Source organism: Modestobacter lacusdianchii (assembly GCF_054177765.1).
This window is the reverse complement of sequence record NZ_JBJJTJ010000003.1, coordinates 57,148-111,888: the sequence shown is the minus strand read 5'-3', so window position 1 is coordinate 111,888 and position 54,741 is coordinate 57,148. Positions and strand designations below refer to the sequence as shown.

Here is a 54,741-nt window from a genome sequence, read left to right as displayed (position 1 = left end):
GTCGTGCGCGACCCGCGGGAGCTCGCCGCCGTGCAGCAGCTGGAACTGGCCAGCATCGTCAGCGTCCCGCTGGTCGCGGAGGGGCGGTCGCTGGGGGCGCTGACCCTGAGCACCGACCGGCGTCGCGGCCCGTTCACCGCCGGCGACGTCGAGGTCGTCGAGCAGCTGGCCCACCAGGTGTCGCTGGTGATGGCCACGGCGCAGCGCTACGAGCTGGAGGCGCGCACCTCGCACACCCTGCAGGCCACGCTGCTGCCCCCGCCGCCGCCCCGGGTCCCGGGGACGACCGTGGCGGTGCGGTACCTGGCCGCCACCTCCGGCGTGGAGATCGGCGGTGACTTCTACGACGTGGCGCCGCTGCCCGGTGACCACGTGGCCATCGCGGTCGGCGACGTCGTCGGGCACGACATCACCGCCGCGGCCACCATGGGCCAGCTGCGCAGCGTCTACCGGGCGCTGCTGGTCGAGGCGCCGGCGCCGGCCGCGGTCATCGACCGGCTGCAGGCCAGCTGGCCGCTGCTCGGGCTGCAGCGGATGGCCACCGCGCTGTTCGCCACCCTGGACCTGCCCACCGGTCTGCTGCACGTCGCCTCGGCCGGGCACCCCCCGCCGCTGCTGATCGCCGACGGCCGTGCGGAGTACCTGCCGGTGCGGCCCAGCCGGATGCTGGGTGCCCCGCCCGCGGCGGCGGTCGAGTGGTCCGGCGTCGTCCCGCCCGGCGCGACGCTGGTGCTGTTCACCGACGGGTTGGTCGAGAGCCGCACCAGCGACATCGACGCCGGGCTGGGCCGGCTGCGGGCGGCCGCGGAGCGCCGGGCATCCGTCGACCCCGACGAGCTGTGCGACCGGCTGCTCGCCGACCTGGCCGGCACGCACCGCGCCGACGACATCGCCCTGCTGGCCCTCACCCGCGACGCCTGACCGGAGCCCCGGTGCGCACCGCCCGGCGGTGACTGGGCAAGCTGGCGGTGCAGAGTGCGTACCGCGAGGAGGCAGCATGCTGGACGAGGCACAGTGGACCCGGGTCGTGGCGGCCGCGGTGCGGGCACCGTCGATCCACAACACCCAGCCCTGGACGTTCACCGCGACCGGCGACCGGCTGCAGGTGCACCTCGACCCCTCCCGGGCGCTCCCCGCGATCGACCCGACCGGCCGCCAGCAGGTGCTCAGCTGCGGCGTCGCGGTGCACTTCGCCGTCGTCGCGCTGGCCGCGGCCGGGTTCCCGGCGACCGTCGAGCTGGCCCCGGACCCCGCCGACCCCGACCACCTGGCCACCGTCACGGTGGTCGGCACCCGCGAGCCGACCACCGAGCAGCGTGAGCTGGCCGCGGCGATCGAGCGCCGGCACACCGACCGGTCGCCGTTCCTGCCCCGACCGGTGCCCGCCGAGCTCATCGACCGGTTCCAGGAGGAGATCGGCTGGGACGGCGTCTGGTTGCAGCCGGTGACCCGCGAGGAGGCGGAGGTCGCCACGGTGGCGCTGCTGGACCGGGTCGAGCAGCTGGAGCAGGGCGACCCGGCCTACCTGGCCGAGCTGGCCGCCTGGACCCGCACCGACCCGCACGCCCCGGACGGCGTCCCGGTCGACGCACTGCCCGCCGGGGACCGCGCGCAGCGACCGTCGAACTGGCTGGTGCGCGAGTTCGTCGTCCCCGAGCACGGCGCCGCGGGCGCCGCGCCGGCTCCCGACGACCCCCCACCCGCGGTCGAGCGGCCCACGGTGCTGCTGCTGGGCACGATGGTCGACGACCGGCTGGGCTGGCTGTGGGCCGGTCAGGCGCTGGGCCGGCTGCTGCTGCGGGCCACCGCCGCCGGGCTGGTCACCTCGCCGCTGACCCAGGCGCTGGACCAGTCCTGGGCCCGGGCGCGGCTGTCGCATGAGCTGTCCCTGGTCGGGCACCCGCAGATGCTGCTGCGGGTCGGCTGGCCGGCCGGTGAGGCGACCGCCAGCGGACGCCGCCCGGTGGCCGAGGTGCTGCGGGTCGTCTGACCCGGCGAGTGCGCAGTTCCGGTCGCCGACCCGCGGCGGCACGCCGTGGGCAGCGACCGGAACTGCTCAGTCGAGCTGCGCCGGCGGGTCGGTCAGCCGGTCCAGCACCGCGGGCAGCTCGCCGGGGTGCAGCACGACCAGCCGCTGGGTGGCGCGGGTGAGCGCCACGTAGAGGTCGCTGTGCCCGCGGACGCCCTCGGCGAGCACGGCAGCGGGGTCGACCAGCAGCACCGAGTCGAACTCCAGGCCCTTCGCCTCGGCCGGCACCAGCACCACCGGGGCCCGGTCGGGGTCGGGCTGGGGCGGCAGCGCGTCGGCGACGGCCCGGACGGCGGCCGTGGCCCGGCTCGGCGGCACGATCACCGCGACCGTGCCGCCGAGGGCGGCGAGCTCGGCGGTGCGGGCGGCGACCCAGGGCAGCAGGTCCGCCTCGGCCACCTGCTCGGCGACCGGCGGGTTGCCGCTGCTGCGCACCGACTGCGGGGCCGCGGTGACCGCGTCGCTCGCGGCGAGCACGTCGGCGGCGACGGCCATGATCTCGGTGGGCGTGCGGTAGTTGACGGTCAGCTCGGCCAGCCGCCAGTGGTCGCCGACCGAGGGCCGCAGCGCCTCGTCCCAGGCCGACGCGCCGGCCAGGCTGCCGGTCTGGGCCAGATCACCGACGACGGTCATCGACCGGGTCGGGCAGCGGCGCACCAGCAGCCGCCAGGCCATCGCCGACAGCTCCTGCGCCTCGTCGACGACCACGTGCCCGAAGGTCCAGGTGCGGTCGGCGGCGGCCCGCTCGGCGGTGGTGCGGTAGTCGACCTCGGAGCTGCGCTCGGCCAGCGCCTCGGCGTCCAGCAGGTCGCCGGCGGTGAGCTCCTCGCCCTCCTCGTCGTCCTCCAGGTCGGTGGAGCGGGAGCCGTACAGCATGTCCAGGGTGTCCTGGGCCTCGGCGCGGGCCTGCCGCCGGCGCCGCGCCTCGCGGGCCCGCTCGGCGCTGTCGTCGTGGCCGAGCAGCTCGTCGGCCTCCTCCAGCAGCGGCACGTCCGCCGGGGTCCACGGGCTGCCGGCCGGGCGGGCGAGCAGGGCGCGGTCGGCGTCGCTCCAGCCGCGGGTGGCGGCCTTGATCCGGGCGGGGGAGTCGTAGAGGTCGGTGAGCAGCTGCTCGGGGGTGAGCACCGGCCACAGCTCGTCGACCAGCGCCCGCACGGCCGGCTCGGTGGCCACCTCGTCGCGCAGCGACTCGACGTCGCGGTGGTCGAGCAGCTCGCCGCCGTCCCGGACGTCGCCGCTGATCCGGCCGACGTACCGGTCGGTGATCAGCTGGGCCAGTGCCCGGGCGAACGCCGGCCGGCCGAGGTTGTGCAGCCGGGACGCGCGCCGGCCGGCGGTGCGGACGCCGTTGAGGTCGGCCGGCCGCAGGGTGATCCGCACGCCGTCGATGACCAGCTCGCGGCCGGTGCGGGGCACCGTCTGCCGGGCGCGCACCGCCGAGGTCAGCACCTGCACCATGGCCAGCCGGCCCTTGACCTCGGCGACCTCCGGCGCCTCGGTGCCCTGGGCGTCCAGGCCGGGGCGCAGCTGGCCGAGCCCGGCGAGCAGCACGCCGGTCTCGCCGAGGGAGGGCAGCACGTCGGCGATGTAGCGCAGGAACGTCGGGGTGGGGCCGACGACCAGCAGCCCGCTGCGGGCCAGCCGGTCGCGGTGGGTGTAGAGCAGGTAGGCCGCGCGGTGCAGCGCGACCGCGGTCTTGCCGGTGCCCGGGCCGCCCTGCACGACGAGCACCCCGCGGGCGTCGCTGCGGATGATCGCGTCCTGCTCGGCCTGGATGGTGGCGACGATGTCGGTCATCCGGCCGGTGCGCTCGGCGGTCAGCGCGGCCATCAGCGCCGCCTCCCCGGTGAGCGCCGGGCCGTCGGTGGCCGTCGGGTCGACCGAGAGCACCTCGTCGTGCACCGCGGTCACCGTGCGGCCGCGCAGCCGGACGTGCCGGCGGCGCACCACGCCCTCGGGGCGGAAGGGGGTCGCGGTGTAGAACGGCCGGGACGCCGGTGCGCGCCAGTCGACCAGCGCGGGGTCGCCGGCCGGGTCGTCGGCGGGCAGCCCGACCCGGCCGATGTAGAGCGGCTGCGGCTGCTCCTCGCGGTCCAGCCGGCCGATGACCAGCGCGTGGTCGGCGGCGTCCAGGGCGGTGATCCGGGCGGACTGGAAGCGGGCGGCGGCCTCCCGCTCACCGAGGGACTGCGGGTTGATCACCGGCATCGCCAGCGCCTGCTTGAAGCGGTGCACCGCGTGGTCCCGGTTGGCGTCGAGCCGGCGGTAGAGGTCGGTGACGGCGACCTGCTCGGCCGCCAGCTCCGGGTCTGCCCCGGCCGCCGGGTCGGTCGTGGCGCGGGGGGAGGTGCTCGACACCGGGCGCGGTCTCCTCGGGACGGGGGAAGCAGAGGGCCGCACCGGCAGGCCGGGACCGGCCTGCCCGTCGCGCGACGACGGCGTCCACCTTGTCACGTCCTGGCGGTCGATCCGGCGCGACGGGGCGCGGTCCACGGGCTGCCGCTCGTCCGGCCGGCGCCCGGGCACGATCGTGGCATGACCACGGGGGCGGGCGGGCCGGTGCCGATGGCGCTGCGGATCGAGACCGAACGCCTGCTGCTCACCCCGGAGGGGCCGGCGGACGCCGACTGGTTCACCGAGCTGCTGGACGCCCGCGGCACCGGCGTGCACACCCGGGACGACGCGCTGGCCCGGATCGCCGCCATGACCGGGACGATCGCGTCGACCGGCATCGGCGTGCTGGTGCTGCGCCGCCGCTCGGACGGCGCGGCGCTGGGCTACTGCGGTCTGGTCGTCGGCCGCGGGTCGCTGGAGGAGCCGGAGCTGGCCTACGAACTGCTGCCCGCCGCGCACGGCCACGGGTACGCCACCGAGGCCGCGCGGGCGGTGCTCGCCGCTGCCTTCGCCACCGGCCGCACGCGCATCTGGGCGACCGTGCGGGCCTGGAACGCACCGTCACTGCGGGTGCTGGCGAAGCTCGGCTTCCGCCGCGACCGCAGCTCCAGCGACGAGGCCGGGGAGCTGATCTGGCTCGTGCGCGACGCCCAACCGGTGGTCAGCGGGGGCCGGGCACCGTGAGCCGGGCGGCGACGGTGTCGCCCAGGTCGAGCTGCTCGGCCCGGCGGACGGCGTCCTTGACCGGCAGCAGGTAGCGGCCGTCCTTGGGCCACAGCGAGGTCTGCCAGCTGGTGGCGCCGATCCGGGCCCGCACCGGCACCATGCCCCAGCCGTAGGTGACGGCCCGGGCCACCTCGTGCAGCCGGTCGCACTCGTCGTCCGGCACGGTCAGGAAGTGGAACGGTGCCGGCCCGCGCCAGTGCCAGATCGCGCCGCTGAACTCCAGTTCCATCCCGGTGCCCGCTTCCCTGTCGTCGGTCAGGCGGGCAGGCTACGGTCCGATGCGGACGAGACGCGTCCGGATGGGCGGGGTCGTCATGGGCCGGGTGGCCGGGGGCCGGGTCGTGCGACCGGACGGGAACCCCACGGCGCGGGCGCTGATCGCCCTCGAGGTGCTGCAGGGCCGGCCGGGCATCACCGCCGCCGCGCTCGCCGCCGAGCTCGGCGTCTCCGACCGGGCCGCCCGCCGCTACGTGGCCACCCTGCGGGAGGCCGGCATCCCGATCGAGTCCGAGCGGGGCCCGCACGGCGGCTACCGGGTGGGCCGGGGGCTGCGGCTGCCGCCGCTGGTGTTCACCGCCACCGAGGCGCTCGGGCTGGTGATGGCGGTGCTCGACGGCCACCACGACGCCGGGGACCGCACCGACCCGGTGGGCAGCGCGCTCGGCACGATCCTGCGGGCGCTGCCCGAGTCGGTGGCCGCCCAGGCGGAGGCGGTGCGCCGCAGCACGGCGCCGGCGGTGGACCGGTCGGCCGCCCGCCCCGACCCGGCGACCACCAGCGCGCTGGTGCAGGCCTGCGCGGACCGGCGGCGGGTACGGCTGGGCTACCGCTCCGAGGCCGGCACCGAGTGGACCGCCGAGGTCGACCCGTGGGCGGTCGTCGTCCGGCACGGCCGCTGGTACCTGCTCTGCCATGCGCACTCAGCCGGCGCCCGGCGGGCCTACCGCGTCGACCGGGTCCGGGGCGTCGAGCGGCTGGCGCAGACGTTCACCGTCCCGGCGGGCCTGGACCCGGTCGCCGAGCTGGAGGACCACCTCGCCGTCGGCTGGGAGTACGCGTGCGAGGTGCTCGTGGACGCACCGCTGGACCGGCTGACCCCGTGCGTGCCGCGGTCGCTGGGCCGGCTGACGGCGGTCGATGCGACCACGAGCCGGCTGGTCGGCAGCACGAGCAACCCGTGGTGGTACGCCGAGCAGCTCGCCGCGCTGCCCGCGCCGTTCCGGGTGCTGGGCGGCCCCGAGCTGCGGCACACCACCCGGGAGCTCGGCCGGCGGATGCTCGCCGCCACCGAGCCGCCGGCCGGCTGACGGGTCCGCCGTCCGGTCGGGCGGTGCACCGGCCGGTCCTGCACGGCGGCTCGGCAGCGGCCCTCAGTGGTGGCCGCTGGTGGTGGTCATGTCGTCCTCTCCGCGGAACCGGCGCTGGTCGTGGGGTGGAGGGCGCTGCGCAGGCCGCGGTCGAGGAGGTCGACGAGCCACTCGAAGCTCTCGTCGACGTCGGCGGACCACTGGAAGCCGTTCGCGGACTGCAGCGTGGCGAAGCCGTGCAGCGCGCTGCGCACCGTGCGCAGGGCGTGGTCCCGGTGCCCGGGCCCGACGGCGTAGGAGTCGAGCACCGCAGAGAACGCCTCGAGCAACCGCAGCCCAGCGAGCGCGATCGGGTCGTCGGGTCCGGTCGGCTCGACGCCGATGGTGGCCGCGTACCGGCCCGGGTGGGCGACCACGAAGTCGCGGAACGCGCCGGCGGCGGCACCCAGCGCGTCCCGGCCCGCGCGCCCCTGGGTGGCGGTGCCGACCGCATGGGCCGCCTCGTCGAGGGCGAGTGCGGCGATCGCGCGGTTGAGGTCCTCCTGGCCGGCGACGTGCTTGTACAGCGACGGGGTGCGCACGCCCACCCGCTCGGCGAGCCGGCCCATGGTCAGGCCGGCGAAGCCGATCTCGTCGGCGAGCGCGGCCCCGGCCGCGACGACCGCGGCCTGGTCGAGCCCGGCCCTAGGCACGCGCGGCCGCCAGGAACGGCAGCACCAAGGCGCTCACCTGGTCGGGGAACTGGACGTGCGGGTAGTGCCCGGCGCCGTCGACCACCGCCAGCCGCCCCAGCCCGGCCGGCAGCGCGGCCACGATCGCCTCGCCCTCGGCCTGCGGTGAGGCCCAGTCGGGGTCCAGGCTGCCCTGCACGACCAGCACCGGGCAGCGGACGTCGGCCAGCCGCTCGCCGGCGTCGGCGGGGGTGCCCTTGCCCATCTGCTGCACGGCCGCCATCCGGCCCGGCTCGCGCAGCATCGCCTCGATCCGGTCGAGCCGGGCGTCCCAGTCCGCCGGCTTCGGCCCGGGGTAGGCGACCTCCAGGTACCGGCGCCACTGCCCGGTGCTGCCGAGCAGTGCGGTGCCGAGCAGGTGCCGCATGCCGCGCCGGAACCGGGCCACCCGCAGGTCACCGAGGCGGATCTGCTGCCTGCGGGTGAACGGCGCCAGCTCCACCACCGCGGTGACCAGAGCCGGGGCCTGCGCCGCGGCGATCGTGACGGCGCCACCGGAGATGGAGTGGCCGACCAGCACGGCCGGGCCGCCCAGGTGCTCCACCAGCGCGAGGAGGTCACCGGCGATGTCCGTCCGGGTGTAGGACGGCCAGCCGACGCTGGACTCCCCGCAACCGCGCAGGTCGACGGCGGCGACCCGGTACCCGGCCGCGACGAGGGCCGGTGCGAGGAAGCGGTAGGCCTCGCGGCTGTCGCCCATGCCGTGGGCGAGCACGACGAGGTCCCCGGCGTCGCCGGTCACCTCGTAGGCGAGAGTGCCGCCGTCGACGGTCAGGTGCTCGGTCATGTCTGCCTCCTGGCTGGCTAACGCTGTTAGCCATAAGCTAACTCCGTTAGCCGACAGTTGGCAACCCTCGGTCGCGCCGGGTCGTCGGTCAGCCGACCGGCAGCCGGCCCACCCGCGGTCGCCAGCCGGCCGGCGGGTCCTCACCGACCAGCCCGTCGACGGCCTCCCGGAGCAGGTCGGCGTGCCCGGCGTGCCGGCCGTACTCCTCGATCAGGTCGCACACCAGCCGGCGCAGGCCGACCGGTTCGTCGTCCGGGCCGGTCAGGTGCACGTGCTGGTCGAGCCCACCGTCGGCCACTGCGGCGGTGAACCGCCGGCGTGACCGGGCGACCGCGTCGTCCCACCAGGCGTAGAGCTGTTCGGGGCTGTCGTCGGCGGCGGAGGTGAACGGCCAGTCGTCGTCGCCGGCCCAGATCGACTCCCACGGCTCACCGATCCGCGCGCCGCTCAGCCGCTGGGCGGAGACGTCGTCCTCGACGACGGCCAGGTGCTTGAGCAACCCGCCGAGGGTGAGATCGGACGCGCCGATCCGGGTCTGCAGGCCGGCGGCGTCCAGGTCGGCGGCCTTCCACCGGAAGGTGGTGCGCAGCCGGTCCAGGGCACCGAGCAGGTGCTCGGCCTCGGTGCCGTCCATCGGTGGTTCCCAGGGGGTCACGTCGCTCATGGCGGCACCGTAGGAGCGGTTGCGGACGATCGGCGTCCGGTCGGTCAGAGCCGGGAGGTCGTCTCCGGGTCGCGGTCGCCCGCGCAGTACTGCTCGAGCACCTGCCCGAACACCGGGTCGTCGGAGACGGAGGCGAACAGCGTCATCGACGAGCGCAGCTTGCGTGCGTCGATCTCGCCGAGGACGGCGACCGGGTCGTCGCTGTCCAGACCGGTGAGCACCTGGGCGCACTCGCGCAGCCGCGGGCCGAGCACCGGGTGCCCCAGGTACGCGCGGGCCTCGTCGGCGCCGCTGATCGCGTACCGCCGGGCCATCTCGCTGCTGCCCAGGCCGGTCAGCTGGGGGAGGACGAACCACATCCAGTGGCTGGTCTTCCGCCCGGCGCGCAGCTCGGCCAGTGCCCGGTCGTACGTGCCGCCGCCCTCCTGGGCGTCGACGAACCGCTGCAGGTCGAAGGGGTCGCTCATCGGTGGCTCCCGGGGTCGGTGGCTGGGCGGCCAGTGCACCACGTCCGGTGGCACCGCTCAGGGCCCGGTCGCGCCGGTCAGGGCCCGGTCGTCGCCTCGTGGTCGCCGAAGACGGCGCGCAGCCGCTGGTTCAGCGCGTCCAGGGCCTCGCGGAGCGCCACGTCGTCGCCGGGCTCGGGCAGCAGGCCCAGCCGCCGGAACCGCTCGGCCAGCCGGCCGGACAGGTGGTCGGGCACGTCGCCGGCGAGCAGGTGCGCCTCCAGCACGGCGAGCAGCCCGATCAGCACCGCCACGTCCTCCGGGGCGACGGCACGGGGGGTCGCGTTCATCCCCGGAGCGTGCGACCGCTGTCCGGTGGGCGCAAGGCCCTGCGGACCCTCCCGACGAGTGCTGCTGCGCCGCGCCCTGTAGAACCGACACCGGACCGAGCACCACACCGACGTGGGGAGCACCGCATGGGCAGCAACTCGTTGACGCTGGCGCCCGCGCCGCGCTCGGCGGCCGCGGAGGAGGTGCGCGCCGAGGTCCGCGAGTTCCTCGCCGCCGAGCTGGCCGCCGGCACCTTCACCACGCACGTCGACACCTGGCTCTCCGGGGTCGACCCGGCGTTCTCCCGCAAGCTCGGCGAGCGCGGCTGGCTGGGCATGACCTGGCCGAAGCGCTACGGCGGGCACGAGCGCACGGCGATGGAGCGCTACGCCGTCACCGAGGAGCTGCTCGCCGCCGGCGCCCCGGTCGCGGCGCACTGGATCGCCGACCGGCAGTCCGGGCCCAACCTGCTGCGCTACGGCACCGAGGCGCAGCGCACCGAGATCCTGCCGCGCATCGCCGCGGGGGAGTGCTACTTCGTGATCGGGATGAGCGAACCCGACAGCGGCTCGGACCTCGCCTCCATCCGCACCCGGGCCACCCGCAACGGCGACGGTGACTGGGTGGTCAACGGCGCCAAGGTGTGGACGTCGAACGCGCACACCAGCCACTACGCGATCACCCTGGTGCGTACCTCGCCGGCCGACCCGGCCAGCCGGCACGCGGGGCTGTCGCAGCTGCTGGTCGACCTGTCGCTGCCCGGCATCACCGTCAACCCGATCCGGATCCTGGACGGCGGCCACCACTTCAACGAGGTGGTGTTCGACGACGTCGTCGTCCCCGGCGACATGCTGCTGGGGGAGGAGGGCGCGGGCTGGCACCAGGTGACCGCGGAGCTGGCCTTCGAGCGGTCCGGGCCGGAGCGCTTCCTGTCGACCTACCCGCTGATCGCCGAGTTCGCCCGGCGCGCCGCCGACCCGGCGCAGCTGGCGGCCCTCGGCCGGATCTCCGCCCGGCTGCTCGCGCTGCGCCAGCTGTCGCTGCGGATCGCCGGCGCGCTCGACCGCGGCGAGCTGCCCGACATCCCGGCCGCGCTGGTCAAGGACGTGGGGACGACGTTCGAGGCCGACGTGATCGACGAGGTGCGCCGGGCGGTCGACGTCCCGGCGTCGCTGGACTCACCCGACCCGCTGGGCCGGGCGCTGGCCGAGGCACAGCTGCACGCGCCGGGCTACACGCTGCGCGGCGGCACCAACGAGATCCTGCGCGGGATCGTGGCACGAGGGCTGGGGCTCCGATGACCTCCTCCGACGTGGACCTGGTGGTCGAGACCGTCCGGGACATCCTGACCGGGCACGAGCCGTTCGTGCTCACCCCCGACCGGCCGTGGGACGCTGGGCTGTGGTCGGCGCTGGCCGAGGCCGGGCTGACCGGAGTCGGGGTGCCCGAGGAGGCCGGCGGCTCGGGCGGCGAGCTCGCCGACGCGGTCGCGATCGTGGGGGCGCTGGCCGCCGGTGCGGCGGCGGTGCCGGTGGCCGAGCAGCTGCTGGTGGCCGCCCCCGCCGTCCTGGCTGCTGACCTGGACCTGCCCGCGCCCGAGGAGCCGCTGTCGATCGCCGTCGGCGGCGCGGTCACCGCCGAGCCACGGGACGACGGCGACGGCCCGGGCAGCTGGACGCTGACCGGCACCGCCACCGACGTCGCCTGGGCCGGGGTCGCCCAGCACCTCGCCGTCCTCGCCACGAGCCCGGTCGGCCCGGTGCTGGCGCTGGTGCACGTCGCCGGCCGGGAGGTCACCTCCGCGGCGAACCTGGCCGGTGAGCCGCGCGGCTCGCTGGTGCTGCAGGGGGTGACCGCGCCGGGTGCGCTGCTCACCGAGGCGCAGGCCGAGCAGCTGCGGGCCCGGTACGCCCTCGCCCGGGCGGTGCAGCTGTCCGCGGCGCTGCAGCAGGTGCTGGCCTGGACGGTGCAGTACGCCGGCGAGCGGCAGCAGTTCGGCCGGCCGCTGGGGAAGTTCCAGGCGATCCAGATGGAGCTGGCCGAGATGGCCGGTGAGGTGACCGCGGTGGCGGCGCTGGTCGACGCGGCGGTGCAGGCGGTGGAGCGCGGGGAGTCGCCGGTGCTGGCCTGCGCGGCGGCCAAGGTGCGCGCCGGGGCCGCGGTCGAGGTGGTGGCGAGGCTGGCCCACCAGGTGCACGGCGCGATCGGCTTCACCCAGGAGCACCGGCTGCACCACCTCACCCGGCGCTGCTGGTCGTGGCGGGACGAGGCCGGCACCGAGACGGCGTGGGCCGGGGTGCTCGGCGCCGGCCTGCTCGCCGACGGGCCCGACGCTCTGTGGCCGGCGCTGACCCGGGTGGTGTGACGAAGGACCCCCGTGCCCCCCACCACTCGCAAGCTCGCGGCGGGCCCCTGCACGGGGGCCGTGGTCCGGCCGTACCGGCGCAGCGACCGGGCGGCGGTCTACGACGTCTGCGTGCGCACGGCCGACGCCGGCGGTGACGCCCGCCGCCGGTGGTCGACCGACGACCTGATGCCCGACCTGTTCGCCGGGCCGTACGTCGACCTCGAGCCCGAGCGGGCCTTCGTGCTGGACGACGGCGGGCAGGTCGTCGGCTACGTGCTGGGCACCGCGGACACCGCCGGCTTCGTGGCCGCCTGGCGGGCGAGGTGGCTGCCCCGGCTGGCCGGTCGGTACCCGGCACCACCGGACCCGCCGCGCACGCCGGAGGAGGCGATGGTGGTGCTGCTGCGCCGGCCGGAGCGGATGCTCGTGCCCGAGCTCGCCGGCCACCCGGCGCACCTGCACGTCGACCTGCTGCCGCAGGCGCAGGGCGCCGGCTGGGGGCGGGTGCTGATCGAGGCGTTCACCGGCGCCGTCGCCGCGGCCGGGGCGCCGGGCGTGCACCTGGGCGTGGACCCGGCCAACACCCGGGCCCTGGGGTTCTACGCCCGCCTCGGGTTCACCCAGATCGCCGTCCCCGGTGCGACGGGCGTCGTGTACCTCGGTCGCCCCACCACCTGACCCCGCCCCGCGCGCGGGGTCAGGGGAGCCCGGTCAGACGGTCTCGGGGACCCGCAGGTGGGCGACGGCCAGGTCGAGGTCGGTGACCTCGGTGATCCGGCCGCCCATCGCCCGGGCGTACTGCTCCCGCACCGCGTCGGCGCGCTGACCGGCGACCAGCATCGCCTCCCGGTCGGCGTAGGCGACGGCCAGCACGGTGTTGCCGGAGACCCGGTCGATGAGCAGGCTCGCGCTGCAGAACCCGGTGAGCTCCTCGATCCGGGGCAGCAGGCCCATCCGGAACGTGGCGACGTCGTCGTCCAGGGCCGACGGGTCGGGCCGCGTGCTCCAGACCAGCCGGCAGACGGCGTCCGGGCCGGTCGGCTGCGCCCGGTGCAGCACCGCGATCTCCCACTGCGCCACCACCGGCACCGCACCCAGCAGCTTCCCGAGCCGGGCACGGTCGGGGCGCATGCTCTCCGCGCTGGCCAGCATCGCCTGCTCGTCGGCCCAGCCGCTGGTGACGATGCACCGGCCGGTGCGGCGGCCGACGAGCATGGACAGCCCGGTGCAGCCGTCCAGGTCGGTCGCGGCCGGCAGCCACTCGTCGCGGACGAAGGCGATCGCCTGGTCGACCCGCCTGGGGTCGCCTCGCAGCGTGGCGGTCCGTGCGTACATCCGCAGCTCTCCTCCCGGACGGCGGTGCTCCGGCAGGGCCTCGGCAGCGCTGCCGTGAGGCGAACTGTGCTCGCTCGGTACCGGGGACGGCGCGCCGACGACGGCTGCCGCGCGCGGTGACCGGGCGGGTCACCACCCTCCGCGTGCGGGTGGCTGCGGAGGGCCGCCCGCCCCCGAGAGTGGCGGCCCACCGCGGCCGGGTCAGTCCAACACGACCGCCGGCCCTCGGCCCGGCGCTGGGGACGCTCCTATGCCGCGTCAAGCCGCCATCGGTGGTGATTCGAGGTGTCGGTAGAGCTCTCGGGCGATGTACCGCTTGAGGCAGCGTTTGATCTCTCGGTCGGTCTTGCCCTGGGTGCGGCGGCGGTCGGCGTAGGCGCGGGTGCGCTCGTCGCGTTGCAGCCGGGTGAGGGTCACGGTGTGCAGGGCCCGGTTGAGCTGGCGGTCACCGGATCGGTTGAGCCGGTAGCGCACGGTCTTGCCCGAGGACGCCGGGATGGGCGCGGTGCCGGCGAGCATCGCGAAGGCGGCGTCGTTGCGGCAGCGGCCGGGGTGGGACCAGGCGGTGAGCACGGTGGCGGCCACGATCGGGCCGACCCCGGTCAGTTCGAGCAGGTCCGGCCGCCAGGACCGCACGATCGCGCGGATGGCCTTTTCGTGGTCGAGTGCTTCGGCCTCGAGGAAGCGGATGCGGCCGGCCAGGTCGTGCAGCACGGTCAGCGCGGTGATCACCTCGATGTCGCCGTTGCTGGCGCCAGGCCGCAGTCTCGTGGCGGTGGTGATCATGGCGCGGGTGGTCTGGCCGCGGAACCGGGCGCGCACCGTCTCCGGCGCGGTGATGACCATCGCCAGCAGCTGCCGCTGGCCGGTGCTGGCGGCCTCGACGGCGGCGCGGCGGGTGGTCAGGAGCATCTGCAGCGCGGCCCGCTCCGGGCCGGTCTTGGGCTGGGCCAGCCGGGTCCGGGCCAGGGCATCACGGGCAGCGCGTTCGGCGTCGATCGGGTCGGACTTGGCCCCGGCTCGCCGTGCGGGGCGCTTGGGCCGGTCCAGCTCGATGACCAGTTCACCGGTTTCGCCGAGGTGGCGGGCCAAGCCGGCTCCGTAGCCGCCGGTGCCCTCCATTGCCCAGGCCCGCAGCCCCGAGTGCTGCTCGGCCAGCTCGACCAGCGCCTGGTAGCCGTCGGGATCGGCGGTGACCGTCACACGGGCCAGCACCCCGCCGGTGCGGGCATCGAGCACTGCGGCGGTGTGGGTGTCCTTGTGTGTGTCGACGCCGATGACGACCTCGACCAGCTCTGCCAGCATGGACATGCGTTCTTCTCCTTGACCGGTGGGACGCAGCAGGTCCCGGTCCGGTGCGGAGATGGCAGGACTGTGATGAGACACGCCAGCGCCAACTGGCGGTCAAGCTCCTGATCAGGCCAACGTCTCCGGCCGGGCCGGTGCCGGCAACAACGAGCGGACAAGTCCCGTCAAGGGCACGAAGCCAGTCAGACCAAGAGTCACGCTCGCCGCTGCCGGCCGTCAGCTCATCACCGATGAACCGACCCGGCCAGACTCACAGTCAGCCCAGCAGGACCTCCCGCATCACCTCGTGCAGGTGGGTGTTGGGCTGGTAGCCGCCGAGGGCCTCGCTGCCGGGCCCCTCCGCGGTCAGCACCGTGGGCACCCCGGTGTGCCCGGTCGTCGTCCAGTCGAGGGCGAAGTCGTGCTCCTCGGCGCCGGCGACGGTGAACGGACCGTCCTCACCGGACTCGGTCTCGCCGTCGATCGGCGCCTCCTGCTCGAGGGTGCCGTTGGGCCCGCTCTCGTCGGTCGGGTCGACGTCCTCGATGCTGAGCCCGCCGCACTCGTGGTCACCGGTGACGATCAGCAGCGTGTCCGGGTGCTCGGCGACGAACGCCCGGGCGACCTCGACCGCGGCGTCCAGCGACCGCATGGCCTCGAGCACCCGCGCACCGTTGTTGACGTGGCTCATCTCGTCGACGGCCTCCTCCTCGACGAGCAGGAAGAAGCCGTCCTCGTCCTCGGACAGGACGTCGAGTGCCCGGGTGGTCATGTCGGCCAGGGAGACCTCCGGGTCGAACTCGTCGCCCTGCCCCTCGGGCCGCTGCTGGAACATCTCCTCGTTGGCGAAGAGCCCGAGCAGCTGGTCGGCGTCACTGGCGGCGAGCTCCTCGGCGGTGCTGACGTGGTCGTAGCCCAGCTCCTCCGCCTGCTCGACGAGGTCGCCCTGGGTGCTGCGGGAGACCTCCGGGTCCTCGGTGTCCCCGGTGCGCGGGGCGTGCTCGCCCTCGTCGCCGGCCGGCAGCCACCAGTCCTCGCCGCCGCCCAGGACGACCTGTGGCCGGCTCACCTCCAGGTACTGCCGGGCGATGTCGTCCTGCGCGTAGCGGTCGGTGGAGTTGCTGAAGAACGCGGCCGGGCTGGCGTCGGTGACCTGGGTCGTGGTCACCAGCCCGGTGGACAGGCCGGCCTGCGCCGCCTCGGTGCCCAGGGGGAGGAGCGGCTCGCCGTCGACGTCCACGCTGATCGCCCCGTTGTAGGTCTTCACGCCGGTCGCCCAGGCGCTCGCGGCGGCGGCCGAGTCGGTGACGGTGTCCTCCGGGTCGCGGGCATCGGTCGTCTGCAGTCCCGCGACGGGCAGGGAGTCCATCGCCAGCCGGCCGTCGAACCCCTCCTGGTCCAGCCTCGCCGCCTCCCGGTGGGCGGCGCCCATGCCGTCGCCGTTGACGAAGATGACGCTGCGCCCCTCGTGCCGGTGGCCGCCGCCGGGGCCCTGGCCGTGTCCGCCGTCGTGCCCGCCGCCGTGGCTGTGGCCACCGCCCTGCGGGTCACCGCCGGCGACGGCTGCCGACGGCAGCAGGACGACGACGCCCCCGACCAGCGTGGCGGCCGCGGCGATGGCCAGGCCGGGGCGGGGACGGCGGGATGGTGTGGTCGACATGGCTCCCCCTCGATGCGGGCGACGGTGCCCGCGGGTGCGTGCGGTCGGTGGCCTCGCTGGGTCCTGCGGTCGAGCTGCGAGCAGCCTGCGCGCCTGCCGCGCGACGCACCAGCGCGTGCCGGCGGTGAGTTCCCGGGCCCGCGCCGGTCTGACCTGCATGACGACGACGACGGACCTCGACCTGAGCCCTGCAGCTGCCGAGCTCACCCGCGTGGTGGCTGCGGTGCGCGACGACCAGCTCACCCACGCCACGCCCTGCGCGGACACCTCCGTGGCCGGGCTGCTCGCCCACGTGCACGGGCTCGCCGTAGGGCTGCGGATGGTGGCGGAGAAGCAGCCGGACGTCGGGACGCCGGCCGGCGGGGCGGAGGCGCTGCCGGCCGACTGGCGCGCCCGCATCCCGCACGAGCTCGGTGCGCTCGTGGCCGCCTGGCGGGAGCCGGCCGCCTGGGAGGGGGTCGCCGAGGGCGCCGGGGTGGTGCTGCCGGCACCGGTCTGGGCGCGGGTGGTGCTCGACGAGCTGGTGGTGCACGGCTGGGACGTGGCGGTGGCGGTCGGCGCCGGCTACGACCCGGACCCGGCGAGCGTCCAGGTGTGCCTGGACTTCGTCGGCGACCGCTCCGACGCGCCCGCCGACGAGGCGCCCGGCCTCTTCGGTCCGGCCGTGCCGGTGGCGCCGGACGCCCCGCCGCTGGACCGGCTGCTGGGGGCGACCGGGCGCGACCCGCGCTGGGCGGCCCCGGTCAGCCGCTGACGCCGGGGCGGCCGGCGGCGGTGTGCCGGCGCCACTCGTCGGTCGCCTCGCCGAGGGCCACCGCGGTGGTCAGCCGCAGGGTGCCGGCCAGCCACACCAGGAGGTCGTGCAGCCGCAGCCGGGTGAGCGGCCGGCCGAGCAGCTCGGCGACGGCGGCCTCCAGTGCGGTGAAGGCGGCCGGGTTGGCGCGCAGCTCGCGGTGCACCACCGCGGCGACGCTGCTGTCGCCCTCCCGCAGGTGCGCCACCGACTGCAGCCAGGTGGCCCGGCTCAGCAGCGGCACGAGCGCCGGGTGCCGGTGGTGCAGTGCGGCGACGACGTACCCGGCCTGCCGGCCGGGCAGCTCGCCGAGTCCGCGCAGCGCGGCGCCGACGGTGCCCGGCTCGCCGAGCACGGACAGCTCCTCGTCGGGCAGCTCCCAGAACGCCCGGCCGGCCGCGCGGGCGGTGAGTGCATCGGCGGCCGGCTGCACGTCGTCCAGGCAGGTGCGCACCGCGCTCCAGCCGTCCGGGTCGAGCCGGCCGTGCAGCCCCTCGGCGACCAGCACGTCGTCGTCCCCGAGCGGGCCGGTGGGCACCGGGCGGGCGTCGAAGCGGTCGTGGCCGAACGCGGGCACCTGCACCCACCGGCCCTCGCGCTCGTTGGGGGAGCGGTACCGCAGTGGCCGCCGGCCGCGGGCGTAGCCGAGGACGGCGGCCAGCGCCGTGCTCCCGGGCAGGGGGTCGGGGCCCGCGCTGGGCAGGTGGAGGGCCAGCTCGTCGAGGGGCACGAGAGCCGGTACGGACGGTGGAGCCACCAGTGCGCCGCCTCTCCTGACACCACCGGGCGCTGCGGTCCGGACGCTGGTCAGCCAACCAGCTGCGCGGGCCCCCCGCGCGTTCCGCCGTTGCACGGGACGGCCCCGTCGGGGCCGGCGGCCGGTCGGCGCATGCCCCGGCCCTGCGGTGGGCAGGCCGGTGGGGAGGGCCGAACGTCGGTCCGATCGGAGGAACGACCATGCGCACGACGACGAAGACGCTGGCCGGCCTGCTCATGGCCGGTGGCCTGGCGCTCACCGGCTGCAGCGACGCCGCGGACACCGAGGTCGAGGTCCCGACGGTCGACGTCCCCGAGACCATCGGTCCGGACACGCTCGACGGCGAGGGCGGCGGCGAAGGTGAGGGCGGCGGCGAAGGTGAAGGCGGCGGCGAAGGTGAGGGCGGCGGCGAAGGCGGCGGCGAAGGTGAGGGCGAGGACGGCTGACGCGCGCCGCTGGGCGTCGCTCCGACCGGGAGCCGGTCGGAGCGACGTGCTCAGCGGTGGCCGATGCCGCCCGGGCCGTGCTCGGGCGGGACCACTTCGCCGTCGATCGGCGGCCCCGGCGGGGTGCCGTCGCCGAACGGGCGGCCGCCCAGCTGCTCGCGGTGGTGCGGGGTCAGCCACACCGACGTGTCCGGGCCCATCGGGATGATCTGGGTCGGGTTGATGTCGGCGTGCACCACGTAGTAGTGCTCCTTGATCTGCGGGAAGTCGGTGGTGTCACCGAACCCCGGGGTCTGGAACAGGTCGCGCGCGTAGGCCCACAGCGCCGGCAGCTCGGTCAGCTTGTTCCGGTTGCACTTGAAGTGGCCGTGGTAGACGGCGTCGAACCGGGCCAGCGTGGTGAACAGCCGGACGTCGACCTCGGTGATGGTGTCGCCCATCAGGAAGCGGCGGGTGGTGAGCCGCTCCTCCAGCCAGTCCATCGCCGTCCACAGCCGCTCGTAGGCCTTGTCGTACGCCCGCTGGGAGCCGGCGAAGCCGCAGCGGTAGACCCCGTTGTTGACCTCGGTGAAGACCCGCTCGATCACCTCGTCCATCTCCGCCCGCAGGTGCTCGGGGTAGAGATCCGGGGCGCCGTCGCGGTGGTGCTCCCACCACTCGGTGGAGAAGTCCAGCGTCATCTGCTTGAAGTCGTTGGTGACCACGGCCCCGGTGGGGACGTCGACCATCGCGGGCACGGTGATGCCGCGCGGGTACTCCGGGTCGCGGGCGAAGAAGGCCTGCTGCAGCCGCTCGTAGCCCAGCACCGGGTCGCGGCCGTCGGGGTCGAGGTCGAAGGTCCAGCTGCGTGCGTCGTGCGTGGGGCCGCAGATGCCCATCGAGATGGCCTGCTCCAGGCCGAGCAGCCGCCGGACGATCGCCGCGCGGTTGGCCCACGGGCACGCCCGGGCGATGACCAGCCGGTACCGGCCGGCCTCGACCGGCCAGCCGCTGGAGCCGTCGGCGGTGATCCGGTCGGTGATGTAGTTCTGGTCGCGCTGGTACTCCTGGCCCTTTTCGACGTATCCACTGCCGCTTCGCTCGGTGCTCACCTCCCCACCCTCCCCGACCGGGAGCCGGGGCGCAGCGCGGCTCGCGGTGTGGCTTTCCGCGCCCGGCTAGCCTCAGGAGCATGTCCGCCGCCCCCACCCGCCCCGAGTGGTTCGGTCACGTCGGCGTCCAGGTGGCCGCCGCCGCTGCCGCCGCCTGGAACGTCGTGCAGCTGGTGCAGCACCTGTTCGACGGCGAGGCGGGCGAGGCGTTCTTCAACTTCGCCCTGGTCGTGGTGTTCGCCTACGTGGTGCTGGAGTCGCGGCGCTTCCGGCGCGAGCAGGACCGGCCGGCCGCCGCCGAGCAGGACGGGGCGACCGAGGTAGTCGACCCTCGCGACGGCCCCGCCGCCTGATCAGGCGCGCTCGGCGTCCGGCGTCCGGGTGTTCTCGGAGGTGTCCGCCTCGTCGGGGGCGTCCTTGAGGAACAGGTACCAGTAGGACGTCGCCACGAAGACCACCGCGCCGACCAGGTTGCCCGCCCCGGCCAGCAGCCAGTTGAGCAGCACGTCGCCCCAGCCGATGTCCGGCACCCCGGCGAAGATCGCGGCCGGCAGGAAGAACATGTTGGCCACGACGTGGTCGAAGCCCATCGCGACGAAGGCCATGATCGGGAAGAAGATCGCCAGGATCTTGCCCGAGACCTCCTTGGCGGCCAGCGACATCCAGACCGCCAGGCAGACCAGCCAGTTGCAGCCCACGGCCCGCAGGAACGTCTGCCAGGCCGATTCGCCCAGCGCCTTGCCCTCGGAGATCGAGGCCAGCCGCTCGTAGGTGAGCGCACCGGTGCCGGTGGCGTCGGCGTCGCCGATCACCCCGGTCTGCACGGCCAGGAAGTACGCGACGAGGAGCGCGCCGATCAGGTTGCCGACCAGCACCAGCGAGAGGTTCTTGGCCACGTCGCCGACGCCGATCTTGCCCCGCATCGCGCCGAGCGGGACCAGCGCCATGTTGCCCGTGGCGAGGTCGGAGCCGGCGATCAGCACGAGCACCAGCCCGAGGGTGAAGGTCGCGCCGGTGAACAGGGTGGGCAGCGTCCCCCAGGTCTCCGGGTCGAGCCCGGAGGAGACGACGATGGCGACCAGCCCGCCGAAGGCGATGTAGGCCCCGGCCAGGAAGGCGCTGACGAGCACCTTGTCCCAGGTGCGACGGGTCTTCTTCGCGCCGGTCTGGGCAGCGGTCTGGGCGATCTCCTGCGGTTCGCGATCAGGCACGGCGGGTCTCCGGAGCACTCGAGGGGAGGCAGGCCCGTGGTCTCAGGCCCCGCCGGCCCCAGCCTCACCGAGTGCGGGCCGCCTCGCACGCCGAGCCGGCGGCCGCGGCCGCCCCCGGGGCGACCTGCTCGGTGCGGGTGGCCGGCCGCCTCAGTCGCCGTCCGGCTGACCGCTGGACCGTGGGCGGGCGCGCACGTGCATCCGCTCGCCCTGCGGGCCGAACAGCGCCAGCAGCTCGACCGGTGCCGGCCCGGGGTTGGTCAGCGCGTGCGGCACGTGGGTGTCGAACTCCACCACCTCGCCGGGGGTGAGCTCGAGCCGCTGCTCGCCCAGGAACAGCACGAACCGGCCGTTGAGCACGTACAGCCACTCGTAGCCCTCGTGCGTCTTGAGCTCCAGCCCGCCGGCGGGGTGGCCGGGCGGCATGATCATCTTGTAGGCCTGCAGTCCGCCGGGCCGGCGGGTGAGCGGCAGCATCGTCATGCCGTGGCGCTGGACCGGGCGCGGCTGGACCCGGGGGTCGGAGGACGGCGGCTCGTCGAGCAGCTCGTCCAGCGGCACCTGCAGCGCCCGGGTGAGCGGCAGCAGCAGCTCCAGGGTGGCCCGCCGCTGGCCGGACTCCAGCCGGGAGAGCGTGCTGATCGAGATGCCGGTGGTCTCCGACAGCTGGGTCAGCGTGGTGTCGCTGCGCTGGCGCAGCGCGCGCAGCCGGGGTCCGACGGCCTGCAGCACCGCGTCGACGTCGCTCACGCCGACCAGTTTGCCGACCCGGCAACCGGTTTTGTCAACCGGCCTCACCCTGGGGGACCGCAACGGTCAGCCGCCCTGCCGCCCGCGGCGGTCCTCCCAGCCCTCCCAGTTCTCCTCGAGCCAGCGCTCCCAGTCCTCGCCGTCCCAGCGCTCGTCGTCGTCCTCGGTCGGCGGGGCGTCGTCCTCGACCGGGGCCGGGGCGGGCGTGGGGTCGGGCTCGGGTGCCGGTTCCGGGGTGGGCGCCGGGGCCGGAGCCGGTGGCGGCGGGGCGACCGCGTGGGTGACGGTGACGACGGTGCCGGGCACGACCTGGCCGACCGGGTTGAGCGCGATGACCTGGCCGTCGGGGACGTCGTCGGTCTCCAGCGGCTGCCGGGTCACCTGCAGCCCCCGCTCGACGAGCCCGGCCTCGACCTCGGGGACCGGGCGGCCGACGAGGTCGGCGTTCGACAGGCTGATCAGCGTGACCGCCGGTGCGGACGACGGTGCCGGGCTGCTCGACGTCGGCGCAGCCGCCTGCTCGGCCCGCCGGTCACCGGCCAGCTGCAGGAACCCGACGGTGCCCCCGGCGACCACGACCAGGGTGAGCACCGCGGCCAGCGCCATCGGCCAGCGACGCCGGTGCTCCAGGTCGTCGAGCTCCTCGTCGTCGAGGTCGGGCAGGTCGTCGACGTGCTGGTCGGCCAGCTGCTCGTCGCCCGGTTCCGGAGGGGCGTGGTGCCGCCCGGTGGCGGTGGGGTCGGGGACGGCGAAGACCCGGGTCGGGGGGAACGGCGGCACCGGGGTGGGCGCCCGCCGGGCCGCCGGCTCCGGTGCGCGCAGCGCCGGCATGACCGCGGTGCGCGGCTCACCGGCCGGGCTGCCGAGCGGCCGCCCGGCGATGACGTCGTCGACCGCGGCGTGCAGGGCGGCACCGTCGGCGAACCGCTCGGCCGGGTCCTTGGCCAGGGCGCGCTCGACCAGCCGGCGGACCGGCTCGGGGACGTGGTCCGGCAGCGGGGGCGGGGTCTCGTTCACCTGGCGCAGGGCGACGGCCAGCGGGTCGGCGCCGTCGAACGCGCGGTGCCCGGCGAGGCACTCGTAGGCGACCAGGCCCAGGGCGTAGACGTCGCTGGCCGGGGTGGCCCGCAGGCCCTGCGCCTGCTCGGGGGAGAGGTAGTTGGCGGTGCCGATCACCTCGCCGGTGCGGGTGAGCGGCATGCTCGCCGCCGAGACGGCGACGCCGAAGTCGGTGAGCTTCACCGCGCCGTCGGTGCCCAGCAGCACGTTGCCCGGCTTCACGTCGCGGTGCACCATCCCGGCGGCGTGCGCGGCAGCGAGGCCGGCGGCGGCCTGCCGCACGATCTCCAGCATGCGGTCGGCCGGCAGCCGGCCCTCCCGGCGCAGCAGCCCGGACAGCGACTCACCGCGCACCAGCTCCATCACCAGGTAGGCCAGGTGTTCACCGCCGGCGGGGCCGGGCAGCACCTCGCCGTAGTCGAACAGCGTGGCGATGCCGGGGTGCAGCAGCCCGGCGGAGTGCTGCGCCTCGGCGCGGAACCGGGCCAGCGACGTCGGGTTGGCGGTGAACTCGTGGCGCAGCACCTTGACGGCGACCTCGCGGTTCAGCCGGGTGTCGCGGGCCCGCCAGACCTCGCCCATGCCGCCGACGGCGATCGACCCGAGCAGCTCGTAGCGCTCGCCGAGGAGCTGCCCGTCCGGTTGCACGCGCTCATCTTCTCCTGCCGAGGGCGCCGGCGGGAGGGGCAACAGCGGGTGCGGTGGGGTCAGCCGTTCCCGTTGCCCTGGCCGTTCCCGCCGCCGTTGCCCCCGCCGTTCCCGTTCCCGCCGCCCTGGCTGCCGTTGCCCTCGTTGCCGTTGCCGCCGCCCTCGTTCTCGTCCGGCTCGTCCTCGTCGGGTTCGTCCTCGTTGCCGCCGTCGCCGGAGTCGGGCGTGACGGTGGGCACCGGCACCGGCTGCCGCGACGGGGTCGGGGTCGCCGGCGGGGCGGTGGCGTAGCTGACGGTCACCGAGCTGCCGGCCGCGAGCCGGCCCTCCGGGCTGACCGAGAGGACGTCGCCCTCGTCGGCGTCGCCGGTCTGCACCGGGCGGAGCGTGACCTCCAGCCCCAGTGCGGCCAGGTCGGCCTGGGCGTCGGGGTAGGGCCGGCCCTCGTAGTCGGCCGAGGCGATGGTGACCTGCTCCGCGGTCGCCGAGGGGGTGGAGCTCGGACCCGTGGAGCTGGTGGAGGTGGTGGGGTCTGCGGTGGGCTCGTCGCCCCCGCTGCCGGCCAGCTGCAGACCGCCGAACACCAGCCCGGCGAGCACCAGGACGGCGATGAGCGGCACGAGCACCCGCCGCCAGCGGCGTGCCGGGCGGTCGGACGGTGCTGCGGCAGTGCGCGCTCCGGTCTCCGACTCCGGGGGGAGGCGCAGCGGGGGCATCGGCCGGGCGGCGCCGGCGGCGGCACCCGCGGCGGCGCCGGCCGCCGGCAGCACCGAGGTCTGCGCAGCGGCGGGCGGGAGCACCGTCGTCCGGTCGTCGTCGGCGGGCAGCACCGTCGTCCGGTCGGCGCCGGCCGGGAGGGGCAGCGGGCGACCGGCGCGCACGGCGTCGATCGCGGCGATGACGGCGGCGCCGTCGGGGAAGCGGGCGGCCGGGTCCTTGACCAGCGTGGCGTCGATGAACGCCCGCACCGGCGGGGGGACGTCGCCGGGCAGCGGCGGCGGGGTGTCCCGGATCTGCATGAGCGCGACCTGCACCGAGCTGTCCGCGTCGAAGGCACGGTGGCCGGCCAGGCACTCGTAGCCGATCAGGCCCAGGGCGTAGACGTCGCTGGCCGGGGTCGCGCGGGCGCCCTGCGCCTGCTCGGGGGAGAGGTAGTGCGGGGTGCCGATCACCTGACCGGTCTGGGTGAGCGGCACGCTGGACCCGGAGACGGCGACGCCGAAGTCGGTGATCTTCACCGTGCCGTCGGCGCCGAGCAGCACGTTGCCCGGCTTGACGTCGCGGTGCACCACCCCGGCGGCGTGCGCGGCGGCCAGCCCGGCGGCGCTCTGCCGCAGCACCTCCAGCGTGCGGTCGGCCGGCAGCCGGCCCCCGCGGCGCAGCAACCCGGACAGCGACTCGCCGCGCACCAGCTCCATCACCAGGTAGGCCAGGTGCTCCTCGCCCGGGGCGGCCGGCGGCACCTCGCCGTAGTCGAAGAGGGTGGCGATGTTCGGGTGCACCAGGCCGGCGGCCAGTTGCGCCTCGGCCCGGAAGCGGGCCAGGAACGTCGGGTCACCGGTGTACTCGCTGCGCAGCAGCTTGACCGCGACGTCCCGGCTGAGCACCCGGTCACGGGCCTGCCAGACCTGACCCATGCCGCCGGTGGCGATCAGGGAGGTGAGCTCGTACCGCCCGCCGAGCACCCGCGGTTGCACGTCGTCCCCTGTCGTCGGCGTCGTTGGTCCGTGGTGGGGCTCCGGACCGGGCGCCCGGTCGGGCGCCGACCCTGCACCCTGCCACCATCCGGCGGTCCCGGCAGGAGGAGCGGCCGGTCAGGCCAGCTCGGGGACGCGCAGGTGCGCCATCGCCAGGTCGAAGTCGGCCACCTCGATCGTCCGCATGCCCAGCGCGACGGCGACGTCGGCGTGGAGGGCCGCGCCGATGTCCCGGGACTGCTGCAGCGACGCCCGGTCGGCGTAGGTGGTCGTCGCCGCGGCGCGGCCGGTGGCCCGGTCGACGAGCAGGCTCAGGCTGCAGAAGCCGGGCAGGTCGGCCAGCCGTGGCAGCAGGCTCATGCCGACCGCGTCGACCACCCGGTCGAGCCGGGCCGGGTCGCTCTCGGTCCAGACCACCCGCGCGCAGGCGCCCTCGCCGGTGGGGTGCAGCCGGTGCAGGACGGCGATGTCCCACTCGGCGATGTGCACGGCCTCAGCGCGCATCACCTCGGCCGCGCGGTCCCGCAGCTCACCGACCGGGACGGCGCTGGCCCGCATCGCCTCCTCGGTGGCCCAGGCGGCGGTGACGATGCAGCGGCCGGCGTCCCGGTCGGCGAGCATCGACGTGCCCACGCAGCCGCTCATGCCGCGCAGCATCGGCCAGACGGCCTCGCGGACGTAGGCGATCCCGTCGTCCACCGCGGCCGGGTCGCCGCGGACGGTGGTGGTCCTGGCGTACATCGGGCGCCCTCCTCCCCGGCGGTGCCCGGACGGCGCCGCCGTCCACTCGAGGGTCCTCGCGGCGGCGCCCCGGCGACGTCCCGCGGGCCCGCCTCGGCGGGCGCACGGTGCGTGCCCACCGGCCGCAGCCGGCCGGGTACGCACCGCTCAGTCGGCGTCGAGCGCCTCGGAGACGGTGATCGCGGCGTTCACCAGCGCCAGGTGGCTGAGCGCCTGCGGCAGGTTGCCGAGCAGGTCGCCGGTCGCGGGGTCGAGCATCTCGGCGAGCAGGCCGACGTCGTTCGCGGCGCCCATCAGCTGCTCCATCAGCTCGCGGGCCTCCTCGACCCGGCCGCACAGCGTGAGGGCCGAGACCGTCCAGTAGGAGCAGGCGAGGAATACGCCCTCCTCCTCTGCCGCGCCGCTGTACCGGTAGAGGTACGGGCCGTCGGCGAGCTCCTCGCGCAGCGCGTCCAGGGTGCGGCTCATCCGCTCGCCGCGGTCGAACCCGCTGATCGCGTGCAGCACGATCGAGGCGTCCAGCTCCTGGGTGCCGGGGTACCAGACGTAGGCGCCGCGTTCCTCGGACCAGGCGTGGTCCGACACCCAGGTGCGGATCCGCTCGGCCTCGCTGCGCCAGCGGGCCGGGTCGCCGGGGATGTGCCCGGCCTCGGCCAGCTCGACCGCCTTGCTCAGCGCGACCCAGCAGCCGAGCTTGGAGGTCGTGTAGTGCCGGTGCTCGGGCAGCTCCCACATGCCCGAGTCCCTGCTCTGCCACCGGTCGCAGGTGAGGTCGGCGATCTCGGTGAGCAGCCGGCCGGTGTGCGCGTCGAGCACGTTCCCGTGCTCCACGTACAGCGAGACGATGGAGAACAGGTCACCGAAGACGCCCAGCTGCAGCTGCTCGGCGGCGTCGTTGCCGACCACCACCGGCTTCGTGCCCCGCCAGCCGGGCACGTCGCGGAACTGCGCCGGCGGCACCGGCCCGCCGGCCAGGGAGTAGACGACCTGGGGTTCGGGGCCGTGCTCGCGGATGGTGGACAGCAGCCAGCTGATCGCGCCGTGGGTCTCCTCCCGCAGCCCGAAGCGGAACAGCGCGGTCAGGGCGTACGCGGAGTCGCGCACCCAGGCGTAGCGGTAGTCCCAGTTCTTGCCCCCGGCCGGGGCCTCGGGCAGCGAGGTGGGGGCGGCCGCGCCCCACCACCCCCACACCGCGGGCGTGAGGTGCATTTTCAACAACCAGCAGGCGCCCCCGCCGGCCTCCCCCCGCGCCGCCCCCCCCCGCCGGCCCCCCCCCCCCCCCCCCCCCCCCCCGCCCCCCCCCCCCCCCCCCCCCCCCCCCCCCCCCCCCCCCCCCCCCCCCCCCCCGGGGTCAGCGGGGCCGGGCGGTGCGGTCGACGAGGTCGATCGCGGTGCACAACCCCAGGGCCAGGGCCCGGCCGCTGGTCGAGCCGGTCGCCAGCAGCGCGCTGATCGCCGGGGCCAGCGCCCCGTCGCCGACCAGCCCGCGCAGCACGGCGGCGAACTCACCGCTGACCCGCCCGGCGGCCGCGTGGCGCAGCAGCGCCCGGGACAGCTCGGTGGTGCGCCCGGCGGCCAGCCCGGTCACCCCGGCGCCGAACCGCTCGGCCGCGGGGTGGCCCAGCAGCACCAGTCCGGCGGTGGTGCCGGCCAGCACGTCGTCCCCGGCCGGCGTCAGGCCCGGGCCGAGGCCGACCAACCGGGTGGCGGTGCGCAGTGCGGCGTCGAGGTCGGCCCGCCGGACCGCGCCGCGCAGCGCAGCGAGCGGACCGCTGGGACCACCGGGCAGGCCGGGCAACGCGAAGGCGCTGTGCGAGACACCCTCGCCGTACAGCGCCACCCGCAGCTGCCGCACCCCCTCGGGGAGCAGCGCCGGGCGGGCGGTGGGCAGCTTCGGGCGCGGGTCCCACCAGGCGGCGGCGCTGACCACCAGGTCACCGACGACCAGCCGGCCACCGCCGACCTGGGCCGGGGCCCCGCTGGGGACCGTCACCAGCGGGCGACCGTTCGACGGCCGGAACAGCACGCAGCCCAGTGGCAGCCGGGCGGCGTCGGAGGTCAGCACCCCGACCACGTCGGGGCCCTGCGGCGTCGGGACGGAGAGGTACACCGCAGCCGGCACGGACAGCAGCACCCGCGCCTGGCGGACCGGGCCGCGCAGCAGCTCGGCGACGCCGGTGCTCGCCTGCGACGGCACGGACGCGCCGGCACCGGCGCGGGGGGACGGTGCGCTCCCGGTGTGCGGGAGGTGCATGGTCGGCATCCCGGCCCGCGCTGCCCGGCCGGGCCGGGTCGGCGTGGGGATCGTGGTCGTCCCTGCCCGGGACGCCCGGCTCCGGGCGTCACCGGCCTGCTCGGCCCTGGCGTCACCCTGTCCGCCGGTGCCCTCGTCGATCGTGCGCATGTGACCTCCACCCGTGCGGTGGACGGCGGGCCGTGGGTCGGCCGTGCCCGTCCCGGTCTCCTCGGTCCCGGAGCGGGCGACCGCCGAGCCCACGACGCGCAGTGGGCGAGCTGCCGTTCCGTGCCGGGTCACAGGACCGGGGTGCGCACCCAGCTGGGGCACCCCCGGCGCCTGTATGGCGATTCTCGCCAAGCGGCGTTCCCGGCGTCCAGAGACGTCTGACAGAATCTCGCGCAGATGTCTGGTGCACGGTGTTCTGGGGGTACGTACAGTGACTGAACGTGAGGTTTCGGTGACTTACGCAGCACACAGCGATCGCGCGGCTACGCAGCGCCTCGTCCCGGCCTCGATCGAGCCGGTGCTCTCCCAGGTGCCGCCCGCCGACCGCACGGCCTTGCAGGACAGCATGGGCCTCACGGTCGACCAGCTCCTGCAGCTGCCCGGGCTGGCCGGCACCCTCGTCGTCGGCGGTGCCACGGGCACCCGGCGGATCGTGCGGCACGTGACCGTCGACGACCCGGCCGACCCGGTCGGCAGCGCCGGCCCCGACGTGCTGGTGGTCCTCGCCTCCCGGCTGCCCTCCGGTGACCCGGTGCAGAGCCGGGCGCTGATCGAGCGGCTGCACCGCAGCGGCAGTGGCGCGCTGGCCTTCCGGGCGGAGGGCTCGGCGGGCAACGCGGCCGGGGAGGTGCCGGTCGAGGTGCTGGCCGAGGCCGACCGCCGCGGGTTCCCGGTCCTGGCGCTGCCGGCGTCCACCCGGCTGGACGAGGTCGTCGCCGAGGTGCTCGGCGCGATCATCGACAAGCAGACGCAGGCCCTCAGCCTGGCCAACCGGATGCACAACCAGTTCATCGACGTCGCGCTCAGCGGCGGTGGACTGGCCGAGGTCACCACCCAGGTCTCCACCTTCCTGGCCGGCGCCGCCGTGCTCGGGCTCGGCCCCGACCGCGAGGTCGCCACCAGCGCCGGCCCGCCGGAGGAGATCGAGGAGATCCGCGACTGGCTCTGGCTGCTCGATGCCGCGGCCGACGACGCCTTCGCCGACCTCACCCCCTCCCGCCGGCTGTCGGGCAACCGGGCCGACCAGAGCGTCGTCACCCCGGCCGACGTCCTCGCCGACGCCGACCTGTCGCCGGCCGACGGCATCCTGCTGGTCCCGGGGCACCACGAGCTCCCCGGTGGGGTGGGGGAGTACGCCGTGGCGCCGATCATGGCCGGTGAGCAGCGGCACGGCTGGCTGGTCGCGGTCAACCGGCACGGCCCGATGCTGCTGGGCGCCGGCGCGGTCCTCGAGCAGGCCGCCGTCATCGCCGCGCTCTCGGAGATCCGCTCGCAGGCCGTGCACTCGGTCGAGCTGCGGTTCCAGGGCGACATGGTGCGCCGGCTGGTCGGCGGCTCGTTCGCGCACACCGAGCGGGCGCTGGCCTACGCGCGCTCCTTCGGCTGGCGCCTCGACGGCCCGGTCGTCGTCCTGGTCACCGCCACCGAGACCGTCGCCGACGCCGGTACCGACCCGACGCGGGCGCTCGACGTGCTCGACCGGCTCGCCGACGGCTGGCGGTCGGCCGTGGACGCCGAGGTCACCGGTGCCGCGGTCGCCGGACTGGCCACCGAGATCGTCACCGTGCTGCCGCTGGACGGGCGCACCCCCGAGGAGCTGTCCGGCCTGGTGGCCGCGGTGACCGCGCGGGTCAACGCCCGGCTGCGGCGGGTCGGGCGACTGCTGGGCACCGGGATCGGCCGGCCGGCGGAGTCGCTGTCGGCGCTCGGCGAGGTCTACCAGCAGGCTCAGCGGGCGCTCGTGGTGGGTCAGGAGATCCACGGCGGGCACGCCGTGACCCACTTCGACCAGCTCGGCGTCTTCCGGCTGCTGTCGCTCATCCCGGACAGCAACGAGCTGCGGTCCTACGTCGACGAGGTGCTCGGCACGCTGGCCGACTCCAGCGACCCGGACGCGGTCGACCTGCGCGACACGCTGCGGGTGCTGCTGGAGACCAACCTCAACGTCGCCGAGTCCGCTCGCCGGTTGCACTTCCACTACAACACGATGCGGTACCGGATCGGGAAGCTGGAGCGGCTGCTCGGCCCCTTCACCACCGACCCGACCCTGCGGCTGAACCTGCTGCTGGCCCTGCACGCCGCCCGCATCCGGGGCCTGGACCAGCCGCACCGCCCGCCGGTGGAGAGCGTCGCCGCCGCCGTCCTGGACGACGGGCTCGAGACGCTCGTCTGAGGAAGGACCCCGCTGCCCCGCACCCCTCGCAGGCTCGGGGCGGGCCCCTGCAGCGGGGCCGGGCGGACGCCGTCCGAGGCTGATGCGTGTCGCCGGTGTTACCGCCGTGTTCACTCGACGGTCCGTGATGGGAACGTGTCCAGGACCCCCTGGTGTGCGCCTCCCGGATCTGCCACTGTCCGGTACCTCAGCGCTGAGCTAGTTGCTCGGCGGGGTCGCGAGGAGGACCGATGGCGTTCGGCTGGAAGCTCTACGGGGACGGCAAGACCCCGCCACTGGGGGAGGCGGTGGCGCCGGAGGAACGGCTGTCCTGGCCGCTGACCGTCGGCATCGGGGCGCAGCACGTCGTCGCGATGTTCGGGGCGACCTTCGTCTTCCCGCTGATCATGGGCCTGGACGCCAACCTGGCGATCATGATGAGCGGGTTCGCCACGATCATCTTCCTGCTCATCGTGCAGGGGAAGGTGCCCTCCTACCTGGGCACCAGCGCCGCCTTCGTCGGTGGCGTCACCGCCGTCCGGGCGCAGGGCGGGGACAGCAGCGACGTGGTCGGCGCGATCCTCGTCTCCGGGATCGTGCTGGCCCTGGTGGGGCTGCTCATCCAGGCGGCCGGGCCGCGGGTGGTCAACCGGGTGCTGCCCCCGGCGGTGACCGGCGCGGTGGTGCTGCTGATCGGCTTCAACCTGGCCCCGGTCGCGGCCGGCACGTACTGGCCGCAGGACCAGTGGGTCGCCCTGGCCACCATGGTCTTCGTCATCGTCGTCTCGCTGGCCCTGCGCGGCTTCTGGGCCCGCATCTCGATCCTGCTCGGCCTGGTGTTCGGCTACCTGCTCTCGCTGCTGCTGGACGCCACCACCGGTCAGATCACCTCCTTCGACGCCGGCGCCGGCGAGGTGACCACGCACGACCGGGTCAACTTCGACGGGGTCGGCGCCGCCGACTGGTTCGGCCTGCCCGAGCTCACCGGGCCCTCGTTCTCGGTGAACTTCTCGCTGCTGGTGCTGCCCGCGGTGATCGCGCTGGTCGCCGAGAACGCCGGCCACGTCAAGGCGGTCGGGGAGATGACCAAGCGCGACCTGGACCCGGTGCTCGGCCGGGCGGTGTTCGCCGACGGCGTCGCCACCGTCGTGGCCACCTCGGTGGGCGGCTCGCCGACGACCACCTACGCGGAGAACATCGGCGTCATGGCCGCCACCCGGGTCTACTCCACCGCGGCGTACTACGTGGCCGCGCTGGTGGCCGTCCTGCTCGGTCTGGTGCCCAAGTTCGGGGCGATCGTCAACGCCACCCCCGGCGCGGTGCTCGGCGGCATCACCGTCGTCCTGTACGGGATGATCGGGCTCCTCGGCGCCAAGATCTGGAAGGAGAACCGGGTCGACTTCGCCAACCCGATCAACCTGGTGCCGCTGGCGGCCGGGATCATCATCGGGATCGGCAACGTGAACCTGGTCTTCTCCGACGAGTTCTCCCTCGGCGGCATCTCCCTCGGCACGATCGTCGCCGTGGCCGGCTGGCACGTCGCCCGTGCGCTGGCACCCGCGGAGATGAAGGCGGCGCTCACCCAGGAGACCGGCTTCGCCGCCGGCACCGGTCCCGCGCTGGGGGCCAGCGGTGGGCACCGGGTCGACGCCGGCGGAGCCGACCCCTCGGACGTCGACCGGGTGAACCGCACCCCCTGACACGCTGTCCCTGCCGGCCCGGGCCCTCCACCGAGTGCCCGGGCCGGTGCACGTCCACGACCCCGCGCCGCCAGGGGCAGGAGACCTGAGGAGAGGACCCGACATGACCGCCGGCATCGACACCCCGGACCGGCGCGGCCGCACCGGGCTGGACCGGGTGGGCCGCGACCTGACCGGCAACGACGACGTCCGGGTGCGCGACGTCGAGCTGCTGTCCAGCGACTGGTACGTGCTGCGCAAGACCACCTTCGAGCTGCGGCACCGCGACGGTCGCTGGACGACGGAGACCCGGGAGACCTACGACCGGGGCAACGGCGCCACCGTGCTGCTGTACGACACGGCGCGGCGCTCCGTGCTGCTGACCCGGCAGTTCCGCTTCCCGGCCTACGTGAACGGGCACCCGGACGGGCTGCTGGTCGAGACCGCGGCCGGGCTGCTGGACGACGACGACCCGGTCACCGCGGTGCGCCGGGAGGCCGAGGAGGAGACCGGTCACCGGGTCGGCGAGCTGACCCACGTGTTCGACGTCTTCATGAGCCCGGGTTCGGTCACCGAACGGCTGCACTGCTACGCCGGCCCCTACGACGCGGGCACCCGCACGGCCGACGGCGGCGGGCTGGCCGAGGAGGGGGAGGACATCGAGCTGGTCGAGCTGGGGTTCGACGAGGCGCTGGCCCAGATCGGCACGGGCATCGTCGACGCGAAGACGATCATGCTGCTGCAGTGGGCGGCGTTGTCGGGGCCGTTCGCCCGCTGAGCGCCGCGCCCGGCCGGGCCGGGCCGGGCCGGGCGGTGGCCGGTCAGCCGGCCTCGAGCACCCGCTTCAGCGTCGCCAGGTCGGCGGCCACGGCCGTTGCGTCGGCCTCCACCTGCTCGTCGGTCGCGCCGGCGGCCCGGCGCAGGGTGAAGACCACCTCGCTGCCGGCGCCGGCGCCGTCGGCGAGGACGCGGACCGGGTTGGTGGTGACCGTGCCGTCGGGGAGCACCACGTCGTGGTCGAGCACGCCGTACTCGTTGACCGGGACGAACCGCACGAGCACCCGGCCCATGGGGGAGTCGGCGACCCACTCGCCGTGCTCCCGCCGGATCCCGGAGGCGAGCCCGGCCGCCCAGGCCGGCAGGTTCGCCGGGTCGCGGACCCACGCGTACACCTCGGCGGCGGGCCGGTCGATCTGCACGGTCAGGTGGCGCGAGGTGGAGGGCATGCCGGCATCGTGCCGCACGGTGCCGACCGGACGCGACGGTGCCGACCGGAGCCGTGGGCCGACCGGAGCCGTGGTCCGACCGGAGCCGTGGTCCGACCGGACGCCGTGGGCCGACCGAACGCGGCGATGCTGCCCGATCCCGCAGCGCGACGGCCAGCTCCGGTGCCGCGGCCGGAACCCGCCAGATCCCGTCGGTCGTCGTCCCTAGGGTCCTGCTCGTGCCCGCTCCCTCGCGTACCCCGCTCACCCTGCTGGCCGTCACGGTCACCGTGCTGGCCTGGGCCTCGGCCTTCATCGGCATCCGCGCCGTGGGGGAGGACCTCTCACCCGGCGCCCTGGCGCTGGGCCGGCTGGCGATCGGCACGCTCGTGCTCGGTCTCCTGCTGGCCCGGCGCGGCTGGGTGCCCCCGACGGCGGGCGAGTGGCGGCTCCTCGCGGTCTGCGGGGTGGGCTGGTTCGGCATCTACAACCTGGCCCTCAACGCCGCCGAACAGCACCTGGACGCCGGGACGACGGCGATGCTGGTCAACATCGGGCCGGTGCTGATCGCGGTCTTCGCCGGCCTGCTGCTGGGCGAGGGCTTCTCGCGCTGGCTGGTGATCGGGTTGGGCACGGCCTTCTGCGGCGTGCTGCTGATCGGCTTCGCGACCCGGGATGCCGGCGCCGACCTGCTCGGCGTCGGTCTCAGCGTGGTCGCCGCGGTCACCTACGCCGCCGGGGTCGTGGCGCAGAAGCCGCTGCTGCGCCGGCTGCCGGCGCTGCAGGTGACCTTCACCGCCTGCGCGATGGGCGCGGTGTGCTGCCTGCCGTGGGCCGGGGCGCTGGTGGCCGACCTGGGGTCGGCGCCGGCCTCCTCGATCGCCGGCACGGTCTACCTGGGGGTCGTGCCCACCGCGCTGGCCTTCAGCACCTGGGCCCATGCGCTGCGCCGGATGGACGCCGGCCGGCTGGGTGCGACCACCTACCTGGTGCCGCCGATCGTGGTGCTGCTGGGCTGGGTCCTGCTGGACGAGGTGCCGCCGGCGCTGGCCGTCGTCGGGGGCGGGGTCTGCCTGCTGGGCGTGGCCGTCTCGCGGCGCCGCACTCGCCCGAGCCGGCCGGTGCCGGTCCCGCAGGAGGCCGGGACGGCGACGGTCTGACCGGTCAGCTCCGCGCGCGGACGCCGGGCAGAGCGGCAGCGACCGCGTCGAGGGCGCCGGGCACCACGGAGAAGTACGCCCAGACCCCGCGCTTCTCCCGGGTGAGGAACCCGGCCTCGACGAGGACCTTGAGGTGGTGGGAGACGGTCGGCTGGCTCAGGCCCAGCGGGTCGGTCAGGTCGCAGACGCAGACCTCCCGGCCCTCGTTGCCGGCCACCAGGGCGAGCACCCGCAGGCGAGCCGGGTCGGCCAGCGCCTTGAGGGTGCGCGCCAGGTCGACGGCCTGCCCGGCGCTCATCGCGCTGGTGAGCTCGGCGGGTGAGCACCCGGGCGCCCCGATGTCGACCAGGTCCAGCCCCGGCGTTCGGCTGCTGTTCACCCGGCCAGTATCGGCGCGGCATTGACGCCTGTCGATACCCCCGGCATCCTCAGGTGCGGATAGACCGGCATCGATACGCGCCCCTCGTCGGGGCGGAGGAGCAGCCCACCCCATGAGCGATCTCGCCGCGGAGACCCCGCGCTCCGGCACCGACCTCGAGACCCCGGTGCTGGCCCGGTTGTCCACGCTGGACCGTTTCCTGCCGGTGTGGATCGTGGTGGCGATGGTCGTCGGCCTGCTGCTGGGCCGCCTGGTCCCCGGCCTGGACGACGCCCTCGACGCCGTCCGGATCGGCGAGGTGAGCCTGCCGATCGCGGTCGGCCTGCTGCTGATGATGTACCCGGTGCTGGCCAAGGTGCGGTACTCCGAGCTGGACCGGGTGACCGGTGACCGGAAGCTGCTGGGCGCCTCGCTGCTGCTCAACTGGCTGGTCGGCCCGGCGCTGATGTTCGCCCTCGCCTGGCTGCTGCTGCCCGACCTGCCCGAGTACCGCACCGGGCTGGTCATCGTCGGCCTGGCCCGGTGCATCGCCATGGTGCTCATCTGGAACGACCTGTCCTGCGGCGACCGCGAGGCCGGCGCCGTGCTGGTGGCGATCAACTCGGTGTTCCAGATCCTCGCCTTCGCGGTGCTGGGCTGGTTCTACCTGCAGGTGCTGCCCGGCTGGCTGGGGCTGTCGACCACGTCGGCGGAGTTCAGCTTCTGGGCGATCGTCCTCTCGGTGCTGGTGTTCCTCGGCATACCGCTGCTCGCCGGCTTCCTCACCCGCACGATCGGTGAGCGCACCCGGGGTCGTGACTGGTACGAGGGCCGCTTCCTGCCGCGGATCGGCCCGGTGGCGCTCTACGGCCTGCTGTTCACCATCGTGATGCTCTTCGCGCTGCAGGGCGACGCGATCACCTCCAACCCCTGGGACGTCGCCCGCATCGCGCTGCCGCTGCTGGCCTACTTCGCGCTCATGTTCGGCGGGTCGTTCCTGCTCGGCATGCGGTTGCGGCTGGGCTACGCGAAGACCGCCACGCTGGCGTTCACCGCCGCCGGCAACAACTTCGAGCTCGCCATCGCCGTGGCCATCGGCACCTTCGGGGTGACCTCCGGGCAGGCGCTGGCCGGCGTCGTGGGCCCGCTCATCGAGGTCCCGGTGCTGGTCGGGCTCGTGTACGTCTCGCTCTGGGCCGCCCGCCGCTGGTTCCCCGGCGAGCCCACCGTCCCGGCACGCATCGACCAGGGAGTGAACCGATGACCACGTCACCGCAGTACGCCGGTCTGCTGGACCCGCAGGTGGTTCTCCGCCGGCACGTCGAGGACCTGTCGAGGCGGTTCGCCGGCATGGTCAGCGCGGAGACCGTCGAACGGATGGTCTTCGAGTCCTACGCGGCGCTGGGCCGCACGGCCAGGGTGAAGACCCACGTGCCGGTGCTGGCCTGCCGCTTCGCCACCGACCGGCTCACCGCCCTGGCCCAGGCGAAGGGGGTGCTGGCCAAGGAGGCGCCGGAGGTGCTGTTCGTCTGCGTGCAGAACGCCGGCCGCTCGCAGATGGCCGCCGCCCTGGTGGCGCACCTGTCGGAGGGGCGGGTGCACGTCCGATCGGCGGGCTCGATGCCGGCCGACACGGTCGACCCGGTCGTGCTGGAGGTCCTCGAGGCCCGGGGCATGTCGGTCGCCGACGCCTTCCCCAAGCCGCTGACCGACGACGTGGTCCAGGCCGCCGACGTCGTGGTGACCATGGGCTGCGGGGACGCCTGCCCGGTCTACCCCGGCAAGCGCTACCTGGACTGGGACGTGCTCGACCCGGCCGGTCAGCCGCCGGCCGCGGTCGAGGCGATCGCCGCCGACATCGAGGGGCGGGTCCGGGGGCTGCTCGCCGAGCTCGGCGCATGAGCCGCCGCCTGGTCGTCGTCGGCGGCAGCGACGCGGGCATCTCCGCGGGGCTGCGCGCCCGTGAGCTCGACCCGGCCGCCGAGGTCACCGTCGTGGTGGCCGACGCCTACCCGAACTTCTCGATCTGCGGGATCCCCTACCACGTGTCCGGGGAGGTGCAGCCCTGGCAGTCGCTGGCCCACCGCACCCACGCCGAGCTCGAGGCGGCCGGCCTGACCCTCCGGGTGGGCACCCGGGCCACCGGCATCGACGTGGCCCGCCGGAGTGTGACGGTGACCGGCCCGGACGGGAGCGTCGACCGGCTCGACTACGACGAGCTGGTCGTGGGCACCGGCGCCCGGCCGGCCGTGCCCGCCCTCGCCGGTGTGGGCGGGCCGGACGGGCTCGGGCCGGCCGAGGGGGTGCACCTGCTGCACACCATCGACGACACCCACGCCCTGATGGCCGACCTGACCGGCCGGCCGGTGCGGTCCGCGCTGGTCGTGGGCGCCGGCTACATCGGGGTGGAGATGTCCGAGGCCCTCGTCGCCCGGGGCATCGCCACCACCGTGGTCCAGCGCCCGGCCGAGGTGCTGGTCACCGTGGACGCCGAGCTGGGCGCGATGGTGCGCGCCGAGATGGCCTCGCACGGGGTGGAGGTGCTCACCGGCACCAGCGTCACCGGGCTCTCCCGCACCACCGACGCCCGGATCGCCGTGAGCACCGCCGGTGACCGGCTGGAGCGGTCCTTCGACCTGGTGCTGATCGTCGCCGGCGTCCGCCCGGACGTGCAGCTGCTGGTCGACGCGGGCGCCAGGACCGGTGCCGGCGGCGCCGTGGTGGTGGACGAGACGATGGCCACCGGCCTGCCGCACGTCTGGGCGGCCGGGGACTGCGTGGTCACCCACCACCGGCTGCTGGGGGTGACCTGGCTGCCGTTGGGCACGACGGCGCACAAGCAGGGCCGGGTCGCCGGCGCCAACGCCGTCGGCGGGCACGCCCGCTTCGCGGGCAGCGTCGGCACCCAGGTGGTCAAGGTGTTCGAGCTGGTCGCCGCCCGCACCGGTCTGCTCGAGCACGAGGCGCGGGCCGCCGGCTCCCGGCCGGTCACCACCCAGTCCAGCCCGGACGACCACAAGGCCTACTACCCGGGGGCCCGGCCCCTCACGATCCGGGTCACCGCCGACGCCGACACCGGCCGGCTGCTCGGCGCCCAGCTCGTCGGCCGGCTGGGCAGCGAGGTCGCCAAGCGCGCCGACGTCTTCGCCACCGCCCTGTTCCACGGGATGACGGTGGAGGAGCTGGCCGACCTGGACCTGGCGTACACCCCGCCGCTGGGGTCACCCTGGGACGCGGTGCAGCTGGCCGGGCAGGCCTGGACCACCGACCACCGACCACCCGCACGACCAGCGGCGCTGGCGTGACCAGCCCCACCGACGAGGAGAACCCCGTGACCGACCGCCCCAGCGTCCTGTTCGTCTGCGTGCACAACGCCGGCCGCTCCCAGATGGCCGCCGGCTGGCTGCGGCACCTTGCCGGGGAGGGCGTGGAGGTGCGCTCGGCCGGTTCGGTGCCCGGCGACCAGGTGAACCCCTCCGCCGTCGCGGCGATGGCCGAGGTCGGCATCGACATCGCCGACCAGCGGCCCAAGGTGCTCACCACCGAGGCCGTGGAGGCCTCCGACGTCGTCATCACCATGGGCTGCGGGGACGCCTGCCCCGTATTCCCCGGCAAGCGGTACCTGGACTGGGCCCTGGAGGACCCCGCCGGCAAGGGCGTGGAGTCGGTGCGCCCGATCCGCGACGAGATCGAGGCGCGCGTCCGGGGGCTGCTCGCCGAGCTCCGGGTGCCCACCGCCCCGTGAGCTGCCCGGCGGGCGTCCGCCCCGGCCGAGTGCCCTGCGCAGTGGTCGGCCGGTCAGGTTCGCACGGCGCGCCGATCGGCCTCCAGGTGGGTCACCGGGATGCCCGTGGCCTTCCGCAGCCGGGCCGGGAGGTCGCGGCGCAGCCACTGGGAGAGCCCGTGCGGCAGGGTGGAGACGATGATCTCGTCGGCGGTGACGTGGCCGAGGGCGACGCGGACCGCCTCCAGCGCGTCCGGGTCGCCGACCTCCCCGTCGACCGTCGCGCCCAGCTCGCGGAGGTGGCCCAGCGCGTGCTCCAGCCGCTGACAGGCCAGGGCGTAGGCGCGGTCCGCCGGAGAGGGGCCCAGGTCCGCGTAGGCGCCCGGGCCGTCCTGCTGGTCGTGCAGCGGCGTGGCCGGGGCCACGACGTGGAAGGTGTGCGGCTCGCGAGCGATCCGCTGGGCCACGGCCTCGCCGAGGGTGTCGGTGCTGAGGGTCTGGTTGGCGACGATCAGACAGTGGCGCATCCCCGTCCTCCGGTCCGGTCGACGACCTGCGAACACCCTCATGGTGACCTGCATCACAGTTCGTCGCCACTCCGCCCGCGCCGGACAGCTCCCGTGCGACGGTGCGTCGGGTCGGCGGTCCGGCCCGGGGTGCCCCGATGAACGCGGGCCCGGGCCTGGCCCGTCGGCTGGGCACCGGGGACGCCGTCGTCATCGGCCTGGGCTCGATGATCGGGGCCGGCGTGTTCGCCGCGTTCGCCCCCGCCGCGCAGGCCGCCGGCGCGGGCCTGCTGATCGGGCTGGCGATCGCCGCGGTGGTCGCCTGGTGCAACGCCACCGCCTCGGCCCAGCTGGCCGCGCAGTACCCCGCATCGGGCGGCACCTACGTCTACGGGCGGGAGCGGCTGGGGGACTGGTGGGGGTTCCTGGCCGGCTGGGGGTTCGTGGTCGGCAAGACGGCCAGCTGTGCGGCGATGGCGCTGACCTTCGCCGCGTACGCCGCACCGGCCGGCTGGCAGCGTCCGGTGGCGGTGGCCGCCGTCCTGGCGCTGACCGCGACCAACTACCGCGGGGTCACCCGCACCGCCGGGCTCACCCGGGTGCTCGTCACGGTCGTGCTGGCTGCGCTGGCCGTCGCGGTCGCCGCCATGCTGCTCGGCGGCAGCACGGACGGCGGCGGTGCGGGGAGCTGGGCGGTCGAGGGGGGCGCCCTCGGGGTGCTGCAGTCGGCCGGGCTGCTGTTCTTCGCCTTCGCCGGCTACGCGCGCATCGCCACGTTGGGGGAGGAGGTCCGCGACCCGGCGCGGACCATCCCGCGCGCGGTGCTGCTGGCGCTGGGCGGCGCCGTCCTGGTCTACCTGGTGGTCGCGCTGGCGTTGCTGACCTCGCTGGGCGCCGACGGCATCGCCGCGACGACGGAGCCGCTGGCCGCCGCCGTGGCCGCCGGCAGCTGGGACTGGGCCGGGCCGGTCGTGCGGATCGGCGCGGCGGCCGCCGCGCTCGGCGCGCTGCTGGCGCTGATCGCCGGCGTGGGCCGCACCGGCCTGGCGATGGGGCGGCAGGGTGACCTGCCGCGGTACCTGGCCGCGGTGCACCCCCGGTTCGCCGTGCCGCACCGCGCCGAGGTCACCGTCGGCCTCGTCGTCTGCCTGCTGGTGCTCACCGTCGACCTGCGCGGCGCGATCGGCTTCTCCTCCTTCGGGGTGCTGCTGTACTACGCCGTCGCCAACGCCGCGGCGTTCACCCAGGACCGGGAGCACCGCCGTTTCCCGAGGGGCCTGCAGGTGCTGGGCCTGCTGGGCTGCCTGGTCCTGGTGGCCACGCTGCCGTGGCAGTCGGTGGCCGCCGGCGTCGCGGTCTTCGCCGTCGGCATCGCCTACCGGGCCAGCCGGCTCACGCTCGCGGCCCGGTAGGCGAGGCGGACCGCTCAGGCCGGCGGAGTGGCCCCGGCGGTCGCCGGCTGTGGGGTGCCGCAGCAGCCGGCCGGCTCCGGCCTCTCGGCCGACCAGCCGTGCGCGCTGCCGGTGGCGAACCCGACCCCGGCGGTCTCCCCGGCCTCGCGGTCGGCGAGGTCGGTGCTGCACACGCCGGTCGAGGGCAGCCGCAGCTGGACGGCGTCGGCGGCCGCGAGGTCCCCGGCCAGCGCCGCGGCGATCGAGCGCACCTGTTCGTAGCCGGTGGCCAGCAGGAAGGTCGGGGCCCGGCCGTAGGACTTCATGCCGACCAGGAAGAGGTCCTCGTCGGGGTGGGCGAGCTCGCGGTGCCCGTGCGGGGGCACCGTGCCACAGGAGTGCGTGTTCGGGTCGATCAGCGGCGCCAGCTGGACCGGCGCCTCGAGCGCGGGGTCCAGGTCCAGGCGCACCTCGCGCAGCACCTCCAGGTCCGGGCGGAAGCCGGTGGCGGCGGCCAGCGCGTCGACGCGCAGGTCCAGCGGGGCGTCGTCCCGGCCGGTGCCGAGCACGCGCAGCCGGCCGTCGTCGGTCGGGGCGAGCTGGGTGAGCGAGACCTCGCGGTGCAGCTCCACCTGCCCGGCCCGGACGGCCGCCTTCAGCGTGGACCCGAGCAGGCCGCGGGCGGGGAGCCCGTCGGCGTCCCCACCGCCGTAGAGCCGGGCGGGGGAGCGGCCGCGGATCGCCCAGCTGACCCGGGTGCCCGGCTCGTCGCGCTGCAGGGCGACCAGCGCCAGCAGGGTGTTCGCGGCCGAGTGCCCCATGCCGACGACGAGGGTGTGCCGGCCGGCGAACCGGGCCCGGTCCCGGCCGAGGACGTCGGGCAGCGGGCCGACCAGCCAGTCGCCGGCCTGGTCCTCACCGAGCGCGGGCAGGCCGGCGCCGCCGAGCGGGTTGGGCCGGCCCCAGGTGCCGGAGGCGTCGATCACCGCGCGCGCGGTCAGGTCGTGCACCCGGCCCCGGACCACGGTGCGCACCAGGTAGGCCCGCCCCGCTCGCCCGACGGTGCGGGTCTTGTCCACCCCGGCGCGGCTGACCGCGACCACCCGGGTGCCGGTGCGGATCCGCCCGGCCAGCTGCGCGGTGGCGGCCAGCGGGTCCAGGTACCGCTCGACGAGCTCGGCGCCGGTGGGCAGCGCGGTGCGGTCGGGGGACTCCCAGCCGGTCGGCTCGAGCAGCCGGACGGCGGCGTCGTCGAGGTCGTGCTCCCAGGGGGAGAACAGCCGCACGTGGCCCCAGGCCCGCACGGCGGACGCGGGCCGGTCGCCGGCCTCCAGCACCAGGGGTTCCAGGCCCTGCTCCAGCAGGTGCGCCGCGGCGGCCAGCCCCACCGGGCCGGCGCCGATCACCACCACGGGCAGCTCGTGCGTCGGGTTTGCGCTCATGGGTGCTCCTGTCCTCGAGGGCCAACGAGCAGGCACGTTAACAGCGAACACTGTTGACAACAATCACTGTGTGGCAGACTCGGTGGCATGCGCCAGGACCTGGACGTGCGACTGCTGGACGTCGACGAGCTGACCTCACCCGCCGACCGGGCCCGCCTGCTCGCCCCGCAGCTGAAGGCGCTCGGTGACCCGAACCGGCTGCACCTGGTGCTCCTGCTGGCCGAGGGGCCGCGCACGGTCCGCGAGCTCACCGACGCGGCCGGGATGAGCCAGACCCTGGTCAGCCACCACCTGGCCCCGCTGCGCGAGCAGGGGCTGGTGACCGTCACGCCCAAGGGGCGCAGCAACGTCTACGCGCTGTGCTGCGAGGCCCTCGCCGGCCCGGTGCGGGCCCTGGCCACGCTGGCCGCGCTCACCCCCGAGGGTGCCGACGCCTGCTGCTCCTGAGCGGCGGGCGGGTCAGCGGCGGCGCGGCGCCCAGGGGTCGTCCGGGTCGAAGTCGTCGGGCTCGTCGTCCGGCGAGGTCGTGCCCGCCGGCTGCCCCGCGCCGGAGCGCTGCTCGGACCGCCGGGCCGCCGCCTCCAGGGCGGCGTCGCGCTCGGCCAGCCGCTGGGCCCGCTCGAGCCGGGCGTCCTCACGCAGCTGGCGGCGGGTGGGCGTGCCGTCGGGCCGGGTGAGCGCGAGCCAGTCGTCCTTCTGCCGCCACAGCGCCGCCCCGGCGATCGGCAGGCCGATCGGGACGACGTAGCCGGCCACCCGCTCCATGCCGCCCTCACCGAGGAAGAGGAACACCGCGGCACCGAAGAAGACCGTGCCGATCAGGCCGATCAGGCCCAGCAGCGCCAGCGTGGTGCCCAGCGCCTCGGAGCGGGGCCGCACCCCGTAGGCCAGTGCGATCAGGCCGAGCGCGCCACCCAGGAAGTACGCGCCGGCGGCGACCTCGTGCGCCGTGGCGTTGCCGTCGGAGGGGAAGACCCCGACCAGCAGCACGCCCAGCCCGCCGATGCCCAGGAACACCCGGGGCAGCCGCCCACCCGTGCCGGACAGCCCCGGGGCCAGCAGCAGTGCGCCGCCGACGATGAGCAGCCCCTGCACCACGAACGAGGCGTTCATCAGCAGCCGGGCCGGCGAGGCCGCCGTCCCGAGGTCGCTGATCACGTCGGCGGAGTACGAGTAGCCACCGAACCGGCTGGCCACGATCGCCTCGACGACGAAGAACTGGAGGGTGAGCAGCCAGAGGAGGCCACCCCAGCGGTACCGGCTGTCCGTCACGAGGAGTCATTGTCCCAGCCCTGGCTGTGGAGCGGGGGTCCGGGCGGCAGAGTGGCGGTGTGACGATCCGCTCCATAGCCCTGTTCGTGTTCGCCGCGCTGCTGGAGATCGGCGGGGCCTGGTTGGTCTGGCAGGGGCTGCGGGACTCCCGCGGCTGGCTCTGGGTCGGGCTCGGGATGGTGTCGCTGGCGCTCTACGGCGTGGTGGCCACGCTGCAGCCCGACGCCGCCTTCGGCCGGGTGCTGGCCGCCTACGGCGGTGTCTTCATCGCCGGCTCGCTGCTGTGGGCGGTGGTGGCCGACGGCTTCCGGCCGGACCGCTGGGACGTCGCCGGCGCGCTCGTCTGCCTGGTCGGTGTCGCCTTGATCATGTACGCCCCCCGCAGCGCCTGACGGGTTCTCGGGCCCCGTCGTCGTCCCGGCACCCGCCGCGGCGTTGCGGCACCGGTTCGGCGGGGAGGTGGGTCAGCCCGGCGCCGGCAGCCCGGCATGGGCGAGCACGGCGGCGTACTGCCCGGCGGACAGCCAGGAGGGGTTGCTGCCCGCCGGCACCCGCAGCACCTCCGCGTTCCGCACCGCCGGGTCGGCGAGCAGCTCGGCGCGGTCGACCGGCTCGGCCAGCCGCGTCCAGCGGACGGCGACGGTCGGCCCGCCCTCGCCCGGTACCGGCGGCCCGGTCAGCACACCGAGGGCGTGCACGCCGGGCCGGTCCCGCCCGCTGACCCAGAGCAGGCACGGTTGCCCCGGGCCCATCAGCTCCAGCCGGTAGCTGGGGCGCACGCAGCGGGCCAGCTCGGCGCTCCCGCCGACCCGCCAGCCGGGCCGCAGTGCTCCGGGCAGCCGGGTGCTCTTCAGCACCCAGCAGGCGACGTCCGGTGCGGTCAGGCGGGGCACGGGTGCCAGCCAACCAGGCCGGGGCGGGCGGCCGCGCGGCCGAGGGTCGGTGGCGCACGTCCTGGTCTCGCGCTGCCGACCGGCGCTGTTGCCCCTAGCGTCAGCGGGGTGCTGCGCGCCGGAGTCCGCTGGTCCGACCTCGAACGCCGGGCCCGGGCCGTCGCGGCCGGTCCGGTGGTGCGCTCCGGCGTCCCCGACGACCGCACCCTGGACGACCTGCTCCTGCACGGGCTGGTCACCGACTCCCGGGCGGTGACCCCGGGCTGCCTGTTCGCCTGCGTGCGGGGCGGCAGCAGCGACGGCCACCGGTTCGCCGCGGCGGCGGTGGCCGCGGGTGCCGCCGCCCTGCTCACCGACCGGCCGGTGGACGTCGACGCACCCCAGTTGCGGGTGCCCTCGGTGCGCGCGCTGCTCGGCCCGCTCGGCGCCCTGCTGGCCGGCGACCCGGCCGAGCAGCTGCGGCTGGTCGGCGTCACCGGCACCAACGGCAAGCCCACCACCAGCACGCTGGTGCGCGGGGTGCTCACCGCCGCCGGGGAGTGCGCCGGGGTGGTCACCACCCTGGGCGCCCGGGTCGGCGACCAGCAGCGCGGCACCCGGCTGACCACCCCCGAGGCCCCCGAACTGCACCAGCTGCTGCGCTGGATGGTCGACGCCGGTGCGACCAGCGCGGTGGTGGAGGCCTCCTCGATCGCGCTGGACGTGGGCCGGGTCGACAGCGTGCACGTCGAGGTCGCCGTCTTCACCGGCTTCGAGGAGGACCACCTCGACCACCACGGCACCATCGAGCAGTACTGGGCGAGCAAGGCGCTGCTGTTCACCCCCGAGCGCGCCGACAGCGCCGTCGTGGTCGTCGACGGCCCCTGGGGGCGGCGCCTGGCCGACCAGGTGCGCCTGCCGGTCACCCGGGTCGCCACCAGCCCGGACGCCGACGCCGACGTCCGGGTGCTCGGCTGGCGCACCGGTGCCGGGGGCACCAGCGTCCTGCTCGAGGACGACGGCGGCCGGCACCGGGTCACCTCACCGCTGGTCGGCCGGGTCCACGTGGGCAACATCGCCGCGGCGTGGGCGACCGGGCGCTCGCTGGGCGTGGCGCCGGCGGTGGTCGCCGCCGGGATCGCGGCGACGCAGCCCCCCGCGGGCCGGAACACCCTGCTGCGCGCGCCGGGCGGGCCGCTGGTCGTCGTCGACTACGCGCACACCCCGCACGCGCTCGCGGCCGCCCTGCAGACCGCCCGCGACCTGACCCGCCCCGGCGGCCGGGTGCACCTGGTGCTCGGCGCCCGCGGGCGCCGCGACCGCTACAAGCGCCAGGGCCTCGGGGTGTCCGCGCGGGCCGCCGACGAGGTGTGGCTGACCAACGAGGGCAGCCACGGTGAGCGGCCCGAGGCGATCGTCGCCGAGCTGCGGGTCGGGCTGGCCGGCGGCACCGGCGTCGTGCACACCGTGCTCGACCGCCGCGAGGCGATCACCTCGGCGGTCGGGGCCGCCGGTGGCCGGGACGTGGTGCTGGTCGTCGGCCGCGGCCACGAGACGACGATGACCGACGACGGCCCCGCCGTGCCGTTCGTCGACGCCGAGGTGGCCCGCGAGGCGCTGGACCAGTGGCTGGCGGAGGACCAGCTGCTGGCCGAGCGGGCCTCCTGACCCCAGCGGCAGTGGCGCCGCGCACAGGGGCAGGCTCGCCGTGTGACGACGGGGGAGTGGCCGGGGCACCAGGTCGGTGAGCCGGGCTTCCGCCGGGCTGCCACGGGGGTCTTCCTGGCCGGCATCGCCGTCTTCGTCAGCCTCTACGCCCCGCAGGCGCTGCTGCCCGAGCTGACCCGCTCCTTCGGCGTCTCCCCGGCCGCCTCGACGCTGGCCATCTCCGCGACCACCGGGGCCCTCGCGGTGGGCCTGCTGGTGCTCGGTCCGCTGTCGGACCGACGCGGGCGCACCGGCATCCTGCACGCCAGCCTGGCCGGCTCGGCGGTGCTGGCCGTGCTCATCGCCCTGGCGCCGTCCTGGGAGGTGCTGCTCGTGCTGCGCGGGCTGCAGGGGTTCGCCCTCGCCGGCCTGCCGGCCGTGGCGGTGGCCTACCTGCGGGAGGAGCTGCACCCGCAGGTCAGCTCCCGCGCGATCGGCCTGTACGTCAGCGGCACCGCGATCGGCGGGCTCTCCGGCCGGCTGATCAGCGGCTTCCTCACCGAGTTCGGCGGCTGGCGGACGGCGCTGGGCGGGGCCGCGGCGCTGACGGTGGGCTGCGCGGTCGCCGTCCGGGTGCTGCTGCCGCCGTCCCGCCGGTTCGTCCGGGTGCCCCGGGAGGGCCGGCTGCTGCGGCAGCTGGGCGCGGCGTTCACCGACCCGGCGCTGCTGGCGCTCTACGGAGTGGCGGCGCTGCTGATGGCCGGCAACGTCGCCGTCTACAACGCGGTCACCTTCCGGCTGGAGTCCGAGCCCTACGCGCTGACCCCGGCGCTGACCGGACTGGTCTTCCTGGCCTACCTGCTCGGCTCGGTGAGCTCACCGACCGCCGGCTGGCTGGCCGACCGGGTCGGACGACGGGTGGTCGTGCCGCTGTGCCTGGTGGTGATGGGGGCCGGCGTCGCACTGACCCTGCCCGCCCCGCTGTGGTGCGTGATCGCCGGCCTCTGCGTGCTGACCATCGGCTTCTTCGCCGCGCACGGCGTGGCCAGCGGGTGGGTGGCGGTGCGCGCCCAGCTGGGCGGGCGACCGGTCGGGCAGGCCGCCTCGCTGTACTCGTTCTGGTACTACGTCGGCTCCTCGGTGGGCGGGACCCTCGCCGGCCGGGCCTGGCAGGACGCCGGCTGGCCGGCGGTCGCGCTGCTGGCCGGCGGCTGTACGCTCGCGGCGTTGCTGCTCACCGCGGTGCTGGGTCGGACCCGCTCGCTGCAGCCCTGACCGGGCGCATCCCGGACGTGCCAGGGGGCGGTGCCCGGGTCGCCCCGGGACACCGCCCCCTCACCGGCTCAGGCCTCGGTGGCGTCGTGCTCGTAGGCGCCGGCCGGGTCCGCGTCGTCGGACTGCACCGCCTGGCGCTCCAGCTCGGTGCGGTGCTCGAGCACCTCGTCGGACAGGTGCGGGTCCTTGGCGTGCTCGGTGCGGTCCCGGGGAGCCGGCTCCTCGGGGGTGATCACGTCGTCGAGCGTCGGCTCGTCGTGCGGGCTGGTCATCGCGTCCTCCGCTCTCGTGGCCCGGCGGCTCCGGGCGTCGTCCCCTGCCCGGTATCCCGCGGCGGTGTGCCCTCAAACGGGAGCAGCCCGGGCGGCTGCGACGGGGCGGGCCGCACCTGGGCGGTCGGGGGCAGCCGCGTGCCCGCTGGGGGCAGCTCCACGACCTGTCCGCCGACCTGCACCCGGGTCCAGGTGTGCGGGTCGAGCCCGGCCGGCGGGTCGATCAGCGTGGTGTGCGCGGCCAGGTCGGCGGTCATCACGTCGACGTGACCCGGGGGGAGCGGGGCGGCCTCCCGCCGGCCGAGCGTCAGCGTCAGGCCGCCGTCCTGCACCCGCGCGCCGAGGGGCACGGTGGGATGGCTGCTGCTGCCCCAGGTCGTCACCGCGAGGCGGGTGCCGTCCTCGACCCACCGGATGCCGAGGCCGCCGTCGCTGCGCCCGGGGTGCGGCGGCAGTCCGACCAGCGGCAGCCGGTCGCCGTCCGGCCTGCCCTGTGCCCGCACCACCACCGGCTGCTCCTCGCCCATGGCGCGAAGAGCAGGGGCGTCAGCCCTGCTTGAGCTGGTCGGCGGGGAGCCAGGCCTCGACCAGCACCGGGCCGTGGGCGCCGACGACGGTGTAGGCCACCCGGCCGTGCCAGCCGTCCTCGCGCTGCCGCCACTCCACCAGCAGCCCGGGCCAGGTGCCCGGCGCGTCGGGTGGGTCGAGCACCCAGCAGTGCCGCCCGTGCCCGCCGCCCGCCGGCCGCCGCAGCTCGCCGGCCGGAGCAGCGGGCACCGATGGGGGTGACGTGCCTGCCCCGGACCGGGCTGCGCGGTCGGCCAGCGAGCCGGCGTGCCGCCCCCGCTGCATCCCCCCGGCCACGCCCCCATCGTCGCACGACCATCGAACACACGTTCGACCGACGCCGCGCGAACTGGACAGCGCCCGGACCACCGCCGAGTGACAGCACAGCGGGCTCTCATCACCTCGGGATCCCCGCTCAGCTGTCACTCGGTGCCGGCGGCGGGGTTGGCGAGGGCCGGGGCGGGGGCGGGGGTGGTGTGCTGGGCGCGCCACTCGCGGGGTGTCGTGCCGAAGGCGGCCCGGAAACGGCGGCTGAAGTGCGACGGGTCGCCGAAGCCCCACGCCCGGGCCACCGCCGCGATCGGCCGGCCACCGGGCCGCGCCAGCTCGGCCCGGGCCCCCGCCAGGCGCTGGTCGATCACCCACTGCTCCAGGCTGAACCCCGCCGCGGCGCAGAGCCGGTAGAGCTGGCGGACGCTGATCGCGTGCTCGGCCGCGATGCGGGCGGCGTCCAGGTCGGGGTCGATCAGGTGCTGGCCGACCCAGCTGCGGACCCGGACCAGCAGCGCCTCGTCCGGCACCGCGCCGCGGGTGTCGGCGGCGGAGACGACCAGTGCCCGCGCGAGCTCGACGGTCGCCACGGACAGCGCCGGCCACCCCGGGTCGGCGGTCAGCCGCTCGGCGTCCTGGGTGACCTGGGCGACGTGCGTGCGGACGAGGTCGTACAGCGGGCTGTCCACCACGCGCGGCACCGCCCGGCGCACGACGTCCACGGAGACCCCGAGGCGGGCGACCGGGATCTGCAGCGCCCGGCCGGCGCCCTCGGCGTCCCCCCAGGCGAAGGAGTACGGGGAGGTCACGTCCGTGACGGTGAGGGCGCCGGGGGGCAGGGGCCGCCGCCGGCCGCCCTGCTCGTGCCGGCCGGTGCCGCGCTCCTGGACGTAGAACGACAGCACCGGCGGGGTGTCCGGCGGGACCTGGCGGCGGCTGACCGCCAGCGGGCCCACGACGTCGGCGCGCAGCACCGGCAGGTCGCCGAGCTGCCAGGCGTCCAGGCGCACCTCCACCGGCGCCGCCGGTTCGCGGAGCCGCACCCGCGAGGTCATCCCGGCCTGCAGCCGCGCGACCACGGCGGCCGGCCGGCGGTCGGCGCCGGTGAGCTGCCGGCTGTCCAGGAGCGTGACCATCGCGCCTCCCGTGCGGGTGGGCGGCGGCGCTGCCGTGGGCGCCGACATCCTGTCGCGCCGACTCCTGTCGGGGAAGGGCGTCCGCCGCGGGAGGCGTCGGCAGGCACGGGCCAGCACCGGGCAGCGAGGGCACAGTCCCGCGGCGGCGTCGTCCCTAGCGTGCTGACCGCCACCACCGGCACCACCGACGGAGGAGACGCCATGCCCGTCCTGAGCCACGACGGCATCGAGACGTACTACAAGGACTGGGGGACCGGTCAGCCGATCGTGTTCAGCCACGGCTGGCCGCTGTCGGCCGACGACTGGGACGCCCAGCTGATGTTCTTCCTGGCACACGGCTACCGGGTCATCGCCCACGACCGGCGGGGCCACGGCCGCTCCACCCAGACCGACGACGGCCACGACATGGACCACTACGCCGACGACCTGGCCGCGCTCACCGCCCACCTCGACCTGCGCGACGCGGTGCACGTCGGCCACTCGACCGGTGGCGGCGAGGTGGCCCGCTACATCGCCCGGCACGGCGAGGACCGGGTCGCCAAGGCGGCGCTGATCAGCGCGGTGCCGCCGATCATGGTGCAGACCGACGCCAACCCGGGCGGGCTGCCCAAGAGCGTCTTCGACGGCATCCAGGAGCAGGTGGCCACCAACCGGTCGAACTTCTACCGCGAGCTCCCCGCGACCGCGTTCTACGGCTTCAACCGGCCCGGCGTGGAGCCCCAGGAGGCCGTGATCCAGAACTGGTGGCGCCAGGGGATGATGGGCGGCGCGAAGGCGCACCACGACGGCGTCGTCGCGTTCTCCCAGACCGACTTCACCGACGACCTGAAGAAGATCACCGTGCCGGTGCTGGTCATGCACGGTGACGACGACCAGGTCGTGCCCTACGCCGACTCCGCGCCGCTGTCGGCCGAGCTGCTGCCCAACGGCACGCTGAAGACCTACGCGGGCTTCCCGCACGGCATGCCGACCACCCAGGCCGCGACCATCAACGCCGACCTGCTGGAGTTCATCCGCAGCTGACGCGCCGCCTGGGGCCGCCCCCGGTGGGCGGCCTCAGGCCAGGTCGCGGGCGTACTGCCGCTCGGTCTGCCAGGGCCGGGTGGGCAGCGGCTGCACCCGGCCGGTGGGCACGAACCCGTGCCGCCGGTACAGCGCGGCGGCCGACGCGTTGTCCCCGACCACCCACAGGTACAGCCGCGGTGCAGCCCGGGCGCGGGCCCAGTCGGTGACGGCCTCGACCAGCCCACCGGCCGCGCCGGACCCGCGGGCGGCCGGGGCCACCCACATCCCGACCAGGTGGTGCTCGGTGCCGCCCGCCGTCTCGTGCACCAGGCCGCGGGCCAGCCCGACCGCGTCGTCCCCGAGCCAGGCCAGCCGCTGGCCGCCGGCCCGCAGCCGGGCGCGCCAGTCGGCCTCGGTGAGCGCCTGCTCCCGGTCGAGGGAGGAGTCGAAGGCGTCGGGCGCGTCGGCGAGCGCGGCCAGCCGCACCGCCCGGACGACGGCCCAGTCGCCCTCGCCCGGGGCGGTGACCCGTGCGGTGCGGGTGGTGCCGGCGCTCACTTCTTCTTGGTGCGCGTGCTCTTCGACCCGTTCTTGCCGCTCCTGCCCGCCTTGACCTTGCCCTTGGTGGTGACCGGGTGCAGCCCGGCGGCCAGCACCCCCGCGACGGCCTGGACGCCGGGGTGGGCGGCCAGCTCCTCGGTGGGCACCGGCAGCGGCAGGCACCAGTTGGGCCGGTCGTTCGCACCGGGCATGTTCGGCCGCCGCTCCTCGGCCAGGGCGTCGTCCAGGGTCGCCGACAGCAGGGTGGACGGCGCGGTCGCCAGCCGTCGGTGCGCCTCCGCCACCGCCTCGGCCGGTGTCGCGCCCTCCGGCACGGAGTCCAGGTGGGCCAGCAGCGAGGCGCGCCCGCGCTCCAGCTCCTCCTCGGTGCCCAGCCCGTGCTCGCGCTGCTCGGCCAGGTCCGACCCGGTCCACAGCCCGGCCACCGTCGGCAGGTCGTGGGTGGTGATCGCGGCCATCGCCTCGGCCGGCCACTCGGTGGGGGCGTCGTCCTCGAACCACAGCAGGCGGTAGGAGAGGATGCCGTGCTCGGCCATGGCCTCGCGGACGCCGTCCTCGACGGTGCCGAGGTCCTCACCGACCACGATCGCCTGGGCGCGGTGGCTCTCCAGCGCGACGATGTCGAGCATGTCCTCGTAGGGGTAGCGCACGTAGGCGCCGTCGGCGGCGGACCCGTCGGAGGGCACCCACCACAGCCGGAACAGCCCCATCACGTGGTCGACCCGCAGCCCTCCGGCACCGGCCATCGTCGCCCGGATGGACTGGATGAACGGCTCGTAGTCGGCGGCCTGCAGGCGCCAGGGCACCAGCGGCGGGGAGCCCCAGTCCTGGCCCTGGCTGTTGAACGCGTCCGGCGGGGCGCCGACGCTGACGCCCTGGGCCAGCACGTCCTGCCAGGCCCACGCGTCGGCGCCGCCGCCGGCGACGCCGATCGGCAGGTCCTGGATCACCGTGATGCCCTCGGTGGCCGCGCGCAGCTGGACGTCGAGCAGCCACTGCAGCCAGGCGTGGAAGGCGATCTCGCGCTCGTGCCCGGCGGCGAAGTCGGCGACCCCGGCCCCGCGCGGGTCGCGCAGCTGATCGGGCCAGGTGTGCCAGTCCGGGCCGTGCTCGTCGGCGATCGCGCACCAGGTCGCCCAGTCCATCAGCGGCTGCCCCTGGTGCCACCACCAGTCGCGGAACGGGCCCTCGTCAGCACCGGAGTCACGGCCGGCGTCGAACACCCGCTGCAGCACCCGGCGCTTGACCGCCCAGATCGCGTCCCGGTCGATCAGCTCACCGTCGTTCAGCGCCCGGCCGGCGTCGTCCTCGGTGTCGACCGCGTCGGCGCCCGGGACCTCGGCGATGCGCAGGTAGACCGGGTTGCGGAAGCGGCGGGTGGCCGGCAGGTAGGGGCTGTCCTCCTGGCCGGCCGTCGGGGCGACCGCGTGCAGGGGGTTGACCAGCACGAAGCCGGCGCCCTGGGCCTGGGCGAACTCGCGCACGGTACGCAGGTCGCCCAGGTCGCCGATGCCCCAGCTGTCGCGGCCGCGGGTGGCGTAGAGCTGCACCGCCCACCCCCAGGCGCGCCAGCCCTCGGGCAGCCAGCAGCGCCCGGGGGAGACGATCAGCCGGCGCTCGCGGCCGTCGGGGGTGCGCAGCCGGTGGTAGCCGAGCGGGAAGTCCTCGGGCAGCGAGCCGTCGACGTGCCGGGTCTGCCCGTCCTCGCAGACGACCTCGGCCCGTTCGACCTCGAGGGCGTCGCCGGGGCGGGCGACGATCGGGGCGCGGTGCACCAGGTCGTCCGGCGGGGTCCCGATGACCTCGCGCAGGCGCTCGATCGTCGTGTCGGCGACGGTGTGCACCTCGTCGAGGGCGTCGAGCCAGCTGGCGTCGATGCCCCAGGCGTCCGTGGTCGAGGCGTCGATGGTGGGCTGCGGCGGCGACTTCGGCTGCGGGGCGGAGCTGGTCACCCCCCGATCCTCACCGGTCCCGGCGGGCTCTGCCGGGTGGGGTGGCTGCGGAGGCGGTCACACCTCCTCCGCCGGCGTCCCGGCCGGGGGGCGGAGCGAGCCCGCCACCAGGACGGCGACCCCCAGCAGGACGGCGACGACGGTGAGCGCGCGGAGCACGGTGACCTGCTGGCCGAGCAGCCCGATCAAGGGCGGCCCGGCCAGGAAGGCGCAGTAGCCGATGGAGGCGACGACGCTGACCCGGGCGGCCGCCCGCGCCGGGTCGTCGGCCGCGGCGCTCATGCCGGTCGGGAAGCCGAGCGAGGCGCCGGCGCCCCAGAGCAGGGCGCCGAGGAAGGCGACCGTCGGGGAGCCGAACACGAACAGCAGCAGGCCGACGACGGCCAGCCCGGCCAGCAGCCGGACCACCGGCACCCGGCCGTACCGGTCCAGCAGGGCGCCGCCGAACCAGCGGGCCAGGGTCATCGCGGTGAGGAACAGGGCGAAGCCGAGCGTGCCGGCCGTCGCCGACGTGCCGTGGTCGTCGATCAGCGCGACCGCCAGCCAGTCGTTGGCGGTGCCCTCGGCGAAGGAGAAGGCCAGCACGACCACGCCGATCAGCAGGGTGCGCGGCTCCCGCCAGGCGGCCAGCGCGCTGACCCGCTCGGCCGGGACCCCGTCGGGGTCGGTGTCGACGTCGGGCACGAACCCCTGCGTGGTCAGCGGCACCACCACCGCCACCAGCACCGCGACCCCGGCCAGGTGCGCCGGCACCGGCACGTCGAGGGCGACCATCGCCGTCCCCAGGAGCGCCCCGGCGACCGTGCCCAGGCTGAAGCCGGCGTGGAAGCGGGACATGACGACCCGGCCCAGGTGCCGCTCGACGACGGCGCCCTGCACGTTCATCCCGACGTCCCAGGCGCCGTTGGACAGGCCCATGACGAACAGCCCGGCGGTCAGCACGGCCACCGAGGTGACCGAGCCGACCGCGATGACGCCCATCGCCCCGGCGAGCACCAGGGCCATCACGATCACCGTCGCGCGCGAGCCGATCCGCCCGATCAGCGTGCCGGCCAGCGGCAGGGCGATCACCGACCCGGCGGCGATGGCCAGCAGCACCAGGCCCAGCGCCGCCGGGTCGAGGTCGAGCCGGTCGCGCACCTGCGGGATCCGGCTGGCCCAGCTGGCGAAGGCGAACCCCGCGCCGATGAAGGCGACGTAGACCGCCCGCATCGCGGTGGTCACCCGGGCCGGGTCGGGCGACCGGCGGACGTCGGTGCTGGTCAACGCGGGAGCTCCTGGGGGTCGGTGGGGCGCACGGCCCGGGCGATGATCTCGTGGGTCTCGGCGCGGGAGACCGGCCGGGTGGAGAGGACCTTGTGCATGACCAGGCCCTCGATCAGGGCGTCCAGCCCGCGCGAGGTGGTCGGGTCGACGAACCGCTCGAGCACGCTGCGGCTACGGCGCATCCACGACTCGGTGACGTCGCGCAGGGCCGGCTCGCGGAGCGCGGCGAGGAAGAGCTCGTAGGCCACCGCCCAGTCGCGGTCGTCGGCGTCGGCGTCGGCGTGCACCAGGTCGGTCACCGCGTCGACGACGTCGTCGATGCCGGTGACGTCGGCGAAGTGCGCCTCGTACTTCACCGCCATCCGCTCGGCGTGCAGTGCGAAGGCCTGCGCGCGCAGGTCGTCCAGGCCGGTGAAGTGGTAGGTCAGCGAGCCCAGCGGGACGTCGGCGGCCGCGGCGATGAGCCGGTGGGTGGTGCCGGCGACGCCGTGCTCGGCGATCACGTCGACGGTCGCCTCGACGATCCGCTGCCGCCGGTCGGGGTCGTGCCGCCGCACGGGGCGGTCGTGCTGCGCGGGGGCGTCGGTGGTCACGGCAGCGGCCGGAGGACCCGGGCCGGGCTGCCGACCGCGACGACGTCCGGCGGCAGGTCGCGGGTGACCACGGACCCGGCGCCGACCACGGTGTTCGCACCGATCCGGACGCCGGGGCAGACGATCACGCCGCCGCCGAGCCAGACGTTGTCCTCGATGACGATGGGCTCCGCGGACTCCCACTTGTCCCGCCGCGGGCCGGCCTCCAGCGGGTGGGTCGCGGTGAGCAGCTGGACGTTGGGGCCCATCTGCACGTCGTCCCCGATGGTGACCTGCGCGACGTCCAGGCAGACCAGCCCGAAGTTGGCGAAGGTGCGCGCCCCGATCGTGGTGTGCCGGCCGTAGTCGCAGTGGAACGGCGGGCGGAGCTCGCTGCCCGGGCCGAAGGCGCCGAGCAGCTCGTCGAGCACCGCGCGGCGGGCGGCCCCGTCGGTCGGGTCCATGGTGTTGTAGCGGTGCGACAGCGCCTGGGCGCGGGTGCTGGCGGCGGCGATCTCGGGGTCGTCGGCGATGTAGGGGTCGCCGGCCGTCATCCGCTCGTACATCGAGCGCGTGTCGCTGGTCATGTGTACGACCGTACACAACGATGCGTACGTCTGTACACACACCGCCCGGTCGTGTCGGCGGGCACGCCGGACGCCGAGACGCGCCCGGGTGCGGTCACCTCCGCCGGGGATGCAGCGACGCGCCGCATCTCGGCGGCCGGCCCAGGGCCGTGGTGGCCGACATGGCCGGA

At 75.7% G+C, this 54,741-nt stretch carries 58 protein-coding genes (1 of these 58 only partly in view); 24 read left to right on the top strand and 34 right to left on the bottom strand.

All coding sequences use genetic code 11. From position 1 onward, the window contains the following. Both ACJTNH_RS03145 and ACJTNH_RS03140 read left to right on the top strand, forming a co-directional pair. Positions 1–921, top strand: the 3' portion of a protein-coding gene (locus tag ACJTNH_RS03145) for a SpoIIE family protein phosphatase (protein ID WP_458172815.1). It extends 1,365 nt beyond the left edge of the window; only the last 921 of its 2,286 coding nucleotides appear in the window; the start codon falls outside the window, past its left edge; it ends in the stop codon at positions 919–921. Positions 922–997: 76 nt separating this feature from the next. After that, on the top strand, positions 998–1,990 hold the full coding sequence (locus tag ACJTNH_RS03140; protein WP_458172814.1) for an Acg family FMN-binding oxidoreductase: 993 nt from the start codon (positions 998–1,000) through the stop codon (positions 1,988–1,990). Between the two features lie 66 nt (positions 1,991–2,056). Here the strand turns inward: ACJTNH_RS03140 and ACJTNH_RS03135 are convergent, their stop codons facing one another. Further along, complete coding sequence (locus tag ACJTNH_RS03135) at positions 2,057–4,387, bottom strand: HelD family protein (RefSeq protein WP_458172813.1); 2,331 nt, start codon at positions 4,385–4,387, stop codon at positions 2,057–2,059. Between the two features lie 177 nt (positions 4,388–4,564). Here ACJTNH_RS03135 and ACJTNH_RS03130 point away from each other — a divergent pair, with 177 nt between their 5' ends. Then, positions 4,565–5,107 (top strand): GNAT family N-acetyltransferase, encoded by a 543-nt coding sequence (locus tag ACJTNH_RS03130; protein WP_458172812.1) that lies wholly within the window; start codon positions 4,565–4,567, stop codon positions 5,105–5,107. On the opposite strand, the gene ACJTNH_RS03125 is transcribed toward ACJTNH_RS03130, so the two are convergent. Further along, on the bottom strand, positions 5,085–5,378 hold the full coding sequence (locus tag ACJTNH_RS03125) for a DUF1905 domain-containing protein (RefSeq protein ID WP_458172811.1): 294 nt from the start codon (positions 5,376–5,378) through the stop codon (positions 5,085–5,087). The genes ACJTNH_RS03130 and ACJTNH_RS03125 overlap by 23 nt on opposite strands. A gap of 49 nt (positions 5,379–5,427) precedes the next feature. Here ACJTNH_RS03125 and ACJTNH_RS03120 point away from each other — a divergent pair, with 49 nt between their 5' ends. Beyond that, positions 5,428–6,456, top strand: coding sequence for a helix-turn-helix transcriptional regulator (locus ACJTNH_RS03120; RefSeq protein WP_458172810.1), 1,029 nt, complete (start codon positions 5,428–5,430; stop codon positions 6,454–6,456). 86 nt (positions 6,457–6,542) lie between these two features. On the opposite strand, the gene ACJTNH_RS03115 is transcribed toward ACJTNH_RS03120, so the two are convergent. The 5 genes from ACJTNH_RS03115 to ACJTNH_RS03095 form a co-directional block, all read right to left on the bottom strand. Next, positions 6,543–7,148, bottom strand: a complete 606-nt coding sequence (locus ACJTNH_RS03115) for a WHG domain-containing protein (RefSeq protein WP_458172809.1) — start codon at positions 7,146–7,148, stop codon at positions 6,543–6,545. Beyond that, a complete protein-coding gene (locus ACJTNH_RS03110; RefSeq protein ID WP_458172808.1) occupies positions 7,141–7,974 on the bottom strand; it encodes an alpha/beta fold hydrolase in 834 nt (277 codons plus the stop codon). Before ACJTNH_RS03110 ends, ACJTNH_RS03115 begins: the two co-directional genes overlap by 8 nt. 88 nt (positions 7,975–8,062) lie before the next feature. Beyond that, positions 8,063–8,638, bottom strand: coding sequence for a mycothiol transferase (locus tag ACJTNH_RS03105; RefSeq protein WP_458172807.1), 576 nt, complete (start codon positions 8,636–8,638; stop codon positions 8,063–8,065). A 44-nt stretch (positions 8,639–8,682) separates the two neighbouring features. After that, positions 8,683–9,105 (bottom strand): DUF1810 domain-containing protein, encoded by a 423-nt coding sequence (locus ACJTNH_RS03100; RefSeq protein ID WP_458172806.1) that lies wholly within the window; start codon positions 9,103–9,105, stop codon positions 8,683–8,685. A gap of 77 nt (positions 9,106–9,182) precedes the next feature. Then, entirely contained in the window at positions 9,183–9,434 is a 252-nt protein-coding gene (locus ACJTNH_RS03095; protein ID WP_458172805.1) for a hypothetical protein, read from the bottom strand. Positions 9,435–9,560: 126 nt separating this feature from the next. Here ACJTNH_RS03095 and ACJTNH_RS03090 point away from each other — a divergent pair, with 126 nt between their 5' ends. Genes ACJTNH_RS03090 through ACJTNH_RS03080 form a run of 3 tightly spaced genes read left to right on the top strand, consistent with a single transcriptional unit; the run spans position 9,561 to position 12,439 of the window. Continuing rightward, the gene (locus ACJTNH_RS03090; protein ID WP_458172804.1) at positions 9,561–10,715 is read left to right on the top strand and encodes an acyl-CoA dehydrogenase family protein; all 1,155 of its coding nucleotides are present in this window, start codon (positions 9,561–9,563) and stop codon (positions 10,713–10,715) included. Then, a complete protein-coding gene (locus ACJTNH_RS03085; protein WP_458172803.1) occupies positions 10,712–11,779 on the top strand; it encodes an acyl-CoA dehydrogenase family protein in 1,068 nt (355 codons plus the stop codon). The genes ACJTNH_RS03090 and ACJTNH_RS03085 overlap by 4 nt, the downstream gene beginning before the upstream one ends. A gap of 12 nt (positions 11,780–11,791) precedes the next feature. Then, entirely contained in the window at positions 11,792–12,439 is a 648-nt protein-coding gene (locus ACJTNH_RS03080; protein WP_458172802.1) for a GNAT family N-acetyltransferase, read from the top strand. A 33-nt stretch (positions 12,440–12,472) separates the two neighbouring features. Here ACJTNH_RS03080 and ACJTNH_RS03075 read toward each other — a convergent pair whose 3' ends face one another. The 3 genes from ACJTNH_RS03075 to ACJTNH_RS03065 form a co-directional block, all read right to left on the bottom strand. Further along, positions 12,473–13,096, bottom strand: coding sequence for a hypothetical protein (locus ACJTNH_RS03075; protein ID WP_458172801.1), 624 nt, complete (start codon positions 13,094–13,096; stop codon positions 12,473–12,475). Between the two features lie 258 nt (positions 13,097–13,354). Next, positions 13,355–14,407, bottom strand: a complete 1,053-nt coding sequence (locus ACJTNH_RS03070) for an IS110 family RNA-guided transposase (protein WP_458172800.1) — start codon at positions 14,405–14,407, stop codon at positions 13,355–13,357. A gap of 253 nt (positions 14,408–14,660) precedes the next feature. Beyond that, positions 14,661–16,043: an alkaline phosphatase gene (locus ACJTNH_RS03065; RefSeq protein ID WP_458172799.1), complete on the bottom strand. Its 1,383-nt coding sequence runs from the start codon at positions 16,041–16,043 to the stop codon at positions 14,661–14,663. Between the two features lie 157 nt (positions 16,044–16,200). Between ACJTNH_RS03065 and ACJTNH_RS03060 the strand changes: the two genes are divergently transcribed. Continuing rightward, positions 16,201–16,797: a TIGR03086 family metal-binding protein gene (locus ACJTNH_RS03060; protein ID WP_458172798.1), complete on the top strand. Its 597-nt coding sequence runs from the start codon at positions 16,201–16,203 to the stop codon at positions 16,795–16,797. On the opposite strand, the gene ACJTNH_RS03055 is transcribed toward ACJTNH_RS03060, so the two are convergent. Beyond that, positions 16,787–17,566: a hypothetical protein gene (locus ACJTNH_RS03055; RefSeq protein ID WP_458172797.1), complete on the bottom strand. Its 780-nt coding sequence runs from the start codon at positions 17,564–17,566 to the stop codon at positions 16,787–16,789. The genes ACJTNH_RS03060 and ACJTNH_RS03055 overlap by 11 nt on opposite strands. A gap of 227 nt (positions 17,567–17,793) precedes the next feature. Between ACJTNH_RS03055 and ACJTNH_RS03050 the strand changes: the two genes are divergently transcribed. Further along, a complete protein-coding gene (locus ACJTNH_RS03050; protein WP_458172796.1) occupies positions 17,794–18,039 on the top strand; it encodes a hypothetical protein in 246 nt (81 codons plus the stop codon). Between the two features lie 50 nt (positions 18,040–18,089). Here the strand turns inward: ACJTNH_RS03050 and ACJTNH_RS03045 are convergent, their stop codons facing one another. Then, entirely contained in the window at positions 18,090–19,130 is a 1,041-nt protein-coding gene (locus ACJTNH_RS03045; protein WP_458172795.1) for a glutathione S-transferase family protein, read from the bottom strand. An 80-nt stretch (positions 19,131–19,210) separates the two neighbouring features. Between ACJTNH_RS03045 and ACJTNH_RS03040 the strand changes: the two genes are divergently transcribed. Next, on the top strand, positions 19,211–19,483 hold the full coding sequence (locus ACJTNH_RS03040) for a hypothetical protein (RefSeq protein WP_458172794.1): 273 nt from the start codon (positions 19,211–19,213) through the stop codon (positions 19,481–19,483). On the opposite strand, the gene ACJTNH_RS03035 is transcribed toward ACJTNH_RS03040, so the two are convergent. The 7 genes from ACJTNH_RS03035 to ACJTNH_RS03005 form a co-directional block, all read right to left on the bottom strand. Beyond that, the gene (locus ACJTNH_RS03035) at positions 19,484–20,341 is read right to left on the bottom strand and encodes a formate/nitrite transporter family protein (RefSeq protein WP_458172793.1); all 858 of its coding nucleotides are present in this window, start codon (positions 20,339–20,341) and stop codon (positions 19,484–19,486) included. Positions 20,342–20,491: 150 nt separating this feature from the next. Continuing rightward, entirely contained in the window at positions 20,492–21,091 is a 600-nt protein-coding gene (locus ACJTNH_RS03030) for a helix-turn-helix domain-containing protein (RefSeq protein ID WP_458172792.1), read from the bottom strand. Between the two features lie 66 nt (positions 21,092–21,157). After that, the gene (locus ACJTNH_RS03025) at positions 21,158–22,798 is read right to left on the bottom strand and encodes a protein kinase domain-containing protein (protein ID WP_458172791.1); all 1,641 of its coding nucleotides are present in this window, start codon (positions 22,796–22,798) and stop codon (positions 21,158–21,160) included. Positions 22,799–22,857: 59 nt separating this feature from the next. After that, a complete protein-coding gene (locus tag ACJTNH_RS03020) occupies positions 22,858–24,495 on the bottom strand; it encodes a protein kinase domain-containing protein (protein WP_458172790.1) in 1,638 nt (545 codons plus the stop codon). A gap of 117 nt (positions 24,496–24,612) precedes the next feature. Continuing rightward, the gene (locus ACJTNH_RS03015) at positions 24,613–25,236 is read right to left on the bottom strand and encodes an antibiotic biosynthesis monooxygenase (protein ID WP_458172789.1); all 624 of its coding nucleotides are present in this window, start codon (positions 25,234–25,236) and stop codon (positions 24,613–24,615) included. Between the two features lie 147 nt (positions 25,237–25,383). Then, the gene (locus tag ACJTNH_RS03010; RefSeq protein WP_458172788.1) at positions 25,384–26,445 is read right to left on the bottom strand and encodes a glycoside hydrolase family 15 protein; all 1,062 of its coding nucleotides are present in this window, start codon (positions 26,443–26,445) and stop codon (positions 25,384–25,386) included. A gap of 142 nt (positions 26,446–26,587) precedes the next feature. Further along, a complete protein-coding gene (locus tag ACJTNH_RS03005; RefSeq protein WP_458172787.1) occupies positions 26,588–27,640 on the bottom strand; it encodes a DUF2877 domain-containing protein in 1,053 nt (350 codons plus the stop codon). Between the two features lie 292 nt (positions 27,641–27,932). On the opposite strand from ACJTNH_RS03005, the gene ACJTNH_RS03000 reads away from it, so the two are divergent. From ACJTNH_RS03000 to ACJTNH_RS02990, 3 genes are all read left to right on the top strand, one after another. Beyond that, positions 27,933–29,873, top strand: a complete 1,941-nt coding sequence (locus ACJTNH_RS03000) for a PucR family transcriptional regulator (RefSeq protein ID WP_458172786.1) — start codon at positions 27,933–27,935, stop codon at positions 29,871–29,873. A gap of 230 nt (positions 29,874–30,103) precedes the next feature. After that, on the top strand, positions 30,104–31,552 hold the full coding sequence (locus ACJTNH_RS02995) for a uracil-xanthine permease family protein (protein WP_458172785.1): 1,449 nt from the start codon (positions 30,104–30,106) through the stop codon (positions 31,550–31,552). Between the two features lie 103 nt (positions 31,553–31,655). Then, complete coding sequence (locus ACJTNH_RS02990; protein WP_458172784.1) at positions 31,656–32,309, top strand: NUDIX domain-containing protein; 654 nt, start codon at positions 31,656–31,658, stop codon at positions 32,307–32,309. Between the two features lie 43 nt (positions 32,310–32,352). Here the strand turns inward: ACJTNH_RS02990 and ACJTNH_RS02985 are convergent, their stop codons facing one another. Continuing rightward, positions 32,353–32,757, bottom strand: coding sequence for an SRPBCC family protein (locus ACJTNH_RS02985; protein WP_458172783.1), 405 nt, complete (start codon positions 32,755–32,757; stop codon positions 32,353–32,355). Positions 32,758–32,975: 218 nt separating this feature from the next. Between ACJTNH_RS02985 and ACJTNH_RS02980 the strand changes: the two genes are divergently transcribed. Further along, positions 32,976–33,896 (top strand): DMT family transporter, encoded by a 921-nt coding sequence (locus tag ACJTNH_RS02980; RefSeq protein WP_458172782.1) that lies wholly within the window; start codon positions 32,976–32,978, stop codon positions 33,894–33,896. Positions 33,897–33,900: 4 nt separating this feature from the next. Here ACJTNH_RS02980 and ACJTNH_RS02975 read toward each other — a convergent pair whose 3' ends face one another. After that, a complete protein-coding gene (locus ACJTNH_RS02975) occupies positions 33,901–34,275 on the bottom strand; it encodes an ArsR/SmtB family transcription factor (RefSeq protein WP_458172781.1) in 375 nt (124 codons plus the stop codon). Between the two features lie 112 nt (positions 34,276–34,387). On the opposite strand from ACJTNH_RS02975, the gene arsB reads away from it, so the two are divergent. From arsB to ACJTNH_RS02955, 4 genes are read left to right on the top strand one after another with little or no spacing between them, the layout of a single operon-like run. Further along, a complete protein-coding gene (gene arsB / locus ACJTNH_RS02970; RefSeq protein WP_458172780.1) occupies positions 34,388–35,518 on the top strand; it encodes an ACR3 family arsenite efflux transporter in 1,131 nt (376 codons plus the stop codon). Beyond that, on the top strand, positions 35,515–36,156 hold the full coding sequence (locus ACJTNH_RS02965; protein WP_458172779.1) for an arsenate-mycothiol transferase ArsC: 642 nt from the start codon (positions 35,515–35,517) through the stop codon (positions 36,154–36,156). Before arsB ends, ACJTNH_RS02965 begins: the two co-directional genes overlap by 4 nt. After that, positions 36,153–37,559: an FAD-dependent oxidoreductase gene (locus ACJTNH_RS02960; protein ID WP_458172778.1), complete on the top strand. Its 1,407-nt coding sequence runs from the start codon at positions 36,153–36,155 to the stop codon at positions 37,557–37,559. Before ACJTNH_RS02965 ends, ACJTNH_RS02960 begins: the two co-directional genes overlap by 4 nt. Next, positions 37,556–37,999, top strand: coding sequence for an arsenate reductase ArsC (locus tag ACJTNH_RS02955; RefSeq protein WP_458172777.1), 444 nt, complete (start codon positions 37,556–37,558; stop codon positions 37,997–37,999). Before ACJTNH_RS02960 ends, ACJTNH_RS02955 begins: the two co-directional genes overlap by 4 nt. A gap of 53 nt (positions 38,000–38,052) precedes the next feature. On the opposite strand, the gene ACJTNH_RS02950 is transcribed toward ACJTNH_RS02955, so the two are convergent. Beyond that, positions 38,053–38,505, bottom strand: a complete 453-nt coding sequence (locus ACJTNH_RS02950) for a hypothetical protein (protein WP_458172776.1) — start codon at positions 38,503–38,505, stop codon at positions 38,053–38,055. Positions 38,506–38,642: 137 nt separating this feature from the next. On the opposite strand from ACJTNH_RS02950, the gene ACJTNH_RS02945 reads away from it, so the two are divergent. After that, positions 38,643–39,896 carry an APC family permease gene (locus ACJTNH_RS02945; protein WP_458172775.1) on the top strand — a complete coding sequence of 418 codons (1,254 nt, stop codon included), beginning with the start codon at positions 38,643–38,645 and terminating at the stop codon, positions 39,894–39,896. A 14-nt stretch (positions 39,897–39,910) separates the two neighbouring features. Here ACJTNH_RS02945 and ACJTNH_RS02940 read toward each other — a convergent pair whose 3' ends face one another. Next, entirely contained in the window at positions 39,911–41,317 is a 1,407-nt protein-coding gene (locus ACJTNH_RS02940) for an FAD-dependent oxidoreductase (protein WP_458172774.1), read from the bottom strand. Positions 41,318–41,404: 87 nt separating this feature from the next. Between ACJTNH_RS02940 and ACJTNH_RS02935 the strand changes: the two genes are divergently transcribed. Continuing rightward, the gene (locus ACJTNH_RS02935; RefSeq protein WP_458172773.1) at positions 41,405–41,764 is read left to right on the top strand and encodes an ArsR/SmtB family transcription factor; all 360 of its coding nucleotides are present in this window, start codon (positions 41,405–41,407) and stop codon (positions 41,762–41,764) included. A 12-nt stretch (positions 41,765–41,776) separates the two neighbouring features. Here the strand turns inward: ACJTNH_RS02935 and ACJTNH_RS02930 are convergent, their stop codons facing one another. Continuing rightward, entirely contained in the window at positions 41,777–42,589 is an 813-nt protein-coding gene (locus ACJTNH_RS02930) for a DUF998 domain-containing protein (RefSeq protein WP_458172772.1), read from the bottom strand. Between the two features lie 59 nt (positions 42,590–42,648). Here ACJTNH_RS02930 and ACJTNH_RS02925 point away from each other — a divergent pair, with 59 nt between their 5' ends. Beyond that, positions 42,649–42,981, top strand: a complete 333-nt coding sequence (locus ACJTNH_RS02925; RefSeq protein ID WP_458172771.1) for a YnfA family protein — start codon at positions 42,649–42,651, stop codon at positions 42,979–42,981. 72 nt (positions 42,982–43,053) lie between these two features. On the opposite strand, the gene ACJTNH_RS02920 is transcribed toward ACJTNH_RS02925, so the two are convergent. After that, the gene (locus tag ACJTNH_RS02920) at positions 43,054–43,482 is read right to left on the bottom strand and encodes a hypothetical protein (protein WP_458172770.1); all 429 of its coding nucleotides are present in this window, start codon (positions 43,480–43,482) and stop codon (positions 43,054–43,056) included. Positions 43,483–43,590: 108 nt separating this feature from the next. Between ACJTNH_RS02920 and ACJTNH_RS02915 the strand changes: the two genes are divergently transcribed. Together ACJTNH_RS02915 and ACJTNH_RS02910 are read left to right on the top strand one after the other, a co-directional pair. After that, positions 43,591–45,129, top strand: coding sequence for a Mur ligase family protein (locus tag ACJTNH_RS02915; protein ID WP_458172769.1), 1,539 nt, complete (start codon positions 43,591–43,593; stop codon positions 45,127–45,129). 42 nt (positions 45,130–45,171) lie between these two features. Then, positions 45,172–46,383, top strand: coding sequence for an MFS transporter (locus ACJTNH_RS02910; RefSeq protein WP_458172768.1), 1,212 nt, complete (start codon positions 45,172–45,174; stop codon positions 46,381–46,383). Positions 46,384–46,451: 68 nt separating this feature from the next. Here the strand turns inward: ACJTNH_RS02910 and ACJTNH_RS02905 are convergent, their stop codons facing one another. The 4 genes from ACJTNH_RS02905 to ACJTNH_RS02890 form a co-directional block, all read right to left on the bottom strand. Further along, a complete protein-coding gene (locus ACJTNH_RS02905) occupies positions 46,452–46,655 on the bottom strand; it encodes a hypothetical protein (protein ID WP_269156811.1) in 204 nt (67 codons plus the stop codon). After that, the gene (locus tag ACJTNH_RS02900) at positions 46,652–47,182 is read right to left on the bottom strand and encodes a hypothetical protein (RefSeq protein ID WP_458172767.1); all 531 of its coding nucleotides are present in this window, start codon (positions 47,180–47,182) and stop codon (positions 46,652–46,654) included. Before ACJTNH_RS02900 ends, ACJTNH_RS02905 begins: the two co-directional genes overlap by 4 nt. Before the next feature lie 19 nt (positions 47,183–47,201). Further along, a complete protein-coding gene (locus ACJTNH_RS02895; RefSeq protein WP_458172766.1) occupies positions 47,202–47,519 on the bottom strand; it encodes a hypothetical protein in 318 nt (105 codons plus the stop codon). Positions 47,520–47,644: 125 nt separating this feature from the next. Beyond that, positions 47,645–48,628 carry a helix-turn-helix domain-containing protein gene (locus tag ACJTNH_RS02890; RefSeq protein ID WP_458172765.1) on the bottom strand — a complete coding sequence of 328 codons (984 nt, stop codon included), beginning with the start codon at positions 48,626–48,628 and terminating at the stop codon, positions 47,645–47,647. A 201-nt stretch (positions 48,629–48,829) separates the two neighbouring features. Here ACJTNH_RS02890 and ACJTNH_RS02885 point away from each other — a divergent pair, with 201 nt between their 5' ends. After that, positions 48,830–49,651 (top strand): alpha/beta fold hydrolase, encoded by an 822-nt coding sequence (locus ACJTNH_RS02885; protein ID WP_458172764.1) that lies wholly within the window; start codon positions 48,830–48,832, stop codon positions 49,649–49,651. Positions 49,652–49,684: 33 nt separating this feature from the next. Here ACJTNH_RS02885 and ACJTNH_RS02880 read toward each other — a convergent pair whose 3' ends face one another. From ACJTNH_RS02880 to ACJTNH_RS02860, 5 genes are read right to left on the bottom strand one after another with little or no spacing between them, the layout of a single operon-like run. Continuing rightward, positions 49,685–50,191 carry a GNAT family N-acetyltransferase gene (locus ACJTNH_RS02880; protein ID WP_458172763.1) on the bottom strand — a complete coding sequence of 169 codons (507 nt, stop codon included), beginning with the start codon at positions 50,189–50,191 and terminating at the stop codon, positions 49,685–49,687. Continuing rightward, positions 50,188–52,146, bottom strand: a complete 1,959-nt coding sequence (malQ, locus tag ACJTNH_RS02875) for a 4-alpha-glucanotransferase (protein WP_458172762.1) — start codon at positions 52,144–52,146, stop codon at positions 50,188–50,190. The genes ACJTNH_RS02880 and malQ overlap by 4 nt, the downstream gene beginning before the upstream one ends. Before the next feature lie 57 nt (positions 52,147–52,203). After that, the gene (locus ACJTNH_RS02870) at positions 52,204–53,412 is read right to left on the bottom strand and encodes an MFS transporter (protein ID WP_458172761.1); all 1,209 of its coding nucleotides are present in this window, start codon (positions 53,410–53,412) and stop codon (positions 52,204–52,206) included. Beyond that, complete coding sequence (locus tag ACJTNH_RS02865; protein ID WP_458172760.1) at positions 53,409–54,005, bottom strand: TetR/AcrR family transcriptional regulator; 597 nt, start codon at positions 54,003–54,005, stop codon at positions 53,409–53,411. The genes ACJTNH_RS02870 and ACJTNH_RS02865 overlap by 4 nt, the downstream gene beginning before the upstream one ends. Then, the gene (locus ACJTNH_RS02860) at positions 54,002–54,571 is read right to left on the bottom strand and encodes a sugar O-acetyltransferase (RefSeq protein WP_458172759.1); all 570 of its coding nucleotides are present in this window, start codon (positions 54,569–54,571) and stop codon (positions 54,002–54,004) included. The genes ACJTNH_RS02865 and ACJTNH_RS02860 overlap by 4 nt, the downstream gene beginning before the upstream one ends. Between the last annotated feature and the right edge of the window lie 170 nt (positions 54,572–54,741).

Coding starts and splice junctions, on each gene's coding strand:
- ACJTNH_RS02945 (WP_458172775.1), top strand. CDS start 38,643: ATGAACGCGGGCCCGGGCCTGGCCCGTCGGCTGGGCACCGGGGACGCC.
- ACJTNH_RS03140 (WP_458172814.1), top strand. CDS start 998: ATGCTGGACGAGGCACAGTGGACCCGGGTCGTGGCGGCCGCGGTGCGG.
- ACJTNH_RS03130 (WP_458172812.1), top strand. CDS start 4,565: ATGACCACGGGGGCGGGCGGGCCGGTGCCGATGGCGCTGCGGATCGAG.
- ACJTNH_RS02905 (WP_269156811.1), bottom strand. CDS start 46,655: ATGACCAGCCCGCACGACGAGCCGACGCTCGACGACGTGATCACCCCC.
- ACJTNH_RS02885 (WP_458172764.1), top strand. CDS start 48,830: ATGCCCGTCCTGAGCCACGACGGCATCGAGACGTACTACAAGGACTGG.
- ACJTNH_RS03125 (WP_458172811.1), bottom strand. CDS start 5,378: ATGGAACTGGAGTTCAGCGGCGCGATCTGGCACTGGCGCGGGCCGGCA.
- ACJTNH_RS03040 (WP_458172794.1), top strand. CDS start 19,211: ATGTCCGCCGCCCCCACCCGCCCCGAGTGGTTCGGTCACGTCGGCGTC.
- ACJTNH_RS03090 (WP_458172804.1), top strand. CDS start 9,561: ATGGGCAGCAACTCGTTGACGCTGGCGCCCGCGCCGCGCTCGGCGGCC.
- ACJTNH_RS03085 (WP_458172803.1), top strand. CDS start 10,712: ATGACCTCCTCCGACGTGGACCTGGTGGTCGAGACCGTCCGGGACATC.
- ACJTNH_RS02935 (WP_458172773.1), top strand. CDS start 41,405: ATGCGCCAGGACCTGGACGTGCGACTGCTGGACGTCGACGAGCTGACC.
- ACJTNH_RS03070 (WP_458172800.1), bottom strand. CDS start 14,407: ATGTCCATGCTGGCAGAGCTGGTCGAGGTCGTCATCGGCGTCGACACA.
- ACJTNH_RS03075 (WP_458172801.1), bottom strand. CDS start 13,096: ATGTACGCACGGACCGCCACGCTGCGAGGCGACCCCAGGCGGGTCGAC.
- ACJTNH_RS02985 (WP_458172783.1), bottom strand. CDS start 32,757: ATGCCCTCCACCTCGCGCCACCTGACCGTGCAGATCGACCGGCCCGCC.
- ACJTNH_RS03095 (WP_458172805.1), bottom strand. CDS start 9,434: ATGAACGCGACCCCCCGTGCCGTCGCCCCGGAGGACGTGGCGGTGCTG.
- ACJTNH_RS02995 (WP_458172785.1), top strand. CDS start 30,104: ATGGCGTTCGGCTGGAAGCTCTACGGGGACGGCAAGACCCCGCCACTG.
- ACJTNH_RS02940 (WP_458172774.1), bottom strand. CDS start 41,317: ATGAGCGCAAACCCGACGCACGAGCTGCCCGTGGTGGTGATCGGCGCC.
- arsB (WP_458172780.1), top strand. CDS start 34,388: ATGAGCGATCTCGCCGCGGAGACCCCGCGCTCCGGCACCGACCTCGAG.
- ACJTNH_RS03015 (WP_458172789.1), bottom strand. CDS start 25,236: ATGTACGCCAGGACCACCACCGTCCGCGGCGACCCGGCCGCGGTGGAC.
- ACJTNH_RS03100 (WP_458172806.1), bottom strand. CDS start 9,105: ATGAGCGACCCCTTCGACCTGCAGCGGTTCGTCGACGCCCAGGAGGGC.
- ACJTNH_RS02965 (WP_458172779.1), top strand. CDS start 35,515: ATGACCACGTCACCGCAGTACGCCGGTCTGCTGGACCCGCAGGTGGTT.
- ACJTNH_RS02860 (WP_458172759.1), bottom strand. CDS start 54,571: ATGACCAGCGACACGCGCTCGATGTACGAGCGGATGACGGCCGGCGAC.
- ACJTNH_RS02960 (WP_458172778.1), top strand. CDS start 36,153: ATGAGCCGCCGCCTGGTCGTCGTCGGCGGCAGCGACGCGGGCATCTCC.
- ACJTNH_RS03110 (WP_458172808.1), bottom strand. CDS start 7,974: ATGACCGAGCACCTGACCGTCGACGGCGGCACTCTCGCCTACGAGGTG.
- ACJTNH_RS03120 (WP_458172810.1), top strand. CDS start 5,428: ATGCGGACGAGACGCGTCCGGATGGGCGGGGTCGTCATGGGCCGGGTG.
- ACJTNH_RS03105 (WP_458172807.1), bottom strand. CDS start 8,638: ATGAGCGACGTGACCCCCTGGGAACCACCGATGGACGGCACCGAGGCC.
- ACJTNH_RS03050 (WP_458172796.1), top strand. CDS start 17,794: ATGCGCACGACGACGAAGACGCTGGCCGGCCTGCTCATGGCCGGTGGC.
- ACJTNH_RS02950 (WP_458172776.1), bottom strand. CDS start 38,505: ATGCGCCACTGTCTGATCGTCGCCAACCAGACCCTCAGCACCGACACC.
- ACJTNH_RS03005 (WP_458172787.1), bottom strand. CDS start 27,640: ATGCGCACGATCGACGAGGGCACCGGCGGACAGGGTGACGCCAGGGCC.
- ACJTNH_RS03065 (WP_458172799.1), bottom strand. CDS start 16,043: ATGTCGACCACACCATCCCGCCGTCCCCGCCCCGGCCTGGCCATCGCC.
- ACJTNH_RS02890 (WP_458172765.1), bottom strand. CDS start 48,628: ATGGTCACGCTCCTGGACAGCCGGCAGCTCACCGGCGCCGACCGCCGG.
- ACJTNH_RS02990 (WP_458172784.1), top strand. CDS start 31,656: ATGACCGCCGGCATCGACACCCCGGACCGGCGCGGCCGCACCGGGCTG.
- ACJTNH_RS03060 (WP_458172798.1), top strand. CDS start 16,201: ATGACGACGACGACGGACCTCGACCTGAGCCCTGCAGCTGCCGAGCTC.
- ACJTNH_RS02900 (WP_458172767.1), bottom strand. CDS start 47,182: ATGGGCGAGGAGCAGCCGGTGGTGGTGCGGGCACAGGGCAGGCCGGAC.
- ACJTNH_RS03010 (WP_458172788.1), bottom strand. CDS start 26,445: ATGCACCTCACGCCCGCGGTGTGGGGGTGGTGGGGCGCGGCCGCCCCC.